Below are 57671 nucleotides of genomic sequence, written 5' to 3'. Positions count from 1 at the left end.
AACGGTTCGTACTCAAGGTTTACCGATGACTTTGTTTACGCCAGCTGACTTTGCCGTGGTCGCTGATTTACCGTTAGTACCTTTTGAGCCTGCTAAATTAGCAATTGCGGAACATGATTTTCCAGACGATATATTTTCAACCCTCGCGCGTAGTGTGCCTGACAATTCTATTAACAATAGTGTAAATAGAGCTGCGTCCTCTATTTATGGCGTAAATAATGACTCTAATACAGCCACTGCTAATGATATTGCTAATAATAACGTCTATAACTTAACCATATTTGAAGCCTTAGTATTGCTGCATACGCCGCCGACTTATACCGATGCAGGGCGACAATATCAGCTGCTGACGCAATTAAGTGCCCGTACCCATGCGGCTTGTCAGCGTTTAATCATTGAAGAACTGACCGCGCATCAACTTAGCCTATTGTATCGCCGTCAGCAATTACATCAGTATAAAGCGCCTAAATGTACTATGAATAGCCCACTTACGGATAAGCTATTTGCGGCGCTGCCGTTTGACTTAACCGGTGCGCAGCAACGAGTCATGAAAGATATCACGGCTGATATGGCGACCTCTATTCCGATGCTAAGACTGGTACAAGGCGATGTGGGGGCTGGTAAAACCTTGGTTGCGGCAGGAGCGGCGGGTTATGCATTGGATAGTGGCTGGCAGGTGGCGGTCATGGCACCAACAGAAATCTTAGCAGAACAGCATTTGGTGAATTTTAAAAACTGGTTTGAGCCGTTAGGGGTCGGCGTTGGCTGGCTCGCTGGTAAACAAACGGCAAAGCAGCGCCGCGAAGCCTTAGCGGCAGTGGCGGAAAATACGGTACAAGTGGTCGTTGGCACCCATGCACTATTTCAAGAGCAGGTACAGTTTGCTAAATTGGGCTTGGTTATTATTGATGAGCAGCACCGCTTTGGTGTTGAGCAGCGTATGGCCTTGACCAATAAAGGCGTAGCCAATAGCACGCCGCATCAGCTAATTATGACGGCAACACCGATTCCGCGTACGCTCGCGATGAGCGTTTACGGCGATATGGATACCTCCATCATCGATGAGTTGCCACCGGGGCGTACGCCAATTACCACGGTGACGATTGACCGTAACCGCCGCGATGAAGTCATTGAGCGTATTGCGGTCAATTGTGAAGCAGGCAGGCAGGCGTATTGGGTCTGCTCATTGGTAGAAGAATCCAGTGTGCTCGATGCGCAGGCGGCAGAAGCGACTTATGAAGACTTAAATGAGCGCTTGGATATTCGCATTGGCTTGGTACATGGCAAAATGAAGTCCGCTGACAAACAAGCCATCATGCAAGAATTCAAGACTGGTAATCTTGATTTACTGATTGCCACTACTGTTATCGAAGTGGGTGTTGATGTACCTAATGCGTCGTTAATGGTCATCGAAAATGCCGAACGGCTAGGGTTATCGCAATTACATCAATTACGTGGGCGCGTTGGTCGTGGTTCGACCAAAAGCTTCTGCGTACTATTATACCAAAAGCCGTTATCAGAGACGGGCACGGAGCGCTTAAACGTGCTGCGCGAAAGTACCGACGGTTTTGTTATTGCGCAAAAAGACTTAGAGCTACGCGGCCCTGGTGAGCTGTTAGGCAAACGCCAAACCGGTAACGTCGGTTATTATCTGGCCGATCTTATCCGTGATGAGCAATTATTTGCTATTGCGCAGCGCTTAGCAAAACATCTTATTTCTGACCCAACACGTAAAGCGGATGTTAGCCAACTTATCCACCGCTGGATGCCAGAGGCCAGTCGCTATACCAATGCTTAATACTGATTGACGCAAGAAGTCTTCTATTACTGATTGACATAAGAAAAGCCATTATTCTTCTAGGAATAATGGCTTTTCTTTGCGGTTTTTATAAGTAGTCTTTTGAAAAAAACCAATGCTGTGTTTAATTTTTGTCAACCAATATTGACTTGGTTGTTCTGGAATCATCCTTGATATGACAATTAGAGTGTGGCAGTTTACGGCAGTGGATTGCCAAAGCGTCTTCCATGCGTTTACTAGAATGTGGCGATTTTTATCACGATAAGTCTTTAAAATTCGCGCATTTCTAGTTGTTTTACCGATTCTAACAGGACGTTAGAATGAGAGTGTGACGGCTGAATACTGCCAACATTATCTAATCTGTTTAGTGATTGCTGTGCCATTCATGCTTCTAATTCACGGCCTGAATTTATTAACAAGGATGTTTCATGAAAAAGATGTTAACCCTCGCTTGCGCCATTGCAACGCCATTATTATTTAGCCAATCTGCTGTTGCTGAGTTTGATTACTTTAAAACCGATGGTAGCTTCAAACGCTTTTCTGTCTCTGCTGGCTGGTTACATGCCTCTCCGCAAGGCAAAGCCAAGCCAACCCCTTAGAAAATACCACTGCCATCAAAGACGGCACAGTTGCTAATAATGGCAGCGTAAAGGTCGAAACGGTCAGAGAGGTTTTGATTAAAGACCAAGATCGTTTTGGATTTATAGATGGCACATTAAAGGGTTTAGGTGCTGAGACGGATTTATCCAAAGTTCCTGTATTAGGCGACGTCTCTGGTACGACCAAAATTAACGGCTTAGAAAGCTGGACCAGTGCTGGTACAGGGCTTGAGTCCGATGACGTCGATACGTTTGGCTTGTTGTTTAATTATTATCTGAATGATCATTGGTCAGTTGAGGTCAAAGCTGGCATACCGCCCAAAGTCGATATCTTAGGTCAAGGGCAGGTATATGCACCATTAAAGGGTACGGTCAGTCCGGACGGTATCGCAGGCACCCTATTAGGTGATTTTGAAATTTCAAAGGATATACCGATTACTGATTTAGAGCAAGGTAATGGTGTGGCTTCTAGTGCTCGTGCATGGCTACCGGCCGCAGGGGTGCAATATCAGTTCGGCAAATCTGGGGTCAATAAATTTCGCCCTTATGTCGGTGCTGGGGTTATGTATGCCTATTTTGATGACATTGAGCTAAATGATGGTATTCGTAAAGATTTAGAAAGGGCTGGACACCAAATTCAAAATATTAAAGATGGCAAAGCGGGCGCTGCACTCGAAAATGTGAAATCCAGTCAAGGGATGAGCGTGGATGTTGAGGCTGACAGTGCTTTTGCGCCTATCGTTACGCTTGGTGCTACCTATGACTTTAATGACAAATGGTTTGGGGTAGGCTCTGTGTCCTATGCAAAGCTGGACAGTGATACGACGATTACAGTCAAAAACGATAAGAATGAAGAGTTGATTCGAGCAAAGTCTAACCTCGATATTGACCCTTATATTACCTTCCTTGGTGTTGGCTATCGTTTCTAATAAACACTTTATAAAAAATTCAGGACTTAATAAACATAGCGCATATTCTTATTCTTAGGGGTGTGCGTTGTGTTTCTTTGGTTATAAGTTATAAAGAGTATCTCTATCTATTCAATTTCATGGACGCGTATTTCTGCTGGTTTATTGCTTTTCTCATGGTTACATTGAGATTTTTTACATTAGCCTATTCTTAGTAGACGCTAAACTTACGAACCTAAGACACTATATATAAAAATAAGATGATGACTTGATATATGCTATCCTCAATAAATTTACAGACTAATGTAATCATAAATAGTGCTGCGCGGGTTAAAGGTTGACTGTGAGCATGGGTAGAGTATTTATAAGCTGCTCTTTTTTTAAGCTTAAAACGCATAACCCTATTGTTTATTGTATGGCTTTATTAGGCGGCTTTGATTGACGCTAGTCTGTTTTTTTTCCTATTATGTTTCTAACATTATATTTCTTATACCATTTCTAATTGCCTGTATTGACAGAGAGTTATCATGAGCGATGTTGAAGACCACAAGCTGCCAGTTGAATCTGAGCTACCACCTTACCGCCAAGCGGATGGACGAGCGCCTAAACCAAGGTCGAAATTTCCCTTATGGTTGTTGCCGGTATTGGCTATCGTGCTTGTAATCGGGGTATTGGTCGGCAAGTACTGGGGCGGTGATAAAGCGGTGAGCAATGAGTCGCCAGCTGCTAACAGTGTGCAAAACGCTAGCGCAAACCCAGACGATGCCAGCAGCGCGCAAGCGGTGTTATCGGTCGAAACAGTATCGCCAAGCCAAGACAGTATTGGTAACACGCTCAGTGCTGATGGCACCATCAACGCTAAAGATGTCGCTAATGTCAGTGCCAAAGTAAACGGCGTTGCTATCGAGCGTATATTGGTCGAGGAGGGCGATCGCGTCAAAGCAGGGCAAGTACTGGCGATATTTGATACCGATGCCATGGAGCAGCAAGTCTTGCAAGCTGAGGCCGATGTTGCCGAAGCAGAAGCAACGCTTGCCAATGCGACTGCCGATGCCGCTCGTGTCTTGCCGCTGATTGAGATTGATGCCATCAGTAGACAAGAAGCGGATCGCTATCGCACCTCTAAACTGCAAGCACAGGCGGCATTACAAGCCTCTAAAGCGCGCCTAAGTACCCAGCGTTTAAGTGTCAATAATGCCAATGTGGTTGCACCGGTCAACGGTGTCATCAGTGAAAAAATGGCTGAGGTCGGTATGGTCGCTGGTGGCGAGCCATTATTTACCATTATTAAAGGCGGTGTTTTGGAATGGCGCGCGGATATCGATCCTAAGCTTCTCGGCGAAGTCAATGTCGGCACGCCTGTGCGCGTCAGCTTACCGGGTGGCGATTCTGTTATGGGGCAAGTCAGCCGCATTGCACCAACTGCTGATGATAACCGCCAAATCACCATCTATGCCAGTCTTGCTGCTAACTCAAAAGTACGCGCTGGCATGTATCAAACAGGCGAGTTTTTATTGGGTAGCACCAGCGCCCAAACCGTGCCTAATAGCGCCATTGTTAGTAATGATGGTTATGATTATGTGATGCTAGTGACTAATGTTAATAGTCAAAACGGTCAAAACATTGGCCGTATCAAACAACAACGCGTGACCTTAGGTGAGCGCTTTGGTGATAGTGTGGCGCTGACAGAGCCATTACCTGCAGAAAGCCGACTGGTAAAGCAAGGCGGTAGCTTCTTAAACGATGGCGACTTGGTGCGAGTTGTTGATGGTTTAAATACAGCCAATGATAAATCGGGTAGCCAAGCTGGTAAAACGGCAACCGCCGCAAGCACTGGCACAGCCACGCAGGCGCGCTCATGAGTTTAAATGTCTCCGCTTACTCGATTAGAAATCCCTTAGTTGCCATTTTGCTATTTGTGCTGCTGACCTTGGGCGGCATCTACGGCTTTATGCAAATGAAGGTGCAGCAGTTTCCTGACATTGACCTGCCAGCGGTGGTGGTCACGGTCACTTTACCGGGTGCTGCGCCATCACAGCTCGAAAACGATATTGCAAAAAAGGTGGAAAATAAGCTCACCAGTATTGAGGGTGTCAAACATATTCGCACCACCCTGCAGACGGGCGTAGCGACTATCGCCACCGAGTTTGTCTTAGAAAAAGACATTCAAGAAGCGGTCGACGATGTGCGCTCGGCAGTCGGTGAGGTACGTGGCGATTTACCAGCCGCTGCCAATGATCCTATTATTACCAAGGTTTCAACGTCAGGTTTCCCCGTCGTTACCTACTCTGTTGCCTCTGAAAATATGAATGTGGAGGATTTATCTTGGTTCGTCGATGACACCATCACCAAGCGTCTCTCTGATATACCGGGTGTCAGTACCGTCAGCCGTATCGGCGGTTTGCAGCGTGAGATTACGGTTGCCGCTGACCCTATTACTCTAAGTGGTCTTAAGCTTTCTATCACTCAGTTATCCAATCAAATCACCGGTATTCAGCAAGACAGCTCAGGCGGTGAAGCAGAAGTAGGCAAAACCACCCAGACCATTCGTGTGCTTGGGGCGGTTGAGCGCGCCAGTGATTTAAACAATTTACAAGTTGCTGTGCCGACAGGTGGTACGCAAGCGCTCGGACGTATGGCGCAAATCACCGATGGCGCCGCTGACCCAAGCTCGATTGCCAAGCTAGATGGCGAAACCGTGGTGGCATTTAATATCACCCGTTCACGCGGTGCCAGTGAGGTTGAGGTCATGGAGCTGGTTGATGCTGAGCTTGCCAAGCTGTCAGCCGATATCGGCAATATCGATATTGAAAAAGTCTACGATAGAGCCACGCCAATTGCCGAGGATTATCAAGCGTCTTTACGTATGTTGATAGAAGGCGGTTTGCTTGCCGTAGTCGTGGTATTCTTATTTTTACGCAATATCCGCGCGACCTTTGTAGCGGCGGTAGCGTTGCCACTGTCAGTCATTCCTACTTTTTTAGGTATGTACTTATTTGGCTTTAGCCTTAATATTATCTCATTACTGGCACTATCACTGGTCATCGGCGTACTGGTCGATGATGCGATTGTAGAAGTTGAAAATATCATTCGCCATTTGCGTATGGGCAAAACCCCTTATGAAGCCGCGATGGAAGCGGCTGACGAGATTGGCTTGGCAGTCGTCGCGACCACCTTTACTCTAATTGCGGTGTTTTTACCGACGGCATTTATGGGTGGTATTGTCGGGCAGTTTTTCCGGCAATTTGGTTGGACAGCGGCCTTATCCATATTTGCATCGTTAATGGTCGCGCGCCTAATCACCCCGATGATGGCCGCTTATATATTGCGCCCAGAAAAAAAGCATGTCGAAAAACAAAGTGCGCTGATGGATTGGTATTTAAAAGTGGTCTCATGGACGCTGCATCATCGCTGGATTACGATGGGGGCGACGTTAATATTATTTGTGGCGTCGTTGGCTTTGGTGAAATTACTACCAACGTCCTTTATCCCTGATAATGATATTGACCAGACGCGGGTCGAGATTGAGCTGACCCCTGATGTGGCGCTCGAAGATACCGAGCGTGTTGCGGCGATGGCCAGTGAACGTATACTGGCGATGCCTGAAGTGACCAATATTTTTACCTCAGTAGGAGAAGCGCAAGCAGCAATGGAAGCCAGCTCAGGCGGCAAAGCTGAAAATATCGCAGGCTTGGATATTGTGCTTGCTCCAAGAGCAGGGCGCGGCTCTAAGCAAGAGATTGAGCGTCAAATAAGCAGCATGTTGGCAGAAGTGCCGGGCGCGCGCTTTTCCGTTGGTTTATCAAGTGGCGGTGAAACTGGTTATAATTTTTCTTTAACCAGTACCGATCCGCGCCTACTTGAGCAAACTGCGCAGCAAATGATGGCAGAGATTCGGGCGTTACCAAGTGCTGGTGCTGTCACCAGTGATCGCAGTCTGCCGCGCCAAGAGCTGACAGTGACACCAAACAGACTGGCGATGGCTGATAAAGGCGTGACCACGCAAGATATTGCTACGACTTTACGGGTGGCGACCGTGGGCGATTATGAACAGCGTTTATCTAAGCTCAATCTCGATACGCGGCAGATACCGATAGTGGTACGTTTGCCAGATATCGCCAAGCAAAATGTCAGTCAATTAGAAGGTCTATATGTGCCGAGTGCCTTACCTGCCGGACAAGGCGTACGAGTGGGTGAAGTGGCGTCGCTAGATTTTGGTACTGGACCTGCGCAAATCAGCCGCCTCGATCGTGAGCGGGCGATTAGTATCACCGTCCAGCCTGCCAATGGCGAGCTTGGTGACTTGGTGCAAGCGGTTAAAAGCATACCCAGTATGCAACAGATGCCAGCCTCTATTACCATTATTGACCAAGGGCAAGCCGAAAACATGGCTGAGCTATTTAGCGGTTTTGTGATTGCGATGTCGGTCGGTGTGGTCTGTATTTTAGGCGTGCTTATTTTATTATTTGGTCGTATCTTGCAGCCCTTTACCATTTTGATGGCGTTACCGTTATCTATCGGTGGCGCTTTTGTCGGCTTGGTGATTACCAATAGCAGTCTGTCGATGCCATCGATGATTGGTTTTATTATGCTGATGGGTATCGCCACCAAAAACTCTATCTTATTGGTCGACTATGCCCTGATTGCACAGCGCCGAGGTTTGGCGCGTTTTGATGCCATTATTGATTCTTGTCGTAAGCGTGCGCGCCCAATTATTATGACCACCATTGCGATGGGCGCTGGCATGCTGCCTTTAGTATTTGGTTGGGGCGATGCCGATCCCACCTTCCGTCGTCCGATGGCTGCTGCGGTATTAGGCGGATTGGTGACCTCAACCTTATTAAGCCTCGTGGTTATCCCCGTGGTTTATACCCTGATGGATGATTTATCTGGATGGTTTGGCAAATGGTTGATACCGCATGGTAAAGATAAAGAAAGCACAGTTATCGAAAAGTAGTCAGTGCTGGTAAAGCTGCTAGGTCAATCACATAGGAAGTGGTTGATCTAGTGGGTTTAGTAGCGAATCAGCTGTTTGCTATTGGTAGAGTTGACGTATTTTTAATAAACCATTCAAATTTAAATGGTCTATTAATGGCATTAAAGGTAAAAGTATCTGGTTCCATTTGGTTATCTTAAAATTGGGTATCTTCAAATAAGACTAGCGTTCAAAATCCTCCAAGTCATTAATCGCTAAGATAGTTTTCTTGCTACACTCTCCTAAATTCCTGTTACCTACCAATATTTCAGACAGTGAATAGACCTCATGAAAAATATTGAGCCAATAAACCATTTATTTATCAGGACCTATGACAGCCAGCTTGAAGGTCATACTCATGATTACCATCAAATTCTTATACCATTGATGGGTAACATTAGAATGGTTATTAGCACTCAGACCATGAATGTTGCTTATGGAGAAGCATTGGTTATCAAAAAAGGTGTTCACCATCAATTTCAGGCAAGAGAAGACTTTCGTTTTTTAGTAATAAATATAGAGGATATTGACTTTTTAGGGTTGACACTAAATGAAGCACATTTTTCAATGGACGAAAGGACCTTGTTATATATCTCTTTCGTTGAAAAACAATTGACCTCTGCTTACAACCAACAGTTAGAAAGGATGATGTTTGAGTTATTAAAAGCGCTTCTTGGAAATATGCAGATGAGTAAACGACTGGATACTCGCTTGACTGCAGTTGTTCACACTATAAAGAATGATATCGCCACCAACTATACGACAAAGTCACTTGCTGAGATTGCCTGTCTGAGTGAAAGTCAGTTTAAGGTGTTATTCAAAGAGCATCTTGGCTGTACGCCCAACGCCTATATTACCAACCTTCGCATGAAGTCTGCTCTTGGTCTCATTCTAAATACTGATACACCTATTGCGATTGTGGCTGAGAAGTGCGGTTACGATAGTGTTTCTGCCTTTATACGTCGTTTTTCTAGCGTCTATCATCAGACGCCATACAGGCTGCGTTGTAACAACCAGAATTTGAAGCACACAAGAATAAGCTAATTAGCACATATTTCAATCTATTCCCACAAACCCTGCAGCATCAATTTTATTATCATAGCGGCATCATTCGAATGCACGCTAGGTAAAGAGATGAAATTGAATTTTCACAATCAATCAAAGCAGGATATTGTAAATTTTGCTGCACCTATAGGATTTTTGGCAATATGGAGTGGTGGTGCCATCTTTGCAAAGGTTGGTTTGCAATATACCGACTCTTGGAGTTTTTTATTCTTAAGATCAGCAATCGCTTTATCACTGCTACTAGCCGTCTATCTAAAATCTGCCCATAAAAAAATAACTATCACTGAGCTTAAGAAAGACCAGCTCAAAGGCATTATATTTTCAGGTCTATTGCTACAAGTATTCTATTTAACGTTTTATTTTTCAGCTATTAACACAGGACTATCCCTTGGCATCATTATACTGGTGCTTGGTATACAGCCAATTATAACGTCGCTACTAAGTGCAAATACGGTTAGCGTTAAAAACTTAATACTACTAGCGATTTGTTTTTCAGGCTTGGTTTTATCAACATTGGGCTATCATAGCGTTGATAAGATAAATGCTTTAGGTATGATGCTTTCCGTACTGGCATTACTATCCATCACGTTTGGTACTATTGCTCAAGCTAAGGTTAAAACGCCGCCTATTTTAACCTTATTGATTCAGACTATATTCTCGTTTTTGATATTCTCCGCTGTGATTGTTTATCAAGGATTATCCTTTGAGGTCAATGCTTACTCTTTACTATCATTGGTATGGATGGGCGCAGTGGTTTCCGTAGGAGCCTATTTATTATTGATGCTTATGCTCAAATATAGCGCCGCAGATAAAGTAAGCACCTTATTCTTCTTGTTGCCTTTATTAACGATGATATTAGAGAGTCTGGTTTTTGATAGCACTTTGAGCGCATTAACTATTTTTGGTGCTATTTTGGTCTGCGTAAGCTTGTTCATTTATCAAACTCAAAAATCTTCTTAAGATAGCAAATGCTTGTGGAGTAGGTCAGTATCGGATTTTAAATTAAACATAACTGAATTTATCCTCAGAAATATCATTTTATCTAAACAATGAAATACACTGTCGCTATGTCAATAGATCAGTGCATTGACATATAGTCAGTTCAATATAAAAAAGGCACGTTAAAGATAGCCTGCTGCTGGGATAAATTTTTCTTGCTTGCTGTGCGCTTCGCACTTTTCGATGCTTCGCAAAATTTATCCCAACAGCCCTGTATTCTTTTTAAGTTGAGTCGACTATATGTATGAGCGTACAGCTAAGTATTTATAATTCATGAATATAAAGCGTTTTACAGGCTTTATATCCCATCAAGCAATCCTTCAAAACCCCCACTTTCCAATCCTTTTCTCCTAACCTAATCTTACTAACATGAATTTTACTCATCTTTAATTTAAATAGTATCATTTTTATTCATGATTTGGTTCGGGTATGATTCATCTCATACACAAATTCGGTTTTATCTCGACAATGAGAATAGATTAGGGTAGCGGATTATCATGAGTACAGAATTCACCTGTTCAATTAAGCGCATTCGTTTTGATGAAAACTATCATCCTGCCGACAGCACGCGTCTGACGACTAACTTTGCAAATTTGGCGCGCGGTGAGCATCGCCAAGAGAATTTACGCAAAACATTAACCATGATTAACAATCGTTTTAACACCTTGGCGCATTGGGATAACCCGACCGCAGACCGTTATTCTGTTGAGGTTGATATCATTTCTGTCGATATGGATGTCGCAGGTAATGGTGATGCATTTCCTGTCATCGAAACGCTAAAAACAACGATTATTGACCATAAAGACAACAGCCGTATTGACGGGATGATTGGCAACAGTTTCTCCTCTTACGTGCGCGATTATGACTTTAGTGTCGTCCTGCCAGAGCATTTCGATAAACATCCTGCATCGCAACCGCCAGAAGATTTTGGCGATTTACATGGCAAATTATTTCAATACTTATTGAATTCAGAGGCTTACCAAGCCAACTTTACTAAAAAACCGGTCATTTGCCTCAGTGTGTCTACTAGTAAGGCCTATCAGCGTACGACCAATCAGCATCCGGTATTAGGGGTTGAGTACAAACAAGATGGCTGCTCTTTGAACAAGGGGTCATTGACTGATGAGTACTTTTCCAAAATGGGCTTAACCGTGCGCTACTTTATGCCTGCAGGTAGTGTGGCGCCTTTAGCGTTTTATTTTGCCGGTGACTTGCTGACGGATTACAGCGATTTTGAGCTGATTAGTGCGATCAGTACTATGGAGACTTTCCAGAAAATCTATCGACCTGAAATTTACAATGCCAACTCGAGCGCAGGTCAAGTCTATCAGCCGAGTTTAAACTACCAAGATTATTCACTGACGCAAATTGTCTATGACCGCGCAGAACGCAGCCAAATGGCGGTGACACAAGGTAAGTTCACAGAAGCGCAATTTATCAAGCCCTACCAAGACATTCTTGAGGAATGGGCAGCAAGTTATGATGTTGCAAGCGAGACTGTTCAAAGAGAAGTAGGTCAAAAAGAAACGGCTAAAAAACAGGCAGCCTAAGCAATCTAACTCTAGCCAAAATATAAAATACGAATGAATAAGAAGATGAATCCCATGACAATATTATTACCGACACAAAAATTATTACCAACATCAACTGCGGGCAGCTTACCAAAACCTTCTTGGCTTGCCGAACCTGAAAAAATCTGGTCGCCTTGGGCATTAGAAGGGGAACAACTGATTGAAGCCAAACAAGATGCGCTACGTTTAACATTGCAAGAGCAGCGACATGCAGGGATTGATATTGTCAGTGATGGCGAGCAGACGCGTCAGCATTTTGTCACCACCTTTATTGAACATCTTGATGGCGTCGATTTTGAGAATCGTAAAACCGTTAAAATTCGTAATCGTTATGAGGCCAGTGTGCCGTCTGTCGTTGGCGCAGTAAGCCGTCAAAAGCCTGTATTTGTTGAAGATGCGAAGTTTTTACGTCAGCAAACCGATCAGCCGATCAAATGGGCGCTGCCCGGTCCGATGACCATGATTGATACCTTATATGATGGTCATTATAAAAGCCGTGAAAAATTGGCGTGGGAATTTGCTAAAATCCTCAATCAAGAAGCGCGAGAATTAGAAGCGGCGGGTGTAGATATTATCCAGTTCGACGAGCCTGCGTTTAACGTGTTCTTCGACGACGTCAACGACTGGGGTATTGCTACTTTAGAGCGTGCGATTGAAGGGCTGAAATGTGAGACGGCAGTGCATATTTGCTACGGCTACGGCATCAAAGCCAATACCGATTGGAAAAAGACACTGGGTTCAGAGTGGCGTCAATATGAGCAAGCCTTTCCTAAGTTGCAGCAGTCGAATATCGATATTGTCTCGTTAGAGTGTCAAAACTCACATGTACCGATGGATTTGATAGAACTCATTCGCGGTAAAAAAGTGATGATTGGTGCCATTGACGTTGCAAACAATACCATTGAAACTCCTGAAGAGGTTGCGGATACACTACGCAAAGCCCTGCAATTTGTTGATGCGGACAAGCTCTATCCTTCGACCAACTGCGGCATGGCACCTTTATCGCGCCAAGTGGCACGAGGAAAATTGAACGCGTTAAGCACAGGCGCGGCAATCGTGCGTCAAGAGCTGAGCGCTTAGCTACTGGCTAGCACTTATCAATAGCTGGGATAGGTCTAATCAAGTTTGTTTATTCGGTTTGATTGAAATACTGTGATTAGGCCATCAAGTAGTATTAATGCCATTTAGAGATAAGTCATAGTCAAATTTAGGAGTTCAGCAATGAGTAAAGATGTGATTGAAGCAACCGACTTTAGAGATGCCATGTCTTTGTTGACGACCGCCGTCAATGTGATCACCACCAAAGGCAGCTCAGGTGCCCATGGGTTTACCGCCTCGGCGGTATGTAGCGTCACCGATACACCGCCAACCTTGCTGGTCTGTATGAATCAAACGGCTCGCTCACATGCTCATTTTCTTGAAAACAAAACCTTGAGTGTTAATGTGTTGGGCGCACAGCATGAACCCATATCCAATGCTTTTGCTTCTAAATTATGCTCAGAAGAGCGCTTTGGGCACGGTGCTTGGACGACATTAGCTACAGGTGCGCCTATTTTAGCAGATGCATTGGTCAGTTTTGACTGTGAGATTGAAGACATTCAGCAAGTTGGCACGCATAGTGTGTTTATGTGCCGAGTTGTCGCCATCAAACAAGGCTATCAACAAAGCAGTGCTGATGAAAGTTTGGTGTATTTCAACCGTGCTTACCATCAAGTAGGTCAGGTAGAAATCGTTTAAGCTGACTTTCTGACATTGATTATCTAATGGTCATTTAACTATAGTCAGCTCAATATCAAGAAGATACAGTGAAACTGGAATGAATTTCTTGTAGCCTCTGTCGGCGTAGGCACAGCAAGCTAGAAAAATTTGTACCAGTTTCACCTTGTCAGATAACGTATCCATGTTATTTAGCATCGACTATAAAACTATCATTTAACCGAGAAGTAGCTATCCTGTGGAATTAATCATTTTCTTAATAATAGGCGCGCTAGCAGGATTTGCTGCGGGGCTATTTGGTGTGGGCGGCGGCACGATTATCGTACCACTATTATTTATCGTCTTTACCCAAATGGATTACAGTCCTGACAGTATCATGCATTTGGCCTTAGGTACGTCGCTGGCAACCATCATTGTTACCTCTATCAGCTCGTTGATGGCGCACAATAAAAAGGGCGCCGTCATGTGGCCGGTCTTTAAAAACCTAGTACCCGGCTTAGCGATTGGCTGTTTTTTAGGGGCAGGCATTGCAGGACAGATATCCGGGCTATATCTTCAGCTTATCGTCGGGGTGTTTTTGCTGTGGGTCGCTTATAAGATGTTTTTCGGCGGCAAAAAACAAGTCGTTAGTCATGCTAACGATGTCGCTGGCGCTAATACAGAACTGCCTTCAAAACCTAAGCAACTAGCAGCAGGCGGGGTTATTGGTATTGCTTCTGCCATTTTTGGTATTGGCGGCGGTAGCTTAACCGTACCTTATCTCACGCGTTACGGTGTGGTCATGCAAAAAGCCGTTGGCACGTCAGCAGCGTGTGGCTTGCCCATTGCCATTGCTGGAGCGTTAGGCTTTATGTTCTTTGGGATGCAGCAAAAAGTTGATATGCCCAATACCATTGGCTTTGTGCACATTTATGCCTTTTTAGGGATTAGCATCATGAGCTTTTTCACTGCGAAGCTAGGCGCGAAAGTTGCTCATATACTATCACCAGAGCTTTTAAAGAAATGCTTTGCCCTTTTATTAACCGTGGTGGGGTGTTATTTCCTTTTTAAAGGGTTAGTTTGAGCATAAAAAAAGCCCTCACTGCGGTGTTAAACAGCAGCAAGGGCTAATAGTTGAGTCAATAGGATAATACTTTATTACTCAGTATGATAATTTATTACTCAGTATGATACTTTATTACTCGCGTACAATAGATACCAGCTAACTAGTAAACATTATTCGACTGTTACTGATTTTGCGAGGTTGCGTGGTTGATCGACATCTGTACCGCGCATCACCGCCACATGATAAGACAACAGCTGCACCGGCACGCTATAGACGATAGGGGCAAGCGTCTCGCACACATCAGGCACATAAACCACGTGCATTCTATCTTCTGCAACCATCTTGCTTTCTTCACTGGCAAATACAAACAGCTCACCGTGGCGCGCGTGTACCTCTTGCATGTTGGCTTTTAGCTTATCAAACATACTGTCTTTGGGTGCCAACACCACGATAGGCATGTCTTTATCAACCAATGCCAATGGGCCATGTTTTAGCTCGCCTGCTGCGTAGCCTTCGGCGTGAATATAAGAGATTTCTTTTAGCTTTAGCGCCCCTTCTAAGGCGATAGGGAACTGTAAGCCACGACCTAAAAACAAGCAGCTTTTCTTATATTCAAAATGCTCACTCATGACTTTGATAGGCGCGTCAAGGTTCAAGCTGGCATGTAGTTGACCGGGTAACTGTTGCAATTGACCAAGTAAGGTCGTTAGGTTTTCGCCAGTCATACGCTCTTGTACGACACCCACTTTTAAGACGAGTAACATCAAAGCGGCAAGCTGAGTAGTGAAGGCTTTGGTAGAAGCAACGCCAATCTCTGGGCCTGCAAGCGTTGGTAAAAAGATATCCGTTTCACGTACCAAAGACGATGTCGGTACATTACATAAGGCTAAGCTAACTAACCCTGCTGGCGTGTGCTTTTGAATATCACGTAGCGCCGATAAGGTGTCTGCGGTTTCACCAGATTGCGAAATACAAATGACTAGTGTGTTATCGACGACAACTGGATTGCGGTAGCGGAATTCACTAGCAACCTCAACCGAACACGGCACACGAATCAGGCTCTCAAACCAATATTTAGCCACCAAACCTGAGTGATAACTGGTACCACAAGCGATGACTTGGACGTGTTTAATACCTTTTAATTGCGCTTCATGACGCTGTAAAAAATCATCGCGTAATTTAGCGGTTGTACCGTTATCAACTGCCATCTCAACGGTTCTTCTGACAGCATCTGGCTGCTCGTAGATTTCTTTGAGCATATAATGCTTAAACTCGCCTTTATCGGCATTATGCTGCGCGGCGTCAATTTCATGTATCTCACGCTTTACTTCGACACCGTCGGCATAAACCTGAATGCTACTACGCGTCAATTTGGCGATATCGCCTTCTTCTAGATACATAAAGCGATTGGTGACCGGTAATAGGGCTAATTGGTCAGAGGCGATAAAGTTCTCGCCGATACCCACACCGATGACCAAAGGCGAACCCAAGCGGACGGTAATCAGCTCTTCTGGGCAATCGATATGTACAATACCAAGGGCAAAAGCGCCATGTAATAAAGGAATAACGGCGCGCACCGCTTCTAATAAATCAGGCGTTGTTTTGTAGATATCATTGATTAAATGGGCGACAACTTCGGTATCCGTTTGCGAGGTAAACTCGTAGCCTTTGGCCATCAGCTCTTCTTTTAGCTCGGCATAGTTCTCAACGATACCGTTGTGGACGACAGCGATTTTACCTGATACGTGCGGGTGGGCGTTACGTTGAGCAGGTTCGCCATGCGTTGCCCAACGTGTATGAGCAATACCGATATGACCATCGAAAAATTCAGGATTCGTTGCAACGGCATCGACCAGCGCTTGCACTTTACCTACTTGACGCTCGCGATGTAGCTCGCCATCACGAATGACAGTCAGACCGGCAGAGTCATAACCACGGTATTCTAGGCGCTTAAGACCTTCAAGTAAGATATTGGCGATATTACGCTCAGCGACTGCTCCAACGATTCCACACATAACTATTCCTTAAATTCGATGTTTCATGTTTTGGTTTTTCAATGCTTAGATGTTTTACGATTATATTCAGTTATCAAATAATAGAACTTTATATTAGGTCAGTGCACGGCTTTTGCGCTAACAATCCTGACGCTATAAATATAAGGAAGCAGCATCACAAAGATTGTCATGCTGCTTATTATTATTTAAATTAAATGGTGTCTAAATTAAATGGTGTCTAAATTAAATGGTGTCTAAATTAAATGGTGTCTAAATTAAATAGTGTTTAAATTAAATAGTGTTTAAATGAACAGTTTTCAACGTGATTTTGACTGATGGCTACTATTTTAATTTTTTAGTCGGACGCTGAAAGTCATTTTTCTGGATTTGGCGTGCCCGACCAAAGGCTAAAGCTTTACTATCGACATTTTTAGTAATCACTGAGCCTGCGGCAACCGTAGCCGTATCACCAATGGTTACGGGCGCAACTAAACTGGCATTAGAGCCAATAAACGCATTATCTTCGATAATGGTTTGCGATTTATTTACGCCGTCGTAATTACAAGTAATGACACCCGCGCCGATATTGACGCCGGTGCCGACCGTTGCATCACCAACGTAGCTTAAGTGATTAACCTTGCTGCCATGACCAATCGTAGATTTCTTAATTTCGACGAAATTACCAACTTTACTATTGTCAGCCAATACCGTTTCAGGACGCAGATGGGCAAAAGGACCAATATCAACGCCAGCACCAATTTCAGCGCGATCAATCACGCAGTAAGGTTTGATATGACAGGCGTTGCCAATACGGGCGTTTTTAATCACACAGCCTGCTTCGATATAAACGTTATCGCCTAAGACACAATCGCCCTCAAACACCACGCCAACATCAACAAATACATCTTGACCGGCAGTTAAGGTGCCACGAATATCAACGCGACTCGGGTCAGCAAACTGTACACCAGCTTCTTGCAGGTCTGCAACCAGTTTGCCCTGCCACGTGCGCTCTAAGCTAGCAAGCTGTTGGCGGTTATTGACGCCTTCAATCTCAAAGGTATGCTCAGGCTCAATCGCAACGATATTAATACCTTCAGCGACCGCCATTTTAACGATATCCGTCAGATAGTATTCTTGCTGCGCATTGTCATTAGACAGCTTTGGCAGATATTTATGCAATAACGCGTTATCAACGCAGTAAATACCGCTATTAATCTCTTGGATTTTTTGCTCATCGGCGCTGGCATCTTTTTGCTCGACGATGGCTGCGATATTGCCGTCTTCATCACGTTTGATACGACCGAGGCCAAAAGGATTATCGACTGTCAGCGTCAACATCGACATACCGTCAGTATTGGCAGATTTTAATGCCGTTAACGTCTGGCAGCTGACCAATGGCACATCGCCATAGAGAATCAGACTTTGGCCTTCTTTTGGTAAATCAGACAGCGTCACTTTTACCGCATGTCCTGTTCCTAACTGCTCAGTTTGGGCAACCCAAGTAATAGGCAGATGCGCATATTGCTCATTAATATCTGCTTGGACTTGCTCGCCACCAAAACCATGAACGATGATGGTGTCATCAACGGTTAATTGATGACAGGTATCAAGAACATGACCCAGTAACGACTTGCCAGCCAGTGTCTGCAGCACTTTTGGCTTGGCCGACTGCATACGCGTACCTTTGCCCGCCGCGAGGATAATTACCGAAAGAGGAGATGTCATAATAGCCTACAAATGTAACAAAATATAAGAGTGGATTATAGCGTAAATCGTCATTTAACCAAAATGCTATGTCGTGACATCTTTGTAACCTCGATTGCTTGTGATTGGTTTATAAAGTACTTAGCAATTGGCTAGCGTCAAAAATGCCGCACTAAAAAAGCGGGCAAGTCAAAAAATACCATGAGCCATAAACAACGATGGATTATCAAAGACAATAGGTTATAAAATATAACAGCGTGGCTAATTGGTTAATTGGTTAATTGAAGAATAGTGGTATAAATAATCACCCAAACAGCTGCTGCCATAATACCAGCGATAATGTCATCGAGCATAATACCTAGACCGCCTGCGACTTTTTTATCTGCCCAGCCAATCGGTGGTGGTTTAATAATGTCAAAAAAGCGGAATAATATAAAGGCGATAATAATGGCAACAATAGAAGAGGGTTGAGTGATATTTTGCCAGAAATTTCCGTTGGCGATACCCATATAAGACAGCGGCAGTAGGGTGAGCCACATACCGGCCCATTCATCCCAAACAATGTGCGGGTTGTCATGACCGCCCATCAGCTCTGAGGTACGACCGCATATCGAATTACCAAGCAAACAAGCTAAAATGGTAATAATCAAAAACGGTACAAAACCTAAGCTTAATAATGGTATCGCAACGATTAAACCGCCAACCGTGCCCCAAGTGCCGGGTGCACGGCGCGGCAGACCACTTCCTAAGCCAATACCAAGCCAATAAACCAAACGGTCAGGCAGACTCGCATTGGCGGGTAGCGGCGGGCAATCATTGGCTTTACGGATATCAGGCTTAGATAGGTTGTGATCAATCATGGGCTAACCTGCAAAATGTTGATAACCCGTCAGATTGGGCCAAGTAGAAAAGGGGGCGGGATGAGCCGCTGTGACTGGCTGTCCTTGATAAAAAATCTCTGGTCGTAAATTCTTAGCACCATCTGTGTCGTTTACAGCTATTACTTCACCGACACAGGTGACAGGCGTGTTGCTACTATTATCAATCGGTGGCGCGATATGGGCAGGCAAGGTAAAAGCCAGCTCATAATCATCACCGCCCGTCAGCTGACATAATAAGCGCTCAGTTAACTCGCTGCGTGCCAATGCTTGACTGGTAGGCAGCTGCTCAAGATGTATGCGCATACCAACCTTACTTTGCTGGCAGATATGACCAAGGTCTTGATACAGACCATCAGAGATATCTATCATTGAAGTTGCACCAAGTTTTGCCAATGCTGCACCTAAGGCAATACGTGGTGTGGGCATATGCAATCGATGGGCAAGCTCTACGCCCTGAGCATTGTCAGGATGCTGTAGCGCATAAGCGGCATCGCCAAGCGTGCCTGAGACATAGATTTTATCGCCGACTTGCGCGCCTGAGCGGTACACAGCTGGTGTGCTTGCAGCAAGTAATCCTTGCGCACTGACACTGAGTATCAAGCTATCACTGCGCGTGGTATCACCGCCAATAAGCGTCACACCAAATAGCTGGCAAGCGTGAAATAAACCTTTAGCAAACTCAGTCAGCCATTGCTCATTCGCCAAACGCTCAGGTAAGGCTAATGCCAATAAAATACTATGCGGGGTTGCGCCCATCGCGGCAATGTCGGAGATATTGACTGCGACAGCTTTATAACCGATGGCAAAGGCGAGCTTATTCACTTGCTCCCAATCAGCGCTAAAGTGACGACCTTGAACGAGCGTATCAATACAGCTGACCAAGCGCGAGCCTGCAGGCAATTTCATTACCGCGGCATCATCACCAATGCCTTTTTCGACATTGCCTTTATCAACAGTGCCTTTATCGACAGTGCTAGACAATGACGGCGTAGCTTGCATTTGGGAAAATATGCGCTCAATCAGCTCAAACTCGTTCATGATTAGTCTTTACTTTTTGCATCAGTATCATCTGACACAATGTTATCTAAGTTGTCTGACGTAGTATTATCTAGCTCAGTATCGTCTAACTCAGTATTATCTGACGAGCTGTTATCTGCGGCTTCTTCTGAGTCAGCGCTAACGATATTAGAGTCGTGTAGGGCAATATCGGCGGCACTACTGTTCTCATTGCTGGCTTCATTGCTATCTGCGCTACTATCTGCATTACTGCCCTCGTCACTGACATTATCAGCCGACGTGCTTTCTGCGACAGGATTTTCATTAACAGGATTTTCATTAACGATAGGATCGGCAACAACGACATCTTTAGCCGCTTCGTTTTGCTTACTTATCTTATAATCAATGATATTTGCTAATGCTTTACTCGCGCTATTGCGTTTAACACTGGCATTATTGGCACTGATACGCGGTTTGTTTGAAGCAGTTGACGTGCTGTCGAGTTCAGATTCAGCAGTGCTTTCACTAGCTTCTTCAACATTAGCAGATTGAGCTTCAGCCTGCTTAGTCTTAGATTGAGTCGTCGCTTTTTGTGACGTGCGTAGATTGGCTTTGCTATCTGCTTCTACTTCAAGCACACGCAATTCAACCGCCATTTTATCAAGGACAGCATTAATCAATTTATGCGCATCTGTAGCGCCAAAATGATTATTCAGCTTCATCGCCTCATCAAGCACGACTTTATACGGAATCTCTAAGCGGTTTTGTAGCTCGTAAGCGCCAATTAAGAGAATGGCGTGCTCGACAGTATCAAGCTTATCGATTTCACGATCAAGATGCTGACTGATTAGCGCATCGAGGGCGTCAATTTGCTCTGGAATATCGCGCATCATTTCATGGTAATAGCCGATATGTACGGTATGCATGGCATTGGTCGCACGGGTACGGGCAGCGATATCATGCGGGGCATTGGCTTTCCAGCCAAGCTTGCCATCGATATCAAAACGGCGGTCAGTAACGAGCCATTCGTATAGACCTTGCATGGCAAAGCGACGAGCCTTGCGCACCGCGGTGTGGCTGGTCTTATAAGTGGTTTCACTCATATCGAAGGTTTGATCGCCCGCACTACTGCTTGCGATACGCGTCGCTTCAGCTTGTCCATCAGTGAGTTGTGCGGTTTGCGCAGCGCTAATAGCGCGCTTGAGTTGGTCAGTCATAAGGGGTTTGTACCTAGGTTTTAAACAAATATGTGATAAGCAACTATGGGATAAGCAATAGCATAAAATATGTTAAATAGTAATCGGCTGACAGCTATGACAGTCGAGTGTTGCAGCGGTGCTTGTTAGCGCCGTTTACAATGTTTTTTAGAGCACTGTTCTTTGTAGCATTATTCTTTGTAGCAATGACACTGTGGCTATTTATAACAAACAATAGCTTATAAAAACCACAGTGCTGATTAAGCTGATTAAATAAGCAAAACACTTTATAAAATGACGGTTTAATTAAGCGTCACCCTTAAGCATCGTTACTATTATCTAAGCATTGTCTATCTAAGCATTGTCGCTACTATCATAGTCATCATCAATATCTAATTGTGATAATACCGCAATCATCTCTAACACCACCATCGCCGCTTCTGAGCCTTTATTACCGGCTTTGGTGCCAGAGCGCTCAATCGCTTGCTCGATGCTGTCAGTGGTCAATACGCCATTGGCAACAGGGATATTATAATCAATCGCAACACTGCTTAAACCTTTGGCAGATTCGCTAGCGACAAAGTCAAAATGCGGCGTGCTACCACGGATAATCGCGCCTAACGCAATGATAGCGTCAAAGCGGTCAGATTCAGCCGCGCGCTGGGCAACCAATGGCAACTCAAATGCGCCCGGTACACGAATCACGGTAATATTGCTACCCAAAACGCCATGACGTAGTAGCGCATCGATTGCGCCATCTACCAATGATTCAACGACAAAACCGTTAAAACGACCAACGACGATACCGATACGCGCATCTTCATTTTGATGTAAATTACCATCGATATGGGTCACATCATTGCGCTGCTGTTGTAAATTCGACATAAAAATATCCTTTGCTGAATGGGCTTTTAATAAAATATAGGAGTCTAAATATAACGCTGGGTTCAAATCGTTTATCTAACCGGTTAATTATCCGTTAAATAAGCCATAAAATGAACGAAAATCAAATGATAAGAAGTAGTTAGCGCTATGATAACATTTTTTACCGTTGCATTTGTATTTTACCAAGGCGTTATAAGCGCATTGCTATGCCTTGTGCTGCCATATATTCTTTGGCTTCTTGCACCGTATATTCACCAAAGTGGAAAATACTGGCAGCAAGTACCGCATCAACGCCGCCTTCTAATACGCCTTCGGTTAAATGTTGCAAGTTACCAACGCCACCTGAAGCAATAACCGGCACATTAACGCGGCTGGTAATCTGCTTCATAAGTGCCAAATCATAGCCTTTTTTGGTGCCGTCACCATCCATTGAGGTGACCAATAATTCGCCAGCGCCAAGATCGCTCATTTTACTTGCCCAAGCAACGGCATCAATACCGGTTGGCTTACGACCACCGTGGGTAAAGATTTCCCAACGTGGCACAATAACGCCATCGACCGTGATATCTGCAACGCGTTTGGCATCGATAGCAACGACGATACATTGATTACCAAATTTCTGCGCCGCTTCACCGACGAACTCAGGGGTAAATACCGCTGCTGAATTAATCGCTACTTTATCCGCACCGGCATTGAGCAAGTTACGAATATCGGCAATCTTACGCACACCGCCGCCAACTGTGAGCGGTACAAACACGGTTTCAGCCATACGCTCAACGGTATGATAAGTGGTATCGCGCTCATCATTGGTCGCCGTAATGTCTAAAAAAGTAATCTCATCAGCGCCTTGCTCGTTATAGCGCTTAGCGACTTCAACAGGGTCGCCGGCGTCTTTGATATCGACAAACTGCACGCCTTTGACCACACGGCCATTATCAACATCCAAACAAGGGATGATACGCTTTGCTAACATAGGGTCTTTCACCTTATAATCAATTTATCCGTAAGCGCTAGTCTAGCAAAATCGCCGCCATATCAGGCAGCTTTTCGTAAGATTATTATGCTTTTAACCAAAGTTTGCTCATGCGCGGTACAATCACTGTCATTACCGTAGCCATTTACCTTCTTATTCCATTGCCATAAGTGAGATGTCATGTCCGTCTATACCCAGTTAACCGATGATCAGTTTGCCGCTTTTTGCCAGCGTTTTGGTGTGTCTTTCGCGCGTGCCATTCCGATTACCCAAGGTATCAAAAACTCTAACTGGTTTATTCAGACGACTGACGATGTAGATGGCGCGCACTCTTATGTATTTACTTTATTTGAAGAGCGTCCACCAGAAGACATCGAAAAAATGGCGGTTATCCTCAATCAATTGGATGGTAAATTACCGGTCGCCGCGCCGTTAGCATTGCTTGATTTAGGCGCTGATAGCGCAGAAAAATGCTATGTCATTCATTATGACAATAAAGCGATTACGCTAGTGCCTTGTTTGGCAGGCGCGCACCCACAGCAAACCACACAAGCGATGTGCCATGAGATTGGTGCCGCTTTAGCCATGCTGCATGAGACCTTACAAGCATTACAGCCTGCGGAAGAATATGGCGTACCTTTATATCCATGGGCGGATGTGCGCGACCGTGAAATGCAGTTTATGCCCGGTGACGAAGCCAAGCTCATGAGCGATATTTGGCGCGCTTACTCAGATTTGCCGCTTGCGACGTTGCCAAAAGGCTTATGTCATTTAGACATGTTCGCTGATAATACCTTATGGGACTTATCGTTAAATAATAGCCAAAAAGGCGCAGAGCGTTTAACGGGATTGTTAGACTTTACCGAAGTCAGCGTTGAGCATTATGTGATGGATATTGCCATTACCATTAATGATTTTTGTACCACCTGGGGCGATGCCGAGCAGGGCGAAACCGTCAATTTTGACCGCAGTAAAATGGCGGCATTTTTGCAAGGCTATGAGTCAAAACGTCAGCTTGGCGAAGATGAAAAACGCGCCTTACCAGTGATGCTCGCCAAAGCGGCGGTGATTTTTTGGCTATTGCGTTTAAACGTTATCCACTATAACCGTACCGAAGGGCGTACTGGCGATAATATCATGGTTAAAAATCCTGACTTAATGAAACGCCTTGCTGCTTATCATTGGTCACATGTTGAAAAAGCGCAAAATACGGTCTTTGTATTGTTAGATAATCAATCAGCGGCGCAAAAAAACACTCAGATAATCGGTATTTTTAGCAATATCACCCAAGCTGAGCAAGCACGTGATAAATTAAGTAATAGCAGTGATTTTGCAATCAAAGAATATACGCTCGACCAATTAGCATAGATTGTTGTTGTTCGACCATTCCTGTATCAAAACTATAAAGGCGGATTCCATGACCGATCAAGTTGATAACTGGCACAAACTGGCACGCTACGATACCAATATCCAAGGTGAGTTACATGCCAATCTGCTGCGTAATAACGGTATTACGGTGTCTCTGCAACCGCTGAGTGCCATGCCCGGTATGAATTCTGGGATTGTGCTGTGGATACAGGATACTGATTTGGCGCATGCGCAGCGTATCTTGGCGAATATTGACACCGATGGAGCCACGCCTTATGAGATGTTTGATGAAGTGTCAGAAGCTACTCTAAACCCTACTTTAAATCCTGCAAAAGACGACAATAACGGCGGTGAAGTATAAATGTGTCAACTCTTAGGAATGAACTGTAATACCCCAACCGATATTGGCTTTAGCTTTGCAGGATTCCGGCGTCGCGGCGGCATGACTGACAGTCATGAAGATGGCTTTGGTATTGCGTTTTTCGAGCGCAGCGAATGCACTAATAGTGACAGCTCTAATAGTGAAAAGTCGGACAATGCCTCGACTGGTCTGCGTCTATTTCATGACAATCGACCAAGTCATTTGTCGCCCGTTGCTGATTTGGTTAATAATTATCCAATTAAAGCGATGAACGTGATTGCCCATATCCGTAAGGCGACCCAAGGGCAGAATTGCTTGGCCAATACCCATCCATTTGTCCGTGAAGTGTGGGGCGAGCAGTGGGTATTTGCCCATAACGGGCAGATGAATAGCGAATTTATTAAACGCTGTCAGCGCCTGCAAGACAATGGTAATGCCTCACATTGCCAGCCAGTCGGTAATACCGATTCTGAAATGGCGTTTTGTTATCTCGTTAATCGTCTAAAAAGCAGCTTTAAAACTCGCCCAGATGATCAGACGCTGTTTAATTTTTTAACCACCCAATGTCGTTATCTATCCGCAAACGGTTTGTTTAATTGCCTGATATCAAATGGCAGATGGCAGCTGGCTTATGCTGGTAGCTTATTGTTTTATCTGACGCGACAAGCGCCATTTGGTGAAGCGAAATTAGCAGATGACGATTTGGCGATTAACTTTAGCGATGTGACTACCGACACGGATAAAGTTACGATTCTAGTTACTGTACCATTGACTGAAAATGAAAAATGGCAACAGTTGGCAGTTAATGAATGTCTGATATTCCAAGATGGTGACGTCATTTATAAAGACAGCCCAAGTCAGCGCAAATTTTTGACCGTTGAGGAAGGCATTGCGGTAGCACGCGCGGTTGGAGCGAGTGTTTAGGGTTAGCGAATATTTTATGTTAATTAAATATACATTCCACAACAACGCTTAAACTTCTCACCTGAGCCACAAATACATGGCTGTTTTTGCGTGACAGTCATAGAAACAGTCGGGTCGAGGAAATACCAACGCGCATCGTTGTTCGCTTTGTCTGTTACTTTTACAAAGGCAGACAATTCATGATGCGCCTGTCTTTTTTCTTCTAAACTATCAGCTGTGTTATCAGAGATATTAAAGTAAGCCTTAAACTCAACCTGCGCATGGCGTTTACCTAGCTTTGGCGTATGCGTAATGATCTCTAATCCTGCCCAAACCGTTTCTTTTGCCCAAGACTCAATAGCCTTGATATCAAGTAATGCTTGCTGTGCGGGTAGCGTCGTCTTGACGATGTATTCTGGTTTAATCAAGACAAAGGCGCTATAACGCGACCGCATAAGACGTTCAGCAGAGTCTGGCTTTACGCCATTATCTTTATCAGCTTCGTTATTTAAAAGCCCGTCATGATAAGGCTGACAGCAGTCTTGATAAAGTAGCGGCGCGCTGATGTCATCCGATGATGGATTGATTTGGCAAGGGCAGATTGGTAGGGAAATTGACATTATTTACTCAAGTTGTTATTTATATTATTAGCGATTTATAAGTTTCAATTGAGCCAGTTTTTGATCAATTCTGGCCATAGCCCCAGTTTAAGCTTTGCCCAAGGCGTGGGGTCACGTAGCTGCTGCCAAAACTCATCAAACGGCGGCGCAAAATACACCAAGAGCGCAAGGATAACGTACAGTAGCAGATACCACCATTTGTCTTTATGCTGATAGAACTTCATCGCTGTACCCGATGAGCGCTTCATTTTCATATTGGACAAATTCACACTATATAGCTCATCCAATGCCAAATGTACCATGGCGCCGCCGAATAAAAACAAGCCGTAAAACCAGCTAACCGTCAACGGTAAGTCTAAAATATCGTAGCTGATATAGGTCATTCCAAGCCCCATTATCGCCATATAGGGCACCGAATGTATGACACCGCGATGCACGGTCATATTGGTAAAAATCGAAAACACCACATAACGCATAAAGCCGTAGCCTGCTAGCCATAATGCTATCAGCGCCAGTAAACTCAGCTCACTACGCCAATGCATCACCAGACCAAAGGCAAAAATAAACGAGGTAATATTAAAACCAAGCTTAATCGGCGTTGAATTATCAGAATCCAAGTCAGGCAACAGTCCCCCGATGGTACCGAGCGCCACGCACATTAAGAACCCTGAATCATCAATCAATCCGGCTTTATAAACCGTTAGACTCATCGTACCGCTGACCATGAATGCAACATTTAAGTGGGTGTTAAAATTTGCCATAAAAACTCATCAATAAATAGCACGCGAAAACAGTATTTCGAGCGGCTTGTCTAGCCGTAAAAAAGCGCTCCATGATACCATAGCCACGCCAGTCGTCTAATAGAGATAGTGAACATGACCGCTACTGATTTACCTGCTAAGCCTTATCCAACTGCTTCTTCTGACGCTTCTATTAATGACCCGTCTGCATGCGATAGTCAGCTTGATGACAGCTTTGCTGCTATTGACTGGCAAGCGCCATGGCTCTGTCACTTAAATCAGTTAGGCTATATAAGTAAAGCCATCATAAAGCTTAGCTCTTTAAGAGATAATTCTGCTCAGACAGATAAACTCGAAAACATACCTGATATTATCGCCAAGGTTTTGAATACATCGTTGCAGCAACAGGCTGATGATTTACAACAGCCATTACCGCAAACCAAACCTGCACTAAACAATAAAGCCCAAACCTTACAATTTGTCTCGCAAAATGCGTTGCCAGCAGGCGAGGCGTACGAGAGTTTTATCGGCACGACCGGTAATATTCCAACCCGTAATAATTTGCATGATTTATTTAACGGTAGCATTTGGCTAACCTTTCCCAAGACCAAAGCGCTGCTGAATTATTATCATATGCTTGAAATCAATCAACAAGGTATTGGTGCCAGTCGCGGGCGTGTCCGCGATACCATTACCGTATTTGATGAAAATGGCGCAATATTAGTCACCGCTGATGCAAGTATCGGTAAGGCATTGATTGATTTTGATTGGCAGGCAAGTTTGGTTGCACCGCGTGACAAGTGGGATAAGCCAAAGCAGTCGAATAACCACTCTCAGGCGGCAGTTTATATTTTTGGTCATGCACTGTTAGAGAAGCTACTTCAGCCACGCAAGGCATTATGCGCCCATAGTATCGTGATAAATGTCACGCAAGATTTTTTTGCCTTATCGCTATCTGAGCGCATTAGTCATTTGGATAAAAGAGTAGCTGATTATATGGACGCGTTATTATCACAACCAGATGTGACACCGCGCAAACTGTCTCCATTACCCATTTTGGGGGTACCGCACTATTGGGCAGAAAATGCCAATTCGAGCTTTTATGAGGACAGCCAAGTCTTTCGTAGCGGTCGTCGCCGTCAAAAATAAAAGATAAGTTCATACCTTGTCAGTTAACTGTGAACCCTTAACCGCTAAAGCATGGACGCACTATCGCGTTTACGATTGTGCCACGATTCAACACCATCTAGACGTTAACAAAGGGCGGGTTATTTGTTATGGTAAAAGGGCGTTACTGTTAAACGCTAAACAGATGCTTATAACTTTTGTTAACGTCGCTGTATTAATAAAACTGTTATTAACACAGGGTTTGTTAGAGTAAAAGCACAGTTGGCTAGGGCACTTAGCTATTGTTAAACGTTTAATTTAGCGCTTGTTAGAAACTAAAATAGCCATTCAATTTAACAAATCCATTTAATTTAAGAACAACTAAACCACCATCTATTTAGCCACCAGTTATCAGCATAAATGCTTATTGATTGATAGTCATATTAGTTCAAGAGTCATTTATGTTCAGGATCTATAACAACGATAAGGAAGCTACCATGAGTGATATTTTTAATGTAAAAGACACCATTTCGGTCGATGGCAAGGAGCACGCTTATTACAGCCTGCCAAAGCTGACCAACACTTACGAGAACATCAGTAAGCTGCCATTTTGTATGAAAATCGTCTTAGAAAACCTATTACGTAATGAAGATGATGGCCAATCTGTCGGCAAAAATCACATCGAAGCGGTTGCCAATTGGGACGCAGGTGCAGAAGCGTCAAAAGAAATTGCCTTTATGCCAGCGCGTGTTGTCCTGCAAGATTTCACCGGTGTGCCATCGGTGGTCGATTTGGCAGCGATGCGTGATGCAGTCGTTGAGCTTGGCGGTAACGCTGAGCAAATTAACCCGTTTATCCCAAGTGAATTGGTCGTTGACCACTCTGTACAGGTCGATGCCTATGGCCGCGAAGATGCACTGGATTTAAACGAGAAAATTGAGTTTAAACGTAACAATGAACGTTATGAGTTTTTACATTGGGGCAAAAATGCCTTTAAAAACTTTGTGGTCGTGCCACCAGCAACGGGTATTGTGCATCAGGTTAACCTTGAATATCTAGCCCGCGTGGTAATGGCTGCTGATGTCGACGGTGAGCTGACTGCGTATCCTGATACGGTGTTTGGTACGGACAGTCACACCACGATGATTAATGGTATTGGCGTCCTTGGTTGGGGTGTTGGCGGTATTGAAGCGGAAGCGGCAATGCTTGGTCAACCATCATCGATGCTGATTCCACAAGTCGTTGGCTTTGAGCTGACGGGTAAATTAACCGAAGGCGTCACTGCGACGGATTTGGTATTACGTGTGGTTGAAATGCTACGTGCGCATGGCGTGGTTGGTAAATTCGTCGAGTTCTATGGCGAAGGTCTACACAGTATGCCACTTGCTGATCGTGCAACGATTGCCAACATGGCACCAGAGTATGGCGCGACTTGTGGTATTTTCCCGATTGACCAAATGGCGATTGATTATCTACGTCTGTCAGGTCGTGAAGAAAACCAGATTGAGCTGGTTGAAAAATATGCCAAAGCGCAAGGCTTATGGCACGATGCCGATACGCCAGCAGCGACTTACTCAAGTAAGTTAGAGCTAGATTTATCATCCGTACAGCCAGCACTTGCCGGTCCAAACTTGCCACAGCAGCGTATCAATCTATCTGATATGCATGAAAAATTTGGTGAAACCTTGACGGCGATGACCAAAGACCGTAAGAAAGAAGTTGAAGCCAAGGTACGCTTTGATGAAGAAGGCGGTAAGCAAGATCAAGCAAAAACTCTGGCGGCAAAACCCAATCCTTTCTGCGCGGAAGGCAGTACTTATTGCACGGTCAAAATCGAAGACGAAGAGTATAGATTGCGTGATGGCTCTGTCGTTATCGCGGCGATTACTTCTTGTACCAATACCTCAAACCCAGCAGTGATGATAGGTGCAGGTCTGGTTGCGAAAAAAGCCGCTGCAAAAGGTCTAACGGCTAAGCCATGGGTTAAGACTTCACTGGCTCCCGGCTCAAAAGTGGTGACTGATTACCTTGAAAAGTCTCAGCTAATGGATGAGCTCGAGAAAATCGGCTTCTACCTAGTTGGTTATGGTTGTACCACTTGTATCGGTAACTCAGGTCCGCTATTAGGGGCGATTGAAGAGGCTATCGAAGAAGGCGATTTGGTTGCCGCAGCTGTATTGTCAGGTAACCGTAACTTTGAAGGTCGTATTCACTCACACGTCAAAGCCAGTTATTTGGCGTCACCACCGCTCGTTGTTGCGTATGCGCTGGCAGGTACCGTCGATATTGACTTAACCACGCATCCACTAGGTCAGGATAACGACGGTAATGATGTCTTCCTAAAAGACATTTGGCCAACGTCAGAAGAAATTAATGAGCTGATTGCCAATAATATCGACGCTGATATGTTCCGTAAAAACTATGGTGAAGTGTTTGACGGTAGTGCTGCATGGAACGCCATTAGCTCAGCTGATAGCCAGCTGTACCCATGGAGCGAAGAGTCTACGTACATTAAGAACCCACCGTTCTTTGATGGTATGACCATGGAGCCAGAGGGTATCCTTGATATCGAAGGCGCGCGTATCTTGGGTCTATTCGGTGATTCAATCACCACGGATCATATCTCACCAGCCGGTAATATCGATGCCAATTCTCCTGCGGGTAAGTACCTGCAAGAGCGCGGTGTAATGGAAGCCGACTTCAACAGCTATGGCTCACGCCGTGGTAATGATGCGGTCATGACGCGCGGTACGTTTGCCAATATCCGCATCAAAAACACTATGATGGGCGGTAAAGAGGGCGGCTACACTTATTACTTCAACGGCGATAGCGCGACGCTACAAGACGGTCAAGAAATGGCCATCTATGATGCGGCGATGAAGTATAAAGAAGAAAAGCGTCCGCTCGTGGTACTTGGCGGGGCAGAATATGGCTCTGGCTCTAGTCGTGACTGGGCCGCGAAGGGTACGATTTTGCTTGGCGTAAAAGCGGTATTGACCAGCTCATTTGAGCGTATTCACCGCTCAAACCTAGTCGGTATGGGTGTCTTGCCATTGACCTTTAAAGACGGTGAAAATGCCGCGACCTATAATTTAGACGGTTCTGAGGTGCTGAGCATCACAGGTCTTAATAATGGCGAAAGCAAAATCGCCAAGGTTACGGCCACACGTGCCGATGGCTCAACTGAGAGCTTTGATGTCAATGTCATGCTACAGACGCCAAAAGAGCGCGAATACGTGCGTCACGGCGGTGTATTGCACTATGTGCTACGTCAATTGGCAGCTGAGAGTAAAAATGCTGCTTAATAGCTAGCTCTATTTATCATACAAAAGCCCAGTCCCAGTTAAAGTAGGGGATTGGGCTTTTTATTGGGCTAGAAAAAAGAAAAAGTATCTGAAAATCTATTCCATTACATTATCTGAAGTTCTCATTCCAGCTCTCCTTAAATATTTTATTTAAGAATTTTTCTTGATCGATACTACCGTCATTTTTTAAGCAGGTTTTATCAACAAAAAGATAGTTCGTCCAGCTGATATCAGGAGATAGTTCATTGATTTCATTTACTATATCAACTTCACTAATATCAGAGAAATCTCTAATAATAAGTTTTTTAGCCAACTCTAAAATGCGACTCTTTGTTTTATACTCATGAGAATTTGGATACTCAGAAATTTTATCAAAAAACGCCTCATAATTTATATTTCCATTTTCGTTTACATACTCCTCACTCCAGAATATATAGTCACTCCAAAATGGGTCAGGAGACAGTTTATCTAGTTCAAGCTTTATTGCTACTTGCCTTGACTCTGAGCATGGAGTATTAACTAACTCTTCAAGTAATAAAGTGATTTTTTGCTTAGTATCATCATTCATTATTATTTCCTCTGCTATTTAATCCGATGGTTTCAACCCTTATCAGTCAACAGTTTAATCCCCAAGCCAACAAACACCACACCGCTTATTTTATTTAAAATCACTTCGATAGAGGGGTTCTTTCTTAGGTTTTCACTGAATTTTGACGCTAGTAATGCTAAGCAGGAGCACCATATAAAGCCAGTAACAGCAAAGGTCAATCCTAAAATGATAAACGACACCATGCTATAAGCATAACTGGCATCGATAAACTGCGGGAAGAATGCCAAAAAGAATAATGCGACTTTTGGATTAAAGGTATTGGTGAGTACACCTTGTTTATATATTTGCCAATGATCTAGAGTCTTAGCGGACGAAGATTTTTCGTTTTCTTGTAAACTCTCGGCTATCAAAGGCTGCTGCTTGCTCATAAGCATTTTTACGCCCAAATAACATAAGTAGCTAGCACCGATATATTTGACGATCATAAATGCCAGTGGAGAATTGGCCAAAATGATGGACAAGCCCAGCGCTGCTAACAACGTATGGACTAAAATGCCTGAGATGATACCTAACACAGAATAAAACCCTGCTTGGCTACCCTGTGAAATGCTACGGGTGATGATATACATGCTATCGCTACCAGGGGTTAGGTTTAGCAAAATGGCCGCCATGACAAACCCTAGATAATTCTCAATACCAAACATAGCCAATACATCCTTGTGATAGCTTCAAATATCTATAGTTTATAGAGCGCCTTTACCTTGCATTCTATCAATATTCCCAAGGACTTATACAGCCTTGATAGCCATTTTTAAAAACCACAGACATAAAAAAGCCCAGTCACCGTATGATGACTGGGCTTTTTTATTGTTCGCTTATTAGTCTAACCTGATGCTTAAAAGGTGCTAAGCAAAAGTGCTAATAAGTGACGCCGAATAGTGGCGTCCCCAGGGGGATTCGAACCCCCGTTACCGCCGTGAAAGGGCGGTGTCCTAGGCCTCTAGACGATGGGGACGCATAGAGTGTTATAACCCGTGGTTACAACGGTACTTCACAATATCAGAGAGCTTATCTATTAATAACAGAGCAAGCTGTGCCTAGGTGCTGATATCGTCCTACTAGCGAGTATTTATATCAAGTTTCAGTAATACTGAGCGTTGCGATAAATAGTATGGTGGAGCTAAACGGAGTCGAACCGTTGACCCCTTGCATGCCATGCAAGTGCTCTACCAACTGAGCTATAGCCCCTCGCTAAGAGTGTGCGTATTTTATGTAAGACCGGCAGTCTTGTCAACTGCTATTTGAAAAATAATGCATAAATATGCAAAAAAAAGCGTTTAAAGCCATTTTAGCTGCTTAATAAGCTTAAATTAGCGCGGATTTTGCTTGATGGCAATCTCTTTTAGGGCTTTGTCGGTAAAGAATTCTTCTTCCGTACAGTTAGAGCTGCTGTCAGAAAAAATGATTGCACAGCATTCCGTTGGGATATATTGACCACCTTTTTCTCGGACAGTACTTATACCTTTAAAACCAACAATGTCAGAATTGTTTAATTTATCTAAATTCTGCTTGGTATACTTACAGTAAGTGCTATATATCCATTTTAAATCTTCAAAGTCTTGACCGGTTGTCAGGGTAAGTTTTGCGTCGTATAGCTCTTTTACGATGGCATCATAGTAATTCTGCGCTTCTTTGAGGGTATTAAAGACATAATCTTTGCTTTCGATGGTGACGGTTTTGGCGGCCATGTTTATTTCCAATGAAGGTGTTGAATTTTAAATGCTGAGATTAACGTAAAAAAGGGGCAGTATTAGCCTGACCCCTTTTTATTATTTATTAATCCAATTTTTAATTAAAAATTGCAAAAACTATTCAGCTGCCAAACTATTTATCAGCTAAGAAGTCTGGCAATTCTGCTGCTTGTTTCTCAAGTTTTTTTAGTTTCTTTTTACCCAAGCCGCCTAGTACGTCAACTGCATGACGTAAGCGTGTCAATGTCATATCAGCGCCGATAATTGCCATAGAATTCATGACAGGCGTCGATGAGGTGCTACCAGCGATAGCGATAAAGAATGGCGCCATAAAGTCACGCATCTTAATATCAAGGTGAGCCGCAAGACCTTTTAGGGTGGCGTAGATGTTTTCTTCTGACCACGTTGGCAAGGTTTCTAGCTGCCAAAGCGCCAGTTGCAGCATCTCAGTAATTTGCTCAGGCGTCAGTGATTTATGGGTAAAGCTTTCGGCATTGATAGCAGGTAGGTTTTGGAAATAAAAGCCGCCCCAATTGACCGCATCAGACAATAATTCAATACGTGGCTGGATTGCTGCGGCGATAGCGGTTAATTTATCGCTGTTACTTGCCCAGTCGAGGATTTTGTTTTTGAGTTCTTCTGGCGTTAGCGCACGTAACCATTCGGCGTTAAGCCAATTGAGCTTTTCGATGTCGAAAATAGGACCGCCAAGGGACACACGCTGAATATCAAAGCTGGCAATCATTTCCTCTAAGGTAAATTTCTCCGCTTCGTCAGGCATAGAGTAGCCCATACGACCAAGATAATTGAGCAGCGCTTCAGGTAGTACACCGGCATCACGGTAGTAAGTGATAGAGGTTGGGTTTTTACGCTTAGACAGCTTTGATTTATCTGGATTACGTAGTAGCGGCATATGGCAAAGAACCGGCATCTCCCAACCAAAATATTCATAAAGCAGCTGATGTTTGGGCGCAGAGTTGAGCCACTCTTCACCGCGCAACACATGGCTGATGTCCATTAAATGGTCATCGACGACGTTGGCTAGATGGTAAGTTGGCATGCCGTCGGTTTTTAGCAGCACTTGCATATCGACTTGCGTCCAAGGAATCTCAACCGTACCGCGTAGCATGTCTTGCACTTGACAGACGCCTTCGGTAGGCACGCGCATACGAATGACGTTTGGTTTGCCCTCAGCAACCAATTGCGCGGTTTTCTCTGGGGCTAAATGGGCACAGCGACCGTCGTAACGCGGCGTTTCGCCATTGGTCATTTGCGCAGCACGCATGGCATCAAGCTCTTCACTGCTACAAAAGCAGCGAAACGCATGGTCGTTTTCTATGAGCTGCTCGGCATGCTTTTTATAAATATCGCTACGCTCGCTCTGACGATAAGGCGCATGCGGACCGCCGATATCTGGACCTTCGCTCCAGTCAAGACCAACCCAACGTAGCGCATCCAAAATCATTTTTTCAGATTGTTCGGTTGAGCGCGTTTGGTCAGTGTCTTCGATACGTAAAATAAACTCGCCGCCGTGGGCTTTGGCAAAGGCTAAATTAAATAGCGCAATATAAGCGGTGCCGACATGCGGAAAGCCAGTCGGTGAAGGCGCGATACGAGTACGGACAGGGCGCGTGCTGTTACTTGAAGTCGATGATTGCATCATAAAATTCTCAGAATAGGGTGGTTAATGAATATGGCAGTGAAAAATGGCGGTTAAAAGTATTAATAATAAATGTGCATGACAAGTTTGAACAAAAAATACGGCACAAACAATAGCCGTCAAGGTAGAAAAATAGCGTAAAATATAGCGCTAGTATAACAGAGAGATGGGATATTTTTAACGAAAAGCCCGTCTAGCGCTTGACTACCAGTGTATCCTTGCGATAATAATGTTAGACAAGTCATAACTTGTTTATTTTCATCTGATTTTTTACTATTACTGACCAAAATGGTCGTCATCTACTGAGTCGTTTGTGTCCATATCGAATAATAAGTCAAAAAGTAAGCAAGATCTTAAAACAACCTTTTCGTCAGCCACTGATAACGCTAAGTCAGCGCGTGACTTGTCTGCGGTGGAAAATGACTTTGTTGTAGAGAGTGACTCTGCTAATTCACCCGCTCAAGAGTCTGTAGCTGCTATAACAGAGCCAACCACTTCTGATGAATTAAGTTTCGTTCATGATGCGGTGCTACTGCAAGAAACGGTCGCCGCGGTATTGGGTGTCAAATCACTGCCCAAGCAAACAGACGACGCAGGACAGAATAGCTTACAAATGAGTGGCATCTACGTCGATGCAACCTTTGGCCGTGGTGGCCATAGTCGCTTGCTATTGAGTCAGCTGGCCGACGACGCAACCTTGATTGTGTTTGATAAAGACCCAACGGCCATTAGCGTTGCTCATGAATTGGCAAATAGCGACAGTCGCGTAAAAGTGGTGCATGACAGCTTTGCGACCTTGACTGATAGCCTAGCGGCAATGGGTATCACGCAAGTTGATGGATTAATGGCGGATTTGGGTATCTCATCGCCACAAATTGACGATGGCAGTCGCGGTTTTAGTTTTATGCGTGATGGTGCGGTCGATATGCGTATGGATACCAGCCGCGGGCAGTCGGTTGCTGAATGGCTAGAGAAAGTCGAGGATGAGACTCTGGCTAATGTACTGTATGAGTTTGGCGAAGAGCGCCATAGCCGCCGTATTGCCCGTGCGATCAAGCAAATGGACAGTTATGAATCCACGCTTGAGCTAGCAGAAGTGATAAAAGTCGCGCACCCAAACTGGCAACGCGGTAAGCATCCAGCGACGCAAAGTTTTCAAGCGATGCGTATCTTCATTAATAATGAGCTTGGCGATGTTGACGACTTTTTAGAACAAAGCATTCCGATTTTAAAGTCGGGCGGACAGTTGGCGGTGATTAGTTTTCATTCCTTAGAAGATCGCCGTATTAAGCAGTTTTTGCAGCGTCATAGTAAAGGTCAGTATCCAGAAGATGAGAATTTGCCGATGCCGCCTAAGCGTCCGCGTTATTTTAGCAAGCCAAAACGCGTCGGTCCTAGTAAAGCAGAAATCAGCCAAAACCCGCGCTCGCGTAGTGCATGGTTACGACTGGCAACCCGTACCGATACGGATTATGTAGCAGACGTTCAGCCATAGATATTCCTATTAAATTATGTGGTTAGAATATGACTGAATGTTTTAATGATTACGCGGCTGTTAAAAAGCTGTAAACATTCTCTGCTAGGCTCAGCAGTTACTTTTTTGCTTGGTTTTGTTTTATTTCTAATCTTATTTGTTTTTATTGATGGTGCTGATGGCTCATGAGGGTGTGATCACTCGCAAATGGTTAGCGCTTTTTATATTTTGAAGTTCACTTTTTTGAGATCGTCATGGCAATATCTGACAAACCTGTAAACCGCCGCGCCGCAATGCCTCCTAATACCGATGTTGGCGAATTATTCGTGCGCCGATTTAATATGGTCAGTATTTACGTGGCCATATTATTGCTATTGGCGGCAGCAATTATCTGGAGCGGTATCAAAACTGCTGAAGGCGTGCAGCAATATCATCAGGATTATAAAACCTTGCAAGACATGAAAAAACAAGAGCGCAAACTGCAAGTAGAACATCAGCGTTTGCTCATCGAGCAGCAAACCTTTAGTGCGACCCCGCAAATTGCCAGTCGTGCCGTTGCTGAACTGGGTATGTTTTCGCCAACCCTTAAAGATAAGCTGATTATCCAACCAGGTGCGGCAGTTGCACCAGCAACAATGACGCCAATCGTCGAGTCTGATGGCGCAGATGAAAATAAAGCTGAAACTGAAGTCATCGAGCCACGGGCTTCTACGGATTTATCTCCTGAGATTCCTACAAACGATGCTGATGCAGCGGAGGCTGGACGATGAGTGATAAAAAATCCAATGCCAATAGTGATAAAGCTGCCGCTAAGAATAACAACAAAAAACCAGCCAGCGGCAAAGTCACCAAGCCGTTACGCCGTGCCAGTGCCGCCAAATCTGGGCAAACGAGTAGCAAGCCTGATAATAAAACCAGTGATGGCCGTAAAGCCAAGCTGTTTGGTCGCCTCAAAAAGAACGAAGAGCAGGGCGCTTATACCAGTGTTAAAAACCTAAAAAGTAAAAGAGCGTTTTTGGGTAAAGCGTCTGGCGCCTCTTCGCGTGGCGGTGTCGAGCAAGATAAAAACCGTTTTCGTATGATTTGGGCGCTAGCGCTGCTGATTTTGGTAGGTCTTATCGGCCGTGCTTATTATTTACAAGTGGCCAACGCTCAATTTTACCAAGATAAAGGTAACGAGCTTATCACCAGCGTGCGCACGCAAAAATCCTATCGCGGTATGATTACCGACCGTAATGATTTGCCTTTAGCAGTCAGTGCGCCTCTAGCGACGGTTTCTTTTAGCCCGCATGATTATGCGCGCGAATATTATGAGCTTAAACGCATTATTTTGACCAATCCCGATAGTCCAAAGCTGGTCGCGCGTATGCAAAAGCGCTTGGATAATATGGATTTGACTACCCTTGCAGCAGCGGCCAATATTTCAGTCACTGAGCTTAAAAAAGTCACGGCTATCGATGACAGTATCGATGTAACCGATGAGGAAGCCGTTAAAGCGGCGCTGCCATCGGGCGCAGGCTCGCATTATCTGCCGCTACTCAATAAAGTCACCCCTGAGATTGCTCAAAGCGTTAGCTCGCTTGATTTTCCGGGCGTCTATGAGAAAAACTTCTTCCAGCGCTATTATCCACAGCCACAACCGAACTCGCAGCTGTTGGGTTTTATGGGCCAAAACGCCGATGACCCTGAAGGCGGTTACGAAGGCCGCGCTGGTATCGAACGTCAGTATGAAACTGAGCTGGCGGGCGATGATGGTAAAGTATTGGTACTCAAAGATGCCAAGCAAAACAGTTTGAAAGAAATCAAGCAAATTGAACCAGAGATACCCGGTAAAGACGTGGCGTTAACGATTGATTCGCGCTTGCAGTACTTGCTTTATAAAGAGCTGGAAAAAGCCGGCCGCTTGCAAAAAGCGCGCTGGTCAACGGGTATGATCGTCGATGTGCAAACCGGTGAAGTGCTTGCTCTATCGACGTGGCCATCATTTAACTCCAACAATCTTAATGAGATGACCGGTGAAAACCAACGTAACCGGGCGCTGCTTGATGTCTTTGAGCCCGGTTCGGTGATGAAACCATTTACTGTCGCCGCCGCTTTAGATTCAGGCAAGTATACGACGACGTCATTGATTGATACCAATCCTGGCTCTATCCGTGTGCGTGGTTATACGATTCGCGATCATAATAATCTAGGTCGTATTACTCTGGGTACGTTGCTACAGAAGTCTAGTAACGTGGCCTCGACCAAGATTGCGTTATCACTGCCGCCTGATGCCATTACCAATATGCAAAAACAGTTTGGCTTTGGGTCAAAAACACCGCTGCAATTCCCCGGTGAGGGCAGTGGACTTGTCGTGACGCCAAAAGAGAAAGAAACCTCAAGACGGGCGACGGTCAGTTATGGTTATGGTCTGCAAGTGACATTGGCGCAGGTAGCACAAGCCTATTCGGCGCTGGCAGCAGGCGGGGTTATGCATCCATTAACGCTGACCAAAGATGGCGAGCGGCCGCCCAGTAAGCGTATCATGGCCCATGAGCAAGCCATGTCTATCGTACAAATGATGGAAAGTGTCACCGAACCGGGTGGTACGGCTAAGGGTGCTGCTATCGATGGTTATCGCGTTGCTGGTAAAACAGGAACGTCGCGCCGTATCAATCCAAAAGGTGGCTACTATACGGACCAATATCGTAACGTCTTTGCGGGTATGGCGCCAGCGTCTAATCCTAAGCTGGTCGGTGTCATACTTATCGAAGACCCGCGTGGTCAGATTTATGCGGGCTTAACCGTCGCTCCTGTTTTCCATAACGTCATGAAAGAGGCGCTGCGTTTGTATAATGTGCCGTTAGATAAGCCGTTAAAAACCGAAGAACAGTAGGTAAAAAAGTAATCTTTTTAAATATTCCGCTATTAACCATTTGATGCGTTTTAACCGTTTAGGATTTGCCAATGACTCCGTCTATCTCGTCGCCAAGCAGCACCACAGTCACCTTGCAACAGCTGATTGAAGCCAGCGGTAGCGACAGTCATAGGCAGAACCACAAAGACAAACAAAGCCTAGCGCAAGCATTGACAACGCTGATAAATACATCTAACAATCAGTTGCCCAATCTAAAAACATCGCTTGCCAATATCCCATTTGAGCAGTTCTGCTTAGACAGCCGTCAGTTGGCAGCCAATGACGTTTTTGTGTTATTAAAAAGTCATACGCCAAACTGTCAAAAAAGTCGTGACTACCTCTATCAAGCCGCGCAAAATGCGGCGTTTATCCTAGCAGAAATTGACCCGCGCGCTTTGCTTATTAAAGCTAATGTACCGCCGCATGCCAATCTTGCTTTAACTGATGATAATGCTGAATCTATCGCACAGCAGCAATTGGACGGCCTGCCTTGCCCGGTATTATATGTGCCCAATATCCGTGATTTTTTAGGTGACTTGATTCAGGCGCGTTTGCAATATCAGCAGCCTGTAATCTTGCCGACGGTCGTCGCAGTAACGGGCACCAATGGCAAAACCACTATCAGCCAATTGGTGGCGCAATTGACGCAGCTGACTGGGATGAGTAGCGCCGTGATGGGCACGGCTGGGAACGGTAGATTAGGCGCTTTAGTGCAAGCCAGCCATACCACCGGTGATGCCTTAGCGGTACAGAAGTTCTTATATCAAATGGGTACAGAGAATGCTGAGCTATTGGCATTAGAAGCAAGCTCGCACGGTTTAGATCAGCAGCGCTTACAAGGGATGCCTGTATCGGTGGCGATTTATACCAATTTAAGCCGTGATCATCTAGATTATCATGCCGATATGGCAGAGTATGCGGCGGCAAAAGCCAAGCTGTTTGATAAAGCACATTTCTCAGAGTTAACCCACGCCATCATCAATATCGATGATGAGCATGCACAAATTATGCTCGACACCGCGCATGCCAGCCAATTAACGGTTTGGACCTATAGTTTAGACCCAGCAAAATCTGCAACCTTTGTTGCCGCTGAAATCAAGCCAAGTTTGCAGGGTGTTGAGATTGCGCTGCGTACTGATTTTGGCAATGGAAAAATTAATTTTATAAACGTCGTCAGCCCATTACTCGGGCGTTTTAATGCTGCCAATTTGCTGGCTGCTATTGCCGCAGCTGTAGCCCTAGGGATTAGTTTGAAGCGCATTGCGGCCGTTATCCCGCAGCTACAAGGGGCGGTTGGGCGTATGCAGCGTGTGCCATCCAATGATGGTTGCTTTATCGTTGATTATGCGCATACGCCTGATGCATTAAGCCAAGTACTTGCCAGCCTAAAAACCCATTGTAAAGGTCAGCTATGGGCAGTGTTTGGTTGTGGCGGCGACCGTGATGCTGGCAAGCGCCCATTGATGGCGCAAGCAGGATTGGCAGGCGCCGATAACGTTGTATTGACGGCGGATAATCCACGTACCGAAGACCCAAATATAATCTTGCAAGATATGCAAGCGGGCATGACAAACGAGCAATATCAGCGAGCCCATATCGAACCGGCGCGCCAAACCGCCATCGAATATGCGGTCAATCAAGCAGCGCCTGATGATATTGTCGTTATCGCGGGCAAGGGTCATGAAACCTATCAAGAAATTAACCATGTTCGTTATGATTTTGACGACAGCGTTATTTTGCAAAACGCTTTAAAGCAAGCAGGGCGCGTATAGCCTTTATAGATAAATAATAGCGCCTGCGCCTCATTTTTTATACTTTTTAAAAAACAGATATCATTAAATATCAAAGATAAGTAGTCATCATATATAAGGTAATCATTATGACAGCCGACAACGATAACAGCATTCAGTCGCAAGGGCTGTATGTTTGGCAAGTAGACAATCTGCTTGCGGCAACCGCAACACTGGGTGGACATTGGCAATTTGCTGATGGTCAAGTAACATCAAGCAATAACAGCACTGACGCAAGCACATCAATTAGCAGTACGCGTATCGCTACCGATACTCGTACTATTAAAGCGGGCGATATCTTTTTGGCGCTCAGCGGTGATAATTTTGATGGTCACGATTATATCGCTACTGCCATCGAACAAGGTGCGGTTGCGGCTATCGTTTCACGCCCCATTTCTGCTGATATTGCGCAATTAGTTGTTGATGACACGCGTTTGGCGTTAGGGCAATTGGCAGCTTATCGTCGTCAGCAGCATAAAAATTTGACCGTGATTGCCATTACTGGTTCTAGCGGCAAAACCACCTGCAAAGAGATGCTCGGTAGTATCTTTGGACGCTTGGCGCCGACGCTGATTACCCGTGGTAACCTAAATAATGACTTGGGTGTGCCGATGATGTTGCTCGAATTATCCGATCATCATCGCTATGCGATTTTGGAGCTGGGCGCTAACCATATTGGTGAGATTGCTTATACTACTGAGATTGTAAAGCCGGATGTCGCTTGTGTTCTCAATATTGGTACCGCGCATTTAGGGGAATTTGGCAGCCGTGAAGGCATTTGCCAAACCAAGGCTGAGATTTACCATACTTTAAATGACACGCAGTACGCTATCGTTCCTGATAAAGATGACTTTACCAATAAGCTGCGCCGTATCGCTGAAGAGCATACCTCTCATGTGATTGGCTTTGGTAATACTGATGTCAGTGCCAGCCATTTAGATGTTGAACCTGAGCGTAGTGAATTTAAGCTGCATATTGGCAGCCAAGTTCATGATATCAATCTGCCGCTAGCGGGCGAGCATAATGTCAATAATGCCTTGGCCGCTGCTGCTTGTGCCCATGCGTTAAATATCGATATCAGTGATATCGTCGTCGGACTTGAAAATGCCCGTCCTGCTAAGGGGCGCTTAAACAGCCAATTACTCGGTATGCATCGTTTGATTGATGATACTTATAATGCCAATCCGCATTCGGTGCGAGCGGCAGCTAAGGTGCTTGCGGCGCAAACGGGTACGCAAGTGATGGTACTCGGTGATATTGCGGAGCTTGGAGAAGCGGCGGTCAGCGAGCATCAAAGCTTGGGTCGTACGATTGCGACCACTGGCATCAATGTGTTGCTGTGTGTTGGTGAATATGCCCCTTATACGGTGGCAGGCTCAAAAGAGATTTCTGCTATCAACGCCCATGCCTTTGCTGATAAAGACAGTTTATTGGCCTATTTACAGCCTTATTTACAAGCACAGCAAGCGCAGCCTTGTACGGTGCTGTTTAAAGGTTCACGTTCCATGGAAATGGAAACCCTTATCAATGCGCTAGTCGAGGAGTAGGCGGTGTTAGTTTGGTTGTTTGGCTGGCTTGGTCAGTATTATACGCCGTTTTCTGCGGTTTCTTCGTTGACGCTGCGCGCGTTACTAGCGGTCATTACCGCGCTTGCCTTTAGCATGATTTTGGGGGGGCGCGTCATTCGCCGTCTGCGTGCGCTGAAGTACGGTCAGGCGATTCGTAATGATGGTCCGCAGTCGCATTTGGCCAAAACCGGTACGCCGACCATGGGTGGGGTGCTGATTTTGAGCGCGATTGGGGTTTCAACCTTATTGTGGGCGCGATTAAACAATCCCTATGTATGGATTTTGCTCATTGTCATGGTTATCTTTGGCGCAGTCGGTTGGGCAGATGATTGGCTTAAAATTAAATATAAAGACCCCAAAGGTCTGATCGCCCGCAAAAAATACTTTTGGCTCTCGATGGGCGCATTATTCGTCGGTATATCTTTATATTATATTGCTACCTTACAGCCGGATATGGCGACCACGCGTGAGATGCAAGATTTGCTGCTACCGATTTTTAAAGATTGGATAATTCCCTTCTCCGCCGTGCCGTTTGGTATTGGTTTTATTATCTTTACCTACTTTGTGATTAATGGTGCTTCTAACTCCGTCAACTTAACCGATGGCTTGGACGGTTTGGCTATTTTGCCCGTGGTTTTGGTTGCAGCAGGTTTAGGCGCCATGGCTTATGTTTCTGGTGACGTGCGCTTTGCGGATTACTTGCATGTACCTTATATTGCCTATAACTCGGAAGTGATTATTGTTTGCGGCGCGATGATTGGCGCGGGGCTTGGTTTCTTATGGTTTAACGCTCATCCAGCGCAAGTATTTATGGGTGATGTTGGGGCGTTAGCATTGGGCGCGATGCTCGGTACGATTGCGGTTATGACCCGTCAAGAGATTGCCTTTGCCATTATGGGCGGTTTATTTGTCGCCGAAGCATTGTCGGTCATGCTACAGGTTGGCTCGTATAAACTGCGTAAAAAGCGCGTCTTTCGTATGGCACCATTGCATCATCACTTTGAAGAGATTGGCTGGAAAGAGACGCAAGTGGTGGCAAGGTTTTGGATTATTGCCATTATTCTTGTGATTCTTGGGCTGATGACCTTAAAACTGCGTTAAGTCGTCAAACAGTTTCGAATCAAAAAAAATTCAAATCAAAAGCCATCTTAAAATCTGAGATGGCTTTTTTATGTCCTACACTATCTTCTCTTTTGTTATGCCTTTTATCCCTTACGAAGCCTGAACTTTGTTAAAATGGCAGCCATATTGTGATGACGTTGAGATACTTGTGAGCTTATTTATTTGTCCCCTTTGCCAATCACCCCTGCAACCCGCTGATGATACGTGGCGCTGTGATGGCAGCTTGCACCCAAAGCAAACGTCTCATCCGTTTGATGTGGCGCGTCAGGGTTATGTTAATCTATTACCAGTACAACAAAAAAAATCTAAAGCACCGGGCGACAGTCAGCAATCAATTGATGCGCGCAAACGGTTTTTAAATGCCGGACATTATCAGCCCTTAAATGACTTAATTTGCCAAAAGATGGCGGCATTATTGACGGCAAAAAAAGCCATTCCTGACCAAAAAGATAAGCTCATTAATTGGCTAGATATTGGCTGCGGTGAAGGCTATTACACGCAGGCAATGGCACAAACCGGAATGGATGTACTGATTGCAGCGGATATCAGTAAACCTGCCGTCGTAGAGCTGGCGAAAACCAGTAAGGCTTTAGGTCGTCTTTGGTATCAGCCAGTTAAAGACGATTCTGTCACAGAGATAATTAAAGCGGCAGTCATCTATCCACTGGTCACCAGCGCGGCGCATTTGCCATTACGGGCGCATAGCATCAATGGTATTAGCAGTATCTTTAGCCCCATCTTGCCAGAGGCGTTTAATGAGGTATTAAGCGATGCAGGCTATCTAATCATTGCCAAGCCCGATATGGGGCATTTAGCGACGATGCGTGAGGCGTTATTTGATGACGTCCGTGAGCATGATTCTGAGAAGTTTTTGCAGGAATTAGCGCCTTATTTTCAGCTGCTAGAAACCAATCATGTCAGCAGTAGTTTAAATTTATCGGCAGAGGGTTTGGCGGATTTAATGACCATGACCCCTTATGCGTATCGTGCGCGTAGCGACAAAAGACAGGCGCTACTAGCAGAGGTGGCAGCGAAACCTTTTGCAACAGAAGCTAAGTTTGTCATCTATATTTTGCAAAGAACAGCTGTTCAATAGAATTAATAAAGTACATTTAATGACAAATTGTTTCATGTTAAGAGTTTTTCTTTAATAAGTACTCATTAATAAGTACTCATTAACAAGGATTCATTAACAAGGATTCATTTATAAAACGGGTCCCATAGTGGCAACGATATTATTCCAAATCCGATAAGACAGCGGCCAGTCGTTAACCTCTTCAAGCGTCACTTCATCAGAATCAGCGATATACTGATATTGGCGCTCCATGATATCGGCGGTCAGTTTGTTATCACTAAAGACGATATTGTTTTCATAATTCAAATGAAAACTGCGCAAATCCAAATTGGTTGAACCAATCAAGCTGATTTCACCATCGACAGTCAGAGTTTTGGCGTGTAGCAGCCCAGGTTTATACTCATAGATTTTCACCCCTGCTTCAAGTAATTGCCAATAGTAGCTATGACTGGTCGCGGCGACGATAAAGGAGTCGTTTTTCTTCGGGAAAACCATCGTCACCTCAACCCCGCGATAGGCGGTTGCACATAGAATGCTCACCAGTGAATAATCGGGTACGAAATAAGGCGTAGAAATCATTAGCGTGTGTTGAGCTTGGCTAATCAAAGCGCCTAAAAACTGCGGCGTGGTGCCGTGACGCTGAGTCGGACCATCAGAGAAAAGTTGCGCAGCAAAATCATTGGTCGGCAGATTTGGCTGCAAATCCGTCGCATACGGAAAGCTATCGAGCGGCGTATCAGGGTTTTCAGTCAGCCAATCACTGGCAAATAGCATCTGAGTTTGCGCAACGATGGGGCCTTCGATGCGCAGCATAATATCGACCCAAGGGGCATATTTGGGTTTTACCATAAACTCAGGGTCGGCACAATTTCGGCTGCCAGCGTAGCCAATCTTGCCATCAATCACGGTAATTTTACGGTGATTACGCAAGTCAATACGGCTGAATAGCAGCACTTTGAATATATTGGTCAAGGGTAGGGCGACACTAAGCTGTACACCTGCGTCCTTCATTTCTTGCCATAGCGTTGAGCCGACCATCTTGCGCGAGCCCATACCATCGACCATTGCTCGGCAGGTAACGCCGCGCTTTGCGGCGCGAATCAGTGCTTGGGCGGTAGCAGTGCCCATACCATCGACCAGCCAAATATAATACAGCACATGGATATGATCGGTTGCCGCATCAAAATCGGCAATCATACGACTGCGGGTCTCAGCGGCATCAGCCATCAGCTCGGCGCGATTGCCCACCGTGGTCTGAAAACCGGTGGCTTTTGCTGAATAAGCAAAGGCTGCTTGATATTCAGGCTTGACGGCCAGTGTTAACGCCACATCGCTACCGAGAACTGCAGGACGGTGTTGACGTAATTTATTGATAATGTCTTCACGTTCACGCGCGAAGTTGCGCCCTAAATGCACCTCACCAAACATCCAATAAACCAATACGCCAAAATAAGGTAAGACGAATAAGATAACCATCCAAGCCAAGCGTGCTGGCGCGGTTAAATCATCGCGCGATAGGACGCGCAAGGATATCAGCACCAGTAGGATAAAGTGAATGGTTAATAAGATGTCGATGAGCATAGGGCTGCCGTCCATTATTATTCTGGTTAATTATGGTTATTATTTTTATTTAAAAACGGTTTTATTTATCGGGCTAATTTATTAACCGCTTTATTAAATTCTATCAATATTCCCCAAGTAGCCAACCACTGACAAAGGCAAAATACTCGCGAAACCACGCATTGTAGCGAATGGATAACGGTGTTGGGCTGGCGAGTAAAATAGGCTGCTGGTAGCCTTGATGCTTGGCAATGGCAGCGGCGCGAATGGTATGAAAATCACTGGTCACAATGGCAATAGGCGCTGTAATAGAGAGACCTTTTGCCGCCAAAATTACTTGGCTATAGATTAAGTTTTCGGCGGTACTGGTGCTTTTGCCCTCTTGTAAAATGTGCTCAAAGGCAATGCCATGTGTCTCATGTAAATAAGTCGCCATAATACTAGCTTCACTGCGCGTCTGCCCCATACCTATACCGCCACTGGTCAGCGCTAGCGCCTCTGGCTGTGCTTTAATCAGCGGGGCGGCCGTATCTAAACGCTGAGCAAGCGTCGGTGTTGGCTTGCCTGCGATAGTACCTGAACCTAATACAATAATCGCCGCGACCTCAGGCACAGGCTGCGCGCTGCGCTTAATCTGCTGCTGCAACGAGAAAATAAATAACCCGAAGCTTATAAGCCAGATGAAAAACAGCAGCCATAGCGCATACCAAAGACGATTGCGGAAAGGGTTTTGCCTAGTAAATTTGCGGATGGCATGCCAAAATATCCCATGGGTGACAAACACGCTGCCCAATAAGAATGGTACGACAGTGCCAAAGTTAATTTTGCCGACCGTCATTAACACGGCACAATCAACCATGATAACGGCACCGATAGCCACCAATCCAACTCGCGCTATAATGAGTAATTTTTTTGCCATAGTTTTGCTTTTATTAGGTCAAGATACTTCTCTTTAGTTTAATTTTTAATGAATCAAATGTTGCTTTGTTTATTTAATCAAACGTTGTTTTAATTACCTGGCTGTTTGGTAATATTCATATATACCAAATCTAATCCCTTTAACGTTAAGAGGAAAACCTTATGACGCCAATCATTTTTCATAATCCAAAATGCGGCACGTCTCGTAATACACTGGCTATTATGCAGGCTTCAGGTGAGACGCCAGACGTGGTGGAATACCTAAAAACACCGCCGTCTCGTGAGTACTTAGTTGAGCTATTGGCATTGATGCACATCACGCCGCGCGAGCTAATACGCAGTAAAGAAAATGTCCATGCTGAGCTTGGCTTAGACAATCCAACATTGAGCGATGCGCAATTGATTGATGCCATGATAGCGCACCCTATTTTAATCAATCGTCCTATTGTTGTTACCAATAAAGGCGCGGCGCTGTGCCGACCGTCAGAGCGAGTGTTTGAATTACTGGAGAATCCAGTCAGTAGTTTTACCAAAGAAGATGGGGAAATCGTCAAACATGTCAAAGGCTAAAAATACCGCAACCCTAGCAGCAGAAGACAATCTTGATAGCGAGTGTGATAGCAATATTGGCGCTAATGATTTACTCACTGTTGATTTACTTAAAAACGATTTGCCCAATATTGATTTAAGTCAAATACAAGCTATTGATATTGAGTCTTTGATAGGTAAAGATGACCCACGCCATCCACCAAGGATATTGGTGTTATATGGCTCTTTACGTGCGCGCTCATTTTCTAGATTGGCGGCAGAAGAAGCAAGCCGGCTATTGCGTTGGTACGGCTGCGAGGTGCGAATGTTTAATCCATCAGGCTTGCCACTGCCAGATGACGCCGATAGCGACCACCCAAAGGTACAAGAGTTACGCGAGCTGGCACAGTGGGCAGAAGGCATGCTATGGGTCAGTCCAGAACGCCATGGCAGCATTACCAGTATTATGAAAGCGCAAATTGACTGGATTCCGTTGGCGCTAGGCGGCGTACGTCCGACCCAAGGTAAAACCCTCGCTATTATGCAAGTCAGTGGCGGCAGCCAAAGTTTTAATACCGTCAATCAGTTGCGTATTCTTGGGCGCTGGATGCGCATGATTACCATCCCTAATCAATCCTCTATCCCAAAAGCGTTTTTGGAATTCGATGATAATGATCGCATGAAAATGTCACCATTATATTTGCGCGTCGTCGATGTTTGCGAAGAGTTGGTCAAATTTACCTGGCTTACCCGTGGGCGCTCGGCGTATCTGACCGATCGCTATTCAGAACGGGTCGAAAGCGCTGCAGAAGTATCGCAACGCGTCAATCAAAAATCGCTCTAACTTCTTTGTTTTATTATTGGTTTTATTATTGCCCTTATTAATATTTCATTGCTTCAATTGCCCCATTAAGGTTACTTCATGCTCGCATTCGCTATTTTTATCGTAACTTTGGTCTTAGTCATCTGGCAGCCTAAAGGGCTTGGCATTGGTTGGAGTGCGATGGGCGGCGCTTTGGTCGCCTTAGTATTTGGTGTGGTGCAATGGTCTGACGTTGGTATTGTTTGGGATATCGTTTGGGATGCTACCTTTACCTTTGTCGCCCTGATTATCATCTCTCTTATTTTAGATGAAGCGGGATTTTTTGGCTGGGCGGCCTTACACGTTGCTCGGCTTGGCAATAGGCAAGGGCGTTTGTTGTTTCCGATGATTGTACTATTAGGGGCGTTTATCTCCGCCTTCTTTGCCAATGATGGCGCGGCCTTACTACTGACGCCAATTGTGATTGCTATTCTACTGCGCCTTGATTTTGCCCCCAAATCTGCTTTAGCTTTTATTATTGCCACTGGTTTTATTGCTGATACCGCAAGTTTGCCATTAGTGACTTCTAATTTGGTTAATATCGTCAGTGCCAATTATTTTGATATTGGTTTTGGTCGCTACGCGGCGGTGATGGTACCGGTAAATATCGTCTCTGTCCTAGCAACGCTATTGGTATTGTGGCTTGCTTATGCGCGGCATATTCCTAAACACTACTCAACGGCAAATCTTAGCTCACCACAGTCCGCTATCAAAGACCCGCTGGTGTTTCGAGCGGCTTTTCCACTGCTGGCATTATTATTAATCGCTTATTTCGCGACTGAATCGCTCGGGCTGGTTATCTCCGTAGTGACGAGTGCCGCGGCGCTTATACTCATGGCGATTGCTGGACGCTGGTGGCAAGGCGGACGTGATGCCAGATTTTCTATGACTAATATTCTTAAGAAAGCACCGTGGCAAATTGTGCTATTTTCAATTGGTATGTATTTGGTGGTTTATGGTTTGGGCAATGCAGGACTTACTGCCTATGGCGCGCAAATACTTAACTGGTTAGGTCAACAAGGGACAGTCTTTGCGACGGTCGGTACAGGCTTTTTATCCGCTATTGTGGCGTCTGTGATGAACAATATGCCATCGACGCTGATAGGCGCGCTGGCGATTGATAGCGCCCAAGTGCCCACTGCTACTCGAGAACTAATGATTTATGCCAATGTCATTGGTAATGATTTGGGACCAAAATTCACGCCTATTGGTAGTTTGGCGACGTTATTGTGGTTACATGTATTGGCAGAAAAGGATTATAAGATAAGCTGGGGACAATATATGAAGGTCGGACTGCTGATAACGCCGCCCGTATTATTAGCAACGTTATTGGCATTGGTGTTTTGGTTGCCTCAATTGCCGAGCGTTTAAAGGTGGGTCTTGAAGCTTAAATATCAGCTTTAGGCTTTGTGTTTTAAAAGAATTAATGGTTCCTTAACCAAGATGTCTGCATGATTCTCATTGTATACTCGTAAGATAATTTTTTCACTTATTATCAATATTATGATGGTGAAGCATTCTGTTACCAGTGCAGTGACAATTTTTTTGTAGCAAGCTGTCAGCGAGTGATCAATTATTAGAGTAGTATTGGGATAGATGCTGGTATAAATCATACTGCCAACTTTTATGTTAATCAGATAGAACGATGCCTTGCAAAGATGACTTTAGATATAGAAATAGAGGATTGAAAAATCTGAGCGCAGGTAAGAATCAGAGGACGATGATTATCGTGAAGTTTTGAGATAAGTGGTTAGGATGGTAATGAAGCTTCCTATTTGTCTTGATTTTCAGTAATGCTATCCTACAAGTTAGAAAAGATTTTTAACTCATTTAAATAAAGCTCCACTCCCTACGTTCGACGATAGTAACAGACCACTAACCTTTGATGAGAAAGTCGGTTAGGTCATAAGAATAATTAGACTCTAGGAGTATGTCTGCAACCAAAGAAGAAATAGCTGCCTTTTTAGCGTTAGAGTTTCCTCAAACTAAATGTATTGTTGAAGCAGTAGGTAATAGTGGTTCGACCTTATCACATGATATCGGTATAGACGAGCTGCGTCCTGGTGGCACTGTCTCAGGTCCTGTATTGATGAGTATTGCTGATGTCGCACTCTATGTAGCTATACTTGGCAAGATTGGAATTGTACCGTTGACAGTGACGACAAGCCTGACCATTAATTTTTTGCGTAAACCCTCAGCAGAAGCACGTATTATTGCTGAGTGTAGCTTGCTAAAAGTAGGTCGCACGCTTATCGTAGGCGAAGTTTCTTTATATTCAGAGGGCTCTAATGACTTGGTCGCACATGTTGTTGGTACCTATTCCGTACCGCCTAAGCATGATTAAATGACTTATACATATACCCTGTTAAACGTATCTTCTCAGTACCCATAATAGTCACATTGTTATCGAGTATTTTTGTGCTTTGGCCCCTTAGTTTATTCAATTAATTTATATAAATATCTACTAGAGTTGAACTTCTAGCCACTAACATCTGCCAAGCATTCTAGACCCTGCTATCATTACCTCACTATCAAATTCCCACTTTTCAAAGTATTTAGGAACCATACATGCCCGCCAGCACCGCTAATAAAATGACCAATAAGATTAATCAAGACGATATTAATAAAGCCGTATGGAACGCCTGTGACACCTTCCGTGGGGTCATTAGCGCCGATACCTATCTAAAAGCGAAAGAGGACTCCACCTGACATTAGGGTGGAGGTGAATTTCGCCTAGTGTTTATTATATTTTTATACAAATTAGCTACTGTATGAAATCTAAATAATCTTTAGAATTTATATTCTATCAAACAAAATTAGTTGCGGTAATGAAAATCAACAAAGCGTATAAGTTTAGGCTTGAGCCTAATGCAGAGCAGGAGATTATTCTAAATAATCTTGTCGGCTCTGCACGTTTTGTTTGGAATCAAATACTAGCGATCTCATTTGAGATGTTTGCCAAAAATGAATTTATTAATGCCACCAACTTGGTTAATAAAATCATGGATCTAAAGAACAATCCTGATTTTGACTTCTTAAGAACCCATGCCAATGCCGTGTCCTTACAACAAAAAGTACGTGATCTCGCCTCTGCTTGGTCACGTTTTTTTGATCCTAAAATTCATGCCAGGCTCAAAGAAAATAAAAAGAAGCTCCGAAAACCCAAGTTCTTTAAGCTAAGCGATGGCACAGAGATTCAACTACGACAACTGATGCCAAGATTTAAACGTAAATCCGATGGCTGTGACTCCATGCGCTTGGTTCAGTTTGATAAATATTGCCGTGTTGAGGGTAATCGCGTCAAACTACCTAATGGCGTGGGCTTTGTCAGACTTAGAAAATCACAAGACATCATCGGCACCATTAAAAACATCACCATCAGCAAGAAATCAGGGCACTGGTACGTGTCTTTTGGGTGTGAGCGAGCACTGGATCAAAACCCAATTCACCCCTCTACAAGCGCCATAGGTATTGATTTGGGCATCACTAAACTGATTACTACCTCAGACGGTCAATACATCAAACCCAAAAACAGCTTTAAAGCCAATCAAATTAAACTGGCCGCATTACAGCGCCAATTAAGTAGAAAAGTCTTATTCAGTCAAAACTGGAAAAAGCAGAACCGTAAGATTCAAAAATTACACCATCACATCGCCAATATTCGCCATGATTACTTGCATAAAATCACCACCGCGATCAGCAAAAACCACGCCATGATTGCTTGTGAGGACTTAAAAGTAACCAATATGTCGAAATCTGCAAGCGGTACGCTAGAAAACAGAGGGCGTAACGTCAAAGCCAAATCAGGATTAAACAAATCCATCTTAGATCAAGGCTGGGGCATGATGATTGATATGTTGGAATATAAGCAGCACTGGCAAGGCGGGGAGCTCATTAAAGTAAACCCACGCTACACCAGCCAAACCTGCTTTGAATGCAAGCATATCGCCAAAGAGAATCGACAAACTCAGGCTAAATTTGAGTGCGTCAAATGCGGGCATAAAGCAAATGCTGATATGAATGCAGCTAAAAATATTCTTGCGGCAGGACATGCCGTGTTGTCTGCGGAGGGAGGATGCGGTAAAGGTCGCCCGTTGAAACAGAAAACTTGTGATATTCGTGAGAAAGTCGCCTAAGAGCTGTTGCTTTTAGAATCCCCCGCTTGAGCTTGGCGAAAGTGGTGGGAGTATGTCAATGGATAAGTATCTTATGGTTGAGATATTTGCCGGTCAGTCATTAGCCCATGCTATATCTAACAGTGATATAGACTATACCACTGTTGGCACCTCTAGTTGTTTTAAGCCAATCGTTCTAAGTCTTCCTTGGTCATCAACTTCTTTAATAACCAACAACCATTCCTCATTAATCGCAACCGTATCGCCTGCTACGGGTGCCATCTTTAAGCTATCCTTAATGTATTCAGCAACCGTTTGTTCCCACATGTTTTTCGTGTTCAGGGTATCTTCTAGAGATTCGGATTTCATCCTATCGGTAAAGAATGGCACATCTTTAAGTTTGACACTCGGCGATAGCATCCAATCGCCATAAAAATCATCGATGGCTCTACGGTCTAACGTCGTGTCATTAAAAACATCCGCAATCTGACCGGCATAATCGCCACTCATGGCATACCAGACACTATCACCAAATTTGAGCTTGGTATTTTCATCGACAATGACAATCTGCTGACCACGCACCAAGGCAAAAACACGGATTTCCTCAGGGCTGATGCGCGTAGAGATGTCACTTGGATGACGACCAATCGCAAAGGCGCCTGACTTTACTTCAAATTCATATAGCGTAATACTTGCTCTATCTGACACCCAAACCTCATGCTCTTCTTTTGGGTCTTTATTGTTTGGAATACGCACCTTAAACAGATTGGCCATAAACGGTATGGTTGTTCCTTGTAATACTAATGATAAAACTACCACACCAAAAGCAATATCAAATAGCATAAAGGCATTATCTACCCCTGCAATCACTGGCAACATGGCAAGGGTAATGGGTACCGCACCGCGTAAGCCAACCCAAGAGATGAAACCGATCTCTTTGTTTTTAAACTTAAAAGGTAAAACACTGGTATAGACTGCAATAGGACGAGCCACTAAAATCATAAAGGCCGCAATGGCCACTGAATAAGGCCAAACTTCAAGAACGTTCGATGGTGTGACCAATAAACCTAATACTACAAATAACACCGCTTGCGATAACCACGCAAAGCTGTCCATTACGCGCATGACATGCTCAGTTGAGCGTACCTTGTGGTTGCCAATCAGAATACCCGTGACAAAGACGGCTAAAAAGCCACTTCCGCCTAGTAAGTTGGTGGCAGCAAACACTGCTAAGCCAGCCGATAATATCAAGATGGCATACATGCCTTCTGCCAAGTGTATTTTGGGTAATAACCGAGAGAGGAAGTACCCGAAGAACAAGCCCATTCCTAGACCAAAGCTAAGCTGCTGTAATAGCAGCCCTAAAAAGCCTAGCGCTGTCTGCCCAGCGGGGTCGACATTTAAAGCAATTAATCCTGTGACTAATAAAATCGCTAACGGGTCGTTGGCGCCAGACTCAAGCTCCAAAGTTGCTTGGACGCGGTCGTTAAGCTTAACACCGCCATTACGCAGCAGTGAAAACACCGCTGCCGCATCAGTAGAACCAACGATTGCCGCTAGCAATAGCCCAAAGCGCCAATCGACATCAAGCAGCCACGTGACGAATACACCCAGTATCATTACGGTCGCAAGTACGCCCCAAGTAGCTAGCGTAATTGCTGGTTTTAGTCCAACTCGAAACGATTTAAAAGAAGTACGCAGTCCACCGTCTAGCAAAATACAAGCCAATGCCGCCTGCCCGACAAAATTGGCTATTGCATATTGAGAAAACTCAATACCCAAGATACCCTCTTCACCAGCCAGCATCCCAACGACCAAAAATAATAGCAAAAGAGGTACACCCAAACGTGCTGATAAAGTGCTCGCCATAATACTGGCAAAAATTAACACTGCTCCTACGAGATACACGATATTTAAGGTATCCATCTTTTATTAAGCCCTATTTTATAAGTTATGATGAGTTGGGAGTTGGGTTGTTGCGATAGCGGTAGTTTAGTTTTGCTGGGGACAGCGCATAGTGTTCTAATACCAAAGCTTATTTAATTAGAACGGAAACATTATTTATCCCTTGCTTTCAAGCAGTTAGTTATGGTTTTAAAGCATTCCTTAAGAATAACATCTAGAATCAAATCTAGAGTACTTATTTTTGAGTAGATCTCTTAAAAAGGCCATTAAGAATGAACTGTCCTGAGATGGTCGGAGACTTAACATTCTGAGTCAGGCAGCTAAGCCTGATAGATTTTTATTGAATAACCTGCCTATTCAAATGAGCCACCCCGATATTGATATTGAGCTATGCTGAAAAGACCGTAGAGATGAACTTGGTAGACTAAGCATCATAACAGGCGTTTATCATGCATAAAAAAATTAGGGCCTACAGAAACTACCTTAAGAGTCTACCGAAAAGTATGGGAAATGGCAGCGCTATCTGGATTTCTCACAGGTAGAGAGGCGGCAAAAGCAATGCTTCCCCGTGGAAAGGGTACGATTATTTTCACTGGCGCGACGGCTTCTTTACGAGGTAGTAAAGGTTTTTCTGCTTTTGCTGGTGCTAAATTTGCTTTACGGGCTTTGGCGCAAAGTATGGCTCGAGAGTTAGGGCCAAAAGGTATACATGTGGCGCACCCTATCATTGATGGTGCCATTGATACCGCCTTTATTCGCGACAATTTTCCTGAGCGCTATGCACTTAAAGACCACGACGGGATCTTAAATCCTGAGCATATCGCTGAGCAGTATTGGCAATTGCATTGTCAACCGAGAGACAGCTGGACGCATGAGCTTGATCTACGCCCATGGTTAGAAACTTTTTAATATATTTTGTCAGGAGTACTTTGAGATGAGTAAAAAAGTAGAGTTTTTCTTTGATGTAGGCAGCCCAGCCAGTTATTTGGCATGGACACAATTAGAGAGTATTGCACAGCGCATCAACGCTAAAATCATTTGGCGGCCTATGCTGCTTGGTGCTGTCTTTCAAGCCACTGGTAATGCGTCACCAGCTGCGGTTCCTGCTAAAGGTGCTTATATGCTCAAAGACCTTAAGCGTTTTTCAAATATTTATGGGGTGCCGTTTAACTTCAATCCATTTTTCCCGTTGAATACGATGCATTTAATGAGAGGTGCGACCGCTTACTTGGAAGAACCTGAGTTCCAGACTTATTTAGCAGCCATTTTCAACGCTTTATGGTCTGAACAGCTAAACATGGAGTCACCCGAGGTTGTGGCTGAAGTTTTGACCAAAGCAGGCATTGACGTGACTGATTTTATGGCACGTATTAGTGAGACTGAGGTCAAGGAGCGTTTGAAAGATACCACTGAAGAAGCTGTGGCACGAGGTGTTTTTGGTGCGCCTAGTTTCTTCGTGAACGGTGAGATGTTTTTTGGTCAAGATCGCTTAAATTTCGTTGAGGTTGCTTTAAAAGAGTGGCCTTAATTAGCAACGGTATAGCATGAATTGAAAGCGTTTAGACTGAGCTCTTTCCTAATGATGACAGAGACCAATAAGAATATTAGTTATAATTGTAAATTGATTGAATAAACACTTTTGTGGTGTACTGTATGGGTTAATGAACTATGATTGTATATTGGTAAATATCTTCATATGTTACTAATAAACGGGTCATATCATGAAAAAAGAAACGCTGACAGGTTTGTCTATTATTACATTTGCAGCACTTTATATTTGGATTCAAAGCGACAGTAACTCATTTTATGAAGAAAAAGACACTGAACTCGAACAAGCTCGCAAAACATCAAAGATTGCACTGCTAACGAAGTGCCAAGAAACGACAAAACCTATGCTTAAAAACCTTAAGTCTATGGAGATTAACCGCAAAAATACAGACTACAGACTATTGAATAACGGTAATTTCAAAGTTACAACGCATTACTACGCTAAAAATAGCGTGGATACTACTCCTCTGGTTGTGGTCGATTGCCTATTCGATAAAGATGGTAATTTACTAGAGACCATTCCAGATTCTGTGTAACTGTCATTTAGCTTATAGCAATACTGAACCGCCCCGAGTTTATCGGAGGCCGATTTACTTGAGTCAGGTAGCAATGCCTGACAGGATCAAACTATAATAATACC

Annotated in this window: 45 protein-coding genes, 2 tRNA genes and 2 pseudogenes (1 of these 49 running past the window's edge); 31 read left to right on the top strand and 18 right to left on the bottom strand. The window is 44.5% G+C overall.

The genetic code is table 11. The features are described 5' to 3' along the window. The 10 genes and pseudogenes from recG to PG901_RS11360 all read left to right on the top strand — a co-directional run. On the top strand, positions 1–1798 hold the 3' portion of the coding sequence (gene recG / locus PG901_RS11405; protein WP_271134468.1) for an ATP-dependent DNA helicase RecG. Its footprint begins 557 nt before the window's first position; 1798 of the gene's 2355 nt are visible here — the last part of the coding sequence; the start codon falls outside the window, past its left edge; its stop codon occupies positions 1796–1798. A 428-nt stretch (positions 1799–2226) separates the two neighbouring features. After that, a pseudogene (locus tag PG901_RS11400) lies at positions 2227–3326 on the top strand (OmpW/AlkL family protein). Between the two features lie 506 nt (positions 3327–3832). After that, positions 3833–5167 carry an efflux RND transporter periplasmic adaptor subunit gene (locus tag PG901_RS11395; RefSeq protein ID WP_271134467.1) on the top strand — a complete coding sequence of 445 codons (1335 nt, stop codon included), beginning with the start codon at positions 3833–3835 and terminating at the stop codon, positions 5165–5167. Further along, a complete protein-coding gene (locus PG901_RS11390) occupies positions 5164–8262 on the top strand; it encodes an efflux RND transporter permease subunit (protein WP_271134466.1) in 3099 nt (1032 codons plus the stop codon). The genes PG901_RS11395 and PG901_RS11390 overlap by 4 nt, the downstream gene beginning before the upstream one ends. A gap of 306 nt (positions 8263–8568) precedes the next feature. After that, positions 8569–9324 (top strand): helix-turn-helix transcriptional regulator, encoded by a 756-nt coding sequence (locus PG901_RS11385; RefSeq protein WP_271134465.1) that lies wholly within the window; start codon positions 8569–8571, stop codon positions 9322–9324. A gap of 90 nt (positions 9325–9414) precedes the next feature. Beyond that, positions 9415–10305 (top strand): DMT family transporter, encoded by an 891-nt coding sequence (locus PG901_RS11380; protein ID WP_271134464.1) that lies wholly within the window; start codon positions 9415–9417, stop codon positions 10303–10305. Positions 10306–10841: 536 nt separating this feature from the next. Further along, positions 10842–11894: a DUF1852 domain-containing protein gene (locus tag PG901_RS11375; RefSeq protein ID WP_271134463.1), complete on the top strand. Its 1053-nt coding sequence runs from the start codon at positions 10842–10844 to the stop codon at positions 11892–11894. A 54-nt stretch (positions 11895–11948) separates the two neighbouring features. Next, positions 11949–12995, top strand: coding sequence for a methionine synthase (locus PG901_RS11370; protein WP_271134462.1), 1047 nt, complete (start codon positions 11949–11951; stop codon positions 12993–12995). Positions 12996–13148: 153 nt separating this feature from the next. Beyond that, the gene (locus PG901_RS11365) at positions 13149–13652 is read left to right on the top strand and encodes a flavin reductase (protein WP_271134477.1); all 504 of its coding nucleotides are present in this window, start codon (positions 13149–13151) and stop codon (positions 13650–13652) included. Between the two features lie 217 nt (positions 13653–13869). Continuing rightward, positions 13870–14694, top strand: coding sequence for a sulfite exporter TauE/SafE family protein (locus tag PG901_RS11360; protein ID WP_271134461.1), 825 nt, complete (start codon positions 13870–13872; stop codon positions 14692–14694). Positions 14695–14846: 152 nt separating this feature from the next. Here the strand turns inward: PG901_RS11360 and glmS are convergent, their stop codons facing one another. The 7 genes from glmS to hisF form a co-directional block, all read right to left on the bottom strand. Beyond that, complete coding sequence (gene glmS / locus PG901_RS11355; RefSeq protein ID WP_271134460.1) at positions 14847–16691, bottom strand: glutamine--fructose-6-phosphate transaminase (isomerizing); 1845 nt, start codon at positions 16689–16691, stop codon at positions 14847–14849. Positions 16692–17012: 321 nt separating this feature from the next. Beyond that, complete coding sequence (gene glmU / locus PG901_RS11350; RefSeq protein WP_271134459.1) at positions 17013–18395, bottom strand: bifunctional UDP-N-acetylglucosamine diphosphorylase/glucosamine-1-phosphate N-acetyltransferase GlmU; 1383 nt, start codon at positions 18393–18395, stop codon at positions 17013–17015. A 248-nt stretch (positions 18396–18643) separates the two neighbouring features. Then, positions 18644–19234, bottom strand: coding sequence for a phosphatidylglycerophosphatase A family protein (locus PG901_RS11345; RefSeq protein ID WP_271134458.1), 591 nt, complete (start codon positions 19232–19234; stop codon positions 18644–18646). Between the two features lie 3 nt (positions 19235–19237). After that, a complete protein-coding gene (thiL, locus tag PG901_RS11340; protein ID WP_271134457.1) occupies positions 19238–20293 on the bottom strand; it encodes a thiamine-phosphate kinase in 1056 nt (351 codons plus the stop codon). Between the two features lie 2 nt (positions 20294–20295). Further along, positions 20296–21468, bottom strand: coding sequence for a transcription antitermination factor NusB (gene nusB / locus PG901_RS11335; protein ID WP_271134456.1), 1173 nt, complete (start codon positions 21466–21468; stop codon positions 20296–20298). Between the two features lie 333 nt (positions 21469–21801). After that, positions 21802–22332, bottom strand: coding sequence for a 6,7-dimethyl-8-ribityllumazine synthase (ribH, locus tag PG901_RS11330; RefSeq protein ID WP_183621061.1), 531 nt, complete (start codon positions 22330–22332; stop codon positions 21802–21804). Between the two features lie 190 nt (positions 22333–22522). Further along, entirely contained in the window at positions 22523–23305 is a 783-nt protein-coding gene (gene hisF, locus PG901_RS11325) for an imidazole glycerol phosphate synthase subunit HisF (RefSeq protein WP_271134455.1), read from the bottom strand. Between the two features lie 180 nt (positions 23306–23485). Here hisF and PG901_RS11320 point away from each other — a divergent pair, with 180 nt between their 5' ends. From PG901_RS11320 to PG901_RS11310, 3 genes are read left to right on the top strand one after another with little or no spacing between them, the layout of a single operon-like run. Then, the gene (locus PG901_RS11320) at positions 23486–24673 is read left to right on the top strand and encodes a homoserine kinase (RefSeq protein WP_271134454.1); all 1188 of its coding nucleotides are present in this window, start codon (positions 23486–23488) and stop codon (positions 24671–24673) included. Positions 24674–24722: 49 nt separating this feature from the next. Further along, a complete protein-coding gene (locus PG901_RS11315; RefSeq protein WP_271134453.1) occupies positions 24723–25034 on the top strand; it encodes a hypothetical protein in 312 nt (103 codons plus the stop codon). Next, entirely contained in the window at positions 25035–25958 is a 924-nt protein-coding gene (locus PG901_RS11310; protein WP_271134452.1) for a class II glutamine amidotransferase, read from the top strand. 23 nt (positions 25959–25981) lie between these two features. Here PG901_RS11310 and PG901_RS11305 read toward each other — a convergent pair whose 3' ends face one another. Further along, positions 25982–26557: a YchJ family protein gene (locus PG901_RS11305; protein WP_271134451.1), complete on the bottom strand. Its 576-nt coding sequence runs from the start codon at positions 26555–26557 to the stop codon at positions 25982–25984. Between the two features lie 44 nt (positions 26558–26601). Further along, complete coding sequence (locus tag PG901_RS11300; protein ID WP_271134450.1) at positions 26602–27318, bottom strand: metal-dependent hydrolase; 717 nt, start codon at positions 27316–27318, stop codon at positions 26602–26604. 114 nt (positions 27319–27432) lie between these two features. On the opposite strand from PG901_RS11300, the gene PG901_RS11295 reads away from it, so the two are divergent. Further along, positions 27433–28446: a DUF3025 domain-containing protein gene (locus tag PG901_RS11295; protein WP_271134449.1), complete on the top strand. Its 1014-nt coding sequence runs from the start codon at positions 27433–27435 to the stop codon at positions 28444–28446. A gap of 455 nt (positions 28447–28901) precedes the next feature. Further along, positions 28902–31709 carry an aconitate hydratase AcnA gene (gene acnA, locus PG901_RS11290; RefSeq protein WP_271134448.1) on the top strand — a complete coding sequence of 936 codons (2808 nt, stop codon included), beginning with the start codon at positions 28902–28904 and terminating at the stop codon, positions 31707–31709. 109 nt (positions 31710–31818) lie between these two features. Here acnA and PG901_RS11285 read toward each other — a convergent pair whose 3' ends face one another. The 6 genes from PG901_RS11285 to gltX all read right to left on the bottom strand — a co-directional run bounded on the left by PG901_RS11285 (position 31819) and on the right by gltX (position 35673). Then, positions 31819–32277 (bottom strand): hypothetical protein, encoded by a 459-nt coding sequence (locus tag PG901_RS11285; protein WP_271134447.1) that lies wholly within the window; start codon positions 32275–32277, stop codon positions 31819–31821. A gap of 32 nt (positions 32278–32309) precedes the next feature. After that, a complete protein-coding gene (locus PG901_RS11280; RefSeq protein WP_271134446.1) occupies positions 32310–32963 on the bottom strand; it encodes a LysE family translocator in 654 nt (217 codons plus the stop codon). 235 nt (positions 32964–33198) lie between these two features. Continuing rightward, positions 33199–33274 (bottom strand) — tRNA-Glu (locus tag PG901_RS11275). A gap of 157 nt (positions 33275–33431) precedes the next feature. Continuing rightward, positions 33432–33507, bottom strand: a tRNA-Ala gene (locus PG901_RS11270). Between the two features lie 122 nt (positions 33508–33629). Continuing rightward, a complete protein-coding gene (locus tag PG901_RS11265) occupies positions 33630–34007 on the bottom strand; it encodes a hypothetical protein (protein ID WP_201619558.1) in 378 nt (125 codons plus the stop codon). A 136-nt stretch (positions 34008–34143) separates the two neighbouring features. Then, a complete protein-coding gene (gene gltX, locus PG901_RS11260; RefSeq protein ID WP_271134445.1) occupies positions 34144–35673 on the bottom strand; it encodes a glutamate--tRNA ligase in 1530 nt (509 codons plus the stop codon). 475 nt (positions 35674–36148) lie between these two features. Here gltX and rsmH point away from each other — a divergent pair, with 475 nt between their 5' ends. From rsmH to PG901_RS11225, 7 genes are all read left to right on the top strand, one after another. Next, entirely contained in the window at positions 36149–37165 is a 1017-nt protein-coding gene (gene rsmH, locus PG901_RS11255; protein WP_271134476.1) for a 16S rRNA (cytosine(1402)-N(4))-methyltransferase RsmH, read from the top strand. A 233-nt stretch (positions 37166–37398) separates the two neighbouring features. Beyond that, positions 37399–37914, top strand: coding sequence for a cell division protein FtsL (ftsL, locus tag PG901_RS11250; protein WP_271134444.1), 516 nt, complete (start codon positions 37399–37401; stop codon positions 37912–37914). Beyond that, entirely contained in the window at positions 37911–40019 is a 2109-nt protein-coding gene (locus PG901_RS11245; RefSeq protein ID WP_271134443.1) for a peptidoglycan D,D-transpeptidase FtsI family protein, read from the top strand. The genes ftsL and PG901_RS11245 overlap by 4 nt, the downstream gene beginning before the upstream one ends. 71 nt (positions 40020–40090) lie before the next feature. Further along, a complete protein-coding gene (locus PG901_RS11240; RefSeq protein WP_271134442.1) occupies positions 40091–41812 on the top strand; it encodes a UDP-N-acetylmuramoyl-L-alanyl-D-glutamate--2,6-diaminopimelate ligase in 1722 nt (573 codons plus the stop codon). Positions 41813–41919: 107 nt separating this feature from the next. Further along, positions 41920–43377 carry a UDP-N-acetylmuramoyl-tripeptide--D-alanyl-D-alanine ligase gene (locus tag PG901_RS11235; RefSeq protein WP_271134441.1) on the top strand — a complete coding sequence of 486 codons (1458 nt, stop codon included), beginning with the start codon at positions 41920–41922 and terminating at the stop codon, positions 43375–43377. 3 nt (positions 43378–43380) lie between these two features. Beyond that, a complete protein-coding gene (mraY, locus tag PG901_RS11230; protein WP_271134440.1) occupies positions 43381–44499 on the top strand; it encodes a phospho-N-acetylmuramoyl-pentapeptide-transferase in 1119 nt (372 codons plus the stop codon). Positions 44500–44668: 169 nt separating this feature from the next. After that, positions 44669–45616, top strand: coding sequence for a putative RNA methyltransferase (locus PG901_RS11225; protein ID WP_442966897.1), 948 nt, complete (start codon positions 44669–44671; stop codon positions 45614–45616). Between the two features lie 108 nt (positions 45617–45724). Here PG901_RS11225 and cls read toward each other — a convergent pair whose 3' ends face one another. Together cls and PG901_RS11215 are read right to left on the bottom strand one after the other, a co-directional pair. Further along, entirely contained in the window at positions 45725–47176 is a 1452-nt protein-coding gene (gene cls, locus PG901_RS11220; RefSeq protein ID WP_271134439.1) for a cardiolipin synthase, read from the bottom strand. A gap of 103 nt (positions 47177–47279) precedes the next feature. Beyond that, entirely contained in the window at positions 47280–48074 is a 795-nt protein-coding gene (locus tag PG901_RS11215) for a YdcF family protein (protein WP_271134438.1), read from the bottom strand. 161 nt (positions 48075–48235) lie between these two features. Here PG901_RS11215 and arsC point away from each other — a divergent pair, with 161 nt between their 5' ends. The 6 genes from arsC (at position 48236) to PG901_RS11185 (ending at position 53599) form a co-directional block, all read left to right on the top strand. Further along, entirely contained in the window at positions 48236–48643 is a 408-nt protein-coding gene (gene arsC, locus PG901_RS11210; protein WP_271134437.1) for an arsenate reductase (glutaredoxin), read from the top strand. After that, complete coding sequence (arsH, locus tag PG901_RS11205) at positions 48630–49445, top strand: arsenical resistance protein ArsH (protein WP_271134436.1); 816 nt, start codon at positions 48630–48632, stop codon at positions 49443–49445. The genes arsC and arsH overlap by 14 nt, the downstream gene beginning before the upstream one ends. 78 nt (positions 49446–49523) lie before the next feature. Continuing rightward, entirely contained in the window at positions 49524–50834 is a 1311-nt protein-coding gene (locus PG901_RS11200; protein WP_271134435.1) for an arsenic transporter, read from the top strand. A 559-nt stretch (positions 50835–51393) separates the two neighbouring features. After that, positions 51394–51807: a PaaI family thioesterase gene (locus tag PG901_RS11195; protein WP_271134434.1), complete on the top strand. Its 414-nt coding sequence runs from the start codon at positions 51394–51396 to the stop codon at positions 51805–51807. 224 nt (positions 51808–52031) lie between these two features. Continuing rightward, positions 52032–52172: a hypothetical protein gene (locus PG901_RS11190; RefSeq protein WP_271134433.1), complete on the top strand. Its 141-nt coding sequence runs from the start codon at positions 52032–52034 to the stop codon at positions 52170–52172. Between the two features lie 119 nt (positions 52173–52291). Then, complete coding sequence (locus PG901_RS11185; protein WP_271134432.1) at positions 52292–53599, top strand: RNA-guided endonuclease InsQ/TnpB family protein; 1308 nt, start codon at positions 52292–52294, stop codon at positions 53597–53599. A 132-nt stretch (positions 53600–53731) separates the two neighbouring features. Here the strand turns inward: PG901_RS11185 and PG901_RS11180 are convergent, their stop codons facing one another. Continuing rightward, a complete protein-coding gene (locus PG901_RS11180) occupies positions 53732–55504 on the bottom strand; it encodes a potassium/proton antiporter (protein WP_271134431.1) in 1773 nt (590 codons plus the stop codon). Between the two features lie 453 nt (positions 55505–55957). On the opposite strand from PG901_RS11180, the pseudogene PG901_RS11175 reads away from it, so the two are divergent. From PG901_RS11175 to PG901_RS11165, 3 genes and pseudogenes are all read left to right on the top strand, one after another. Further along, positions 55958–56392, top strand: a pseudogene (locus tag PG901_RS11175) (SDR family NAD(P)-dependent oxidoreductase); the annotation flags it as partial. 25 nt (positions 56393–56417) lie between these two features. Beyond that, positions 56418–57011 (top strand): 2-hydroxychromene-2-carboxylate isomerase, encoded by a 594-nt coding sequence (locus PG901_RS11170; protein WP_271134430.1) that lies wholly within the window; start codon positions 56418–56420, stop codon positions 57009–57011. A gap of 193 nt (positions 57012–57204) precedes the next feature. Further along, positions 57205–57567 carry a hypothetical protein gene (locus tag PG901_RS11165; RefSeq protein WP_201619574.1) on the top strand — a complete coding sequence of 121 codons (363 nt, stop codon included), beginning with the start codon at positions 57205–57207 and terminating at the stop codon, positions 57565–57567. Positions 57568–57671 lie beyond the last annotated feature (104 nt).

It is taken from the genome of Psychrobacter sp. ANT_H3, assembly GCF_027919975.1.
GTDB lineage: Bacteria > Pseudomonadota > Gammaproteobacteria > Pseudomonadales > Moraxellaceae > Psychrobacter > Psychrobacter maritimus.
This window is presented reverse-complemented; position numbering and strand designations above follow the sequence as displayed.

Excerpts from the sequence above, each read along its gene's own strand:
- PG901_RS11195 (WP_271134434.1), top strand. The coding sequence starts at position 51,394 with ATGTCTGCAACCAAAGAAGAAATAGCTGCCTTTTTAGCGTTAGAGTTT.
- arsH (WP_271134436.1), top strand. The coding sequence starts at position 48,630 with ATGTCAAAGGCTAAAAATACCGCAACCCTAGCAGCAGAAGACAATCTT.
- PG901_RS11165 (WP_201619574.1), top strand. The coding sequence starts at position 57,205 with ATGAAAAAAGAAACGCTGACAGGTTTGTCTATTATTACATTTGCAGCA.
- PG901_RS11240 (WP_271134442.1), top strand. The coding sequence starts at position 40,091 with ATGACTCCGTCTATCTCGTCGCCAAGCAGCACCACAGTCACCTTGCAA.
- PG901_RS11265 (WP_201619558.1), bottom strand. The coding sequence starts at position 34,007 with ATGGCCGCCAAAACCGTCACCATCGAAAGCAAAGATTATGTCTTTAAT.
- nusB (WP_271134456.1), bottom strand. The coding sequence starts at position 21,468 with ATGACTGACCAACTCAAGCGCGCTATTAGCGCTGCGCAAACCGCACAA.
- PG901_RS11380 (WP_271134464.1), top strand. The coding sequence starts at position 9,415 with ATGAAATTGAATTTTCACAATCAATCAAAGCAGGATATTGTAAATTTT.
- PG901_RS11370 (WP_271134462.1), top strand. The coding sequence starts at position 11,949 with ATGACAATATTATTACCGACACAAAAATTATTACCAACATCAACTGCG.
- acnA (WP_271134448.1), top strand. The coding sequence starts at position 28,902 with ATGAGTGATATTTTTAATGTAAAAGACACCATTTCGGTCGATGGCAAG.
- PG901_RS11295 (WP_271134449.1), top strand. The coding sequence starts at position 27,433 with ATGACCGCTACTGATTTACCTGCTAAGCCTTATCCAACTGCTTCTTCT.
- ribH (WP_183621061.1), bottom strand. The coding sequence starts at position 22,332 with ATGTCGAATTTACAACAGCAGCGCAATGATGTGACCCATATCGATGGT.
- thiL (WP_271134457.1), bottom strand. The coding sequence starts at position 20,293 with ATGAACGAGTTTGAGCTGATTGAGCGCATATTTTCCCAAATGCAAGCT.
- glmU (WP_271134459.1), bottom strand. The coding sequence starts at position 18,395 with ATGACATCTCCTCTTTCGGTAATTATCCTCGCGGCGGGCAAAGGTACG.
- PG901_RS11245 (WP_271134443.1), top strand. The coding sequence starts at position 37,911 with ATGAGTGATAAAAAATCCAATGCCAATAGTGATAAAGCTGCCGCTAAG.
- PG901_RS11395 (WP_271134467.1), top strand. The coding sequence starts at position 3,833 with ATGAGCGATGTTGAAGACCACAAGCTGCCAGTTGAATCTGAGCTACCA.
- arsC (WP_271134437.1), top strand. The coding sequence starts at position 48,236 with ATGACGCCAATCATTTTTCATAATCCAAAATGCGGCACGTCTCGTAAT.
- PG901_RS11235 (WP_271134441.1), top strand. The coding sequence starts at position 41,920 with ATGACAGCCGACAACGATAACAGCATTCAGTCGCAAGGGCTGTATGTT.
- PG901_RS11300 (WP_271134450.1), bottom strand. The coding sequence starts at position 27,318 with ATGGCAAATTTTAACACCCACTTAAATGTTGCATTCATGGTCAGCGGT.
- PG901_RS11390 (WP_271134466.1), top strand. The coding sequence starts at position 5,164 with ATGAGTTTAAATGTCTCCGCTTACTCGATTAGAAATCCCTTAGTTGCC.
- PG901_RS11375 (WP_271134463.1), top strand. The coding sequence starts at position 10,842 with ATGAGTACAGAATTCACCTGTTCAATTAAGCGCATTCGTTTTGATGAA.
- PG901_RS11320 (WP_271134454.1), top strand. The coding sequence starts at position 23,486 with ATGTCCGTCTATACCCAGTTAACCGATGATCAGTTTGCCGCTTTTTGC.
- gltX (WP_271134445.1), bottom strand. The coding sequence starts at position 35,673 with ATGATGCAATCATCGACTTCAAGTAACAGCACGCGCCCTGTCCGTACT.
- PG901_RS11200 (WP_271134435.1), top strand. The coding sequence starts at position 49,524 with ATGCTCGCATTCGCTATTTTTATCGTAACTTTGGTCTTAGTCATCTGG.
- glmS (WP_271134460.1), bottom strand. The coding sequence starts at position 16,691 with ATGTGTGGAATCGTTGGAGCAGTCGCTGAGCGTAATATCGCCAATATC.
- PG901_RS11305 (WP_271134451.1), bottom strand. The coding sequence starts at position 26,557 with ATGTCAATTTCCCTACCAATCTGCCCTTGCCAAATCAATCCATCATCG.
- PG901_RS11315 (WP_271134453.1), top strand. The coding sequence starts at position 24,723 with ATGACCGATCAAGTTGATAACTGGCACAAACTGGCACGCTACGATACC.
- hisF (WP_271134455.1), bottom strand. The coding sequence starts at position 23,305 with ATGTTAGCAAAGCGTATCATCCCTTGTTTGGATGTTGATAATGGCCGT.
- PG901_RS11285 (WP_271134447.1), bottom strand. The coding sequence starts at position 32,277 with ATGAATGATGATACTAAGCAAAAAATCACTTTATTACTTGAAGAGTTA.
- PG901_RS11280 (WP_271134446.1), bottom strand. The coding sequence starts at position 32,963 with ATGTTTGGTATTGAGAATTATCTAGGGTTTGTCATGGCGGCCATTTTG.
- PG901_RS11215 (WP_271134438.1), bottom strand. The coding sequence starts at position 48,074 with ATGGCAAAAAAATTACTCATTATAGCGCGAGTTGGATTGGTGGCTATC.
- PG901_RS11180 (WP_271134431.1), bottom strand. The coding sequence starts at position 55,504 with ATGGATACCTTAAATATCGTGTATCTCGTAGGAGCAGTGTTAATTTTT.
- ftsL (WP_271134444.1), top strand. The coding sequence starts at position 37,399 with ATGGCAATATCTGACAAACCTGTAAACCGCCGCGCCGCAATGCCTCCT.
- PG901_RS11190 (WP_271134433.1), top strand. The coding sequence starts at position 52,032 with ATGCCCGCCAGCACCGCTAATAAAATGACCAATAAGATTAATCAAGAC.
- PG901_RS11310 (WP_271134452.1), top strand. The coding sequence starts at position 25,035 with ATGTGTCAACTCTTAGGAATGAACTGTAATACCCCAACCGATATTGGC.
- cls (WP_271134439.1), bottom strand. The coding sequence starts at position 47,176 with ATGCTCATCGACATCTTATTAACCATTCACTTTATCCTACTGGTGCTG.
- PG901_RS11170 (WP_271134430.1), top strand. The coding sequence starts at position 56,418 with ATGAGTAAAAAAGTAGAGTTTTTCTTTGATGTAGGCAGCCCAGCCAGT.
- PG901_RS11185 (WP_271134432.1), top strand. The coding sequence starts at position 52,292 with ATGAAAATCAACAAAGCGTATAAGTTTAGGCTTGAGCCTAATGCAGAG.
- PG901_RS11385 (WP_271134465.1), top strand. The coding sequence starts at position 8,569 with ATGAAAAATATTGAGCCAATAAACCATTTATTTATCAGGACCTATGAC.
- PG901_RS11345 (WP_271134458.1), bottom strand. The coding sequence starts at position 19,234 with ATGATTGATCACAACCTATCTAAGCCTGATATCCGTAAAGCCAATGAT.